We start from the raw sequence: 45,326 nt of genomic DNA, 5'->3' as shown, positions 1-45,326 counted from the left end.
TGTCAACGGCCAGTAGGAATTGCCCGTGGGCGGCCAGCGGTTCTGCCCGCTGGTGGCCAGGGAAAGTGCCCACTGGTGGCCGGCTGGTTTGCCCGCGGGACGGGTGGTTGGTGCCGGCCACTGGTGGTGTCTAGGTCAGTGGCATGACTCCCTTTCCGGCCAGGGCCTGGGTGAGTCGGACGGAGTCGCCGGTGGTTTGGCAGACGTGGGCGTGGTGGAGGAGCCGGTCCACGGTGGCGGTGGCCAGGGTCTTGGGCATGAGCTCGTCGAAGCCGGCGGGGTGCAGGTTCGAGGACACGGCCACGGAGCGTTTCTCGTAGGCGGCGTCCACGACCCGGTAGAGGCCCTCGGCGGCGTCGGTGGCCACTGCAAGCAGGCCGATGTCGTCGATCACGACGAGGTCGGCGCGCAGGATCCGGGCCACGGCCTTGGTCACGGTGTCGTCGGCCCGGTGGGCGCGGATGAGCGCGCCGAGGTCCTCGAGGGTGAACCAGGCGACCCGCTTGCCTTCCTCGACGGCCTGTTGGCCCAGGGCCTCGAGGAAGAAGGTCTTGCCGGTGCCGGAGGGTCCGCAGACGACGAGGTTCTCCTTGCGGTGGATCCATTCCAGGGTCCGCAGGGCCTGCTGGGTCGGGGCCGGGATCGAGGAGGCTGTCTCGTCCCAGAGGGCGAAGGTCTTGCCGGTGGGGAACCCGGCGGCCTTGCGCCGGGTGGCGAGCATGGAGCGGGCCCGGCCCGCGGTTTCCTCGGCCAGCAGGGCCTTGACGGTCTCGGCCGGTTCCCAGCGCTGGGCGCGGGCGGTGGCCAGCACCTCGGGGGCGACGGCGCGGGCGTGGGGCATCTTCAGCTGGCGCATCAGCGCCGCGAGGTCCTCGGGCAGGGCCGGGGCGGTGGTGTTCGGGGTGGCGATGCCCATCAGGGGTGCTCCTTCCCGGAGGTGGTGGCGCCCAGGCCCGCCCAGCCGGCGGTGCCCTGGGTCAGGGACGTCCCCTCGTCGGCGGTGCGCAGCCCGGGCCGGTGCCCGGCGGCGGTGAGCAGGGAGGCTAGGTCCCCGTGGGCGAAGCGGTGGTGGACCGCGGCGAGGCCGAGGGCCTTGTCGACCTCGTTGGTCCCGGCGATCTTGGCCAGGGCGACGGCCTCGGCCATCTTGGCGTTGATGCGGTGCGCGCCCGCGGCGGCGGCCTCGAGCAGCCAGGACCTCGCGCCCGCGCCGATGCCCAGGAACTCGGCCTCGGCCTTCGAGCGCGGCACCGGGGTGTGGTCCCCAGGGACCTTGGCCGGGTCGTGGTCGGGGAAGTGGGAGTCGTCGATCGCCGGGGACCCGGGCGCGGCCACCGGATGCCGGGCGACCTCGAGGGCACCGTCGGGGCCGGCGTGGACGATCACGACCCTCGCGTCGGCGCCGGTGCCGTGTTGGCGGATGAAGACCTCGGCGCCGAGCAGGTGGGCCGGGACGGAGTACTGGGCGTTCTCGTAGGAGACCATCGGCGTGTTCGGCGGCACCTTCCGGCCCGTCCCGTAGGCGATCGTGTGCGCGGCGTCGGGGACCCGGTGCAGGGCGGGGGCCTCGTCGGCGAGCATATCCACGGGCCGGCGGCGGGTGGTGCGGTGCTCGCGGGAGTTCACCAGGTCCATGAACGCCTGGCAGGCCGCCTCGAGCTCGGCGAACGAGGCGTAGGAGCCGCGCAGGTTGGTGTCCTTGGGCACGAGGTCGGCCTTGGAGACCTTGACCGCGTTCTCCACCCCGCCCTTCGACGCCGGGTCGGCAGGCTGGCAGGTGAGGACCTCGACCGAGTAGTGCTTCGCGAACGCGACGGTCGCCTCGTTGCGCACCGGCACCCCGGCCACGTGCATCGTGGTCACCGTCTTCTCGTTGTCCGTCAGCACGTACGTCGGGGCCCCGCCGATGATCCTGAAGGTGCGGTCCAGGGCGGCGAAGACGCTCGGGGCGGTCCGGTCGCGCAGCGCGAGCACGATCCGGTACCGCGACCATGCGAGCCAGGCCACGAACAGCACCGTCTTGACCCCGCCGATGACCGGTCCGTCGCCGAAGTCGTACTGCAGCCAGCCGCCGGGCTCGGTGATCCAGGGCCGGTGCACCCGCCGCCTCCCGCGGCGGTAGGCGTCCTTCGCGGTCGCCACGGCACGGCGGGTCGAGCGCTCCGAACCGGCGTAGCCCATCGACACGAGCTTGTCGTGCACGACGTCGGCGCGGATCCGGCCCCGGGACTTGTCGACCCATTCCTCGATCTTCGCGTCCCAGTCGTCGGTGACCTTGGGCCGTTCCGGACCCGCGCCGGGGGCACGGCCGGCATCGCGGGCCCTCACGAGCCGGTCGACGGTGTGGTGGGAGCACCCGTGGATCTCCGCGGTGCTGCGTAGGGACCTGGTGAGGTCGTAGGTGGCAAGAATATTCACGGTTTCTAGGGCATCCTTCATTCAGGGCCTCTTCCTGCTGCGGATTCGATTCGACACCGACATCCAACCGGGAAGAGGCCCCCGCCGTCCTCAGAACACGGCAGGGCTAACGAGCAATGCGGGCAAACCAGCCGGCCACAAATGGGCAGTTTCCGTGGCCATACGCGGGCAGTCCCCGTGGCCGTCAGCGGGCAATTCCCTGGCCACCTACGGGCAGTTTTCCATGGCCGCTAACAGCGGGCTGCTGTGTACCTCGCTTCCGCGGACTGTCGTCGACTGCACCAGATTCCTCGGGAGGGCCGCAGGGATCGTGTTGGCGGACTCGGCCGTGAGGAGCGGTACGACGGCACAGGAACTCGAATCCGCGCTTGCCCAAGCAGGCGCCGGTCGCGGCGTGCGGAAGGCACGATGGGCCCTCGGGCTGGCCGACGCCCGATCGGAATCCGTCGCCGAGTCCCGGCTGCGGCTCATGCTCCATGACTGGGGCATTCCGGCACCAGTCCTGCAGTACCCCGTGGAGACGCATCTCGGCCGGTACCGGGCGGACTTCGCCTGGCCCGAGTACGGGCTCGTGATCGAAGTGCACGGGGACGGGAAGTACTTCATGGAGACCCCGACCGGCCGGAAGCTGCTCGAGGAGAGGAAGCGCGAGGCGGCCTTTGCGGAGGCCGGCCTGCGGATCCTCAATGTCTGGTGGGACCAGCTCGGCGCCCCCGACCTCCAACGCCGCGTGCGCGCGCACCTGGCTCCCATGCTGCGCGCGGTCGCCTGACGCGGCCCGGCGCTCGCGCCCGCGTCATGGTTTCGCGGCGATGTCGCCCTCACCAACCGGCGATCTCGCGACCCGCGGGGTGATATTGGCCGGGAGGGGTGACGTCGGGCGGGAGGGGTGACGTCAGGCGGGTGCCGTGGCGCGGGGCGGTGGCGTCGGCAGGGAGGGGTGATATTGGCCGGGAGGGGTGACGTTGGCCGGGAGGGGTGACTTCGGGCGGTCGTGTGGGGCTCGGTGGTGGCGGCGTGTAGGGGAGGCGAAGGCGGCTGGGTCGGGCCGCTGGGGCAGGCGGCTGGGTCGGGCCGGCGGGACATGCCCGCGGTCCGCCCCAGCCCCGCCAGCGCCTAGCGCAGGACGACCGTGCGGTGCCCGTTGAGGAAGACGCGGCCCTCGCAGTGCCACTTCACGGCGTTCGAGAGCGCCTTGCACTCGGTGTCGCGGCCGGCGGCGACCAGGTCCTCGGGGCCGAACGTGTGGTCCACCTCGACGACCTGCTGGGCGATGATCGGACCCTCGTCCAGCTCGCTGTTGACGTAGTGGGCCGTCGCGCCGACGGTCTTCACGCCGCGGTCGTAGGCCTGGTGGTACGGCTTGGCGCCCTTGAAGGAGGGCAGGAACGAGTGGTGGATGTTGATGGCCCGGCCGGTCAGCTCGCGGGCCAGGTCGTCGGAGAGGACCTGCATGTAGCGGGCCAGCACGACCAGGTCGATCTCGAACCGGTCCACGAGCTCCAGCAGCCGGCCCTCCGCCTCGGGCTTCGTCTCCTTCGTGACCGGGACGTGGAAGAACGGGACGCCGTGCCACTCGACGAGCTGGCGGTGGTCGGGGTGGTTGGAGACGACGGCCGCGATCTCCACGGGCAGCTCGCCCATCCGCGCCCGGAACAGCAGGTCGTTCAGGCAGTGCCCGAACTTCGAGACCATGACCAGCACGCGCCGCTTCTCGCCGTTGGCCCGCAGGTCCCACTCGGCCGAGAGGTCCTTGGCGAGCGCCGAGACGTCGGCGCGCAGCGCCTCCAGGGTCGAGCCGGGGATCTCCTGGCCAGCCACCGCGAAGTGGATGCGCAGGAAGAACCGGCCGGCGAGCGGGTCGTCGAACTGCTTGAGCTCGACGATGTCGCCGCCGTGCTTGAGCAGGACGCCGGTCACGGCGTGGACGATGCCCGGGCGCTCGGGGCAGTCAAGCGTCAGGACGTAGTGGTCTGCGGTGGTGGTGTCCATGGTCGTTCCCCTGGGGTCGTGGGCCCGGCGGCCCGGCTAGAAGTAGGGTGACCGTTCCCCGGCCGGCCGCTGCGTAGCCGGCCGGGGAACGGAAGTCAGCACTCAACCACGTTAACGGCTAGGCCGCCGCGCGAGGTCTCCTTGTACTTGGATTTCATGTCGGCGCCGGTCTGGCGCATGGTGGCGATGGCCTGGTCGAGGGTCACCCGGTGTGTGCCGTCGCCGGCCAGCGCCAGGCGGGCCGCGTTGATGGCCTTCACGGAGGCGATCGCGTTGCGCTCGATGCACGGCACCTGGACCAGGCCGCCGACGGGGTCGCAGGTGAGGCCGAGGTTGTGCTCGATCCCGATCTCCGCCGCGTTCTCGACCTGCTCGGGCGTCCCGCCGAGCACCGCGCACAGCGCGCCGGCCGCCATGGAGCAGGCCGAACCGACCTCGCCCTGGCAGCCGACCTCCGCCCCGGAGATCGAGGCGTTGCGCTTGAAGAGCATCCCGATCGCCCCGGCCGTGAGCAGGAAGTCGACGACGGCGTCGTCGTCCCCGCCCACGAACCGCGTGAAGTAGTGCAGCACCGCCGGGATGATGCCCGCGGCCCCGTTGGTCGGCGCCGTCACGATCCGCCCGCCGGACGCGTTCTCCTCGTTCACGGCCAGCGCGTAGAGGTTCACCCACTCCATGGCCCACAGCGGGTCCTCGGTGGTGCGGGCGGCCTCCTCGGCACGCAGCCGTTCCCGGAGGGCCCCGGCCCGGCGGCGGACCTTCAGCCCGCCGGGCAGCGTGGCCTCGGTCCGCGTGCAGCCGTTCTCGACGCACTCCTGCATCACGGCCCAGATGCGCAGCAGGGCCGCGCGCAGGTCCGCCTCCTCGTGGCGGGTCCGCTCGTTCGCCAGCATGACGCCGGCGATCGAGAGCCCGGACTCGCGGCAGCGGTCCAGGAGCTCCCCGCCCGACGCGAACGGGTAGGGCTCCGGCGCCTCCGGCGCGGCGGGCGCGGGGGCGTCCAGCTCGTGGGCGTCGACGACGAAGCCGCCGCCCACCGAGTAGTACTCCCGCTCCGCCAGGACGCCGCCGTCGTCCCCGAACGCCGTCAGGCGCATCGCGTTGGGGTGGCCCGGCAGCGAGCGGCGCCGGTGCAGGACGACGTCCCGGGCCCGGTCGAACGCGACCGCGTGCTCCCCGCCCAGGGCCAGCTTGCGGGAGGCCACCGCGTCGGCCACGAGCCCGGGGGCCGCGTCCGCGTCGATGGTCTCCGGGTCGCAGCCGGCCAGGCCGAGGACCACGGCGGCGTCGGAACCGTGCCCCACGCCGGTGGCGCCGAGCGAGCCGAACAGCTCGCCCTTGACCCGCGCCACCGACGTGAGGATGCCCTCGGCGGCCAGCGCCTGCGTGAAGCGCCGCGCCGCCCGCATCGGCCCCACCGTGTGCGATGAGGAGGGGCCGATGCCGACCGAGAACAGGTCCAGGACGCTGAGCGCCATTACGCGACCTCGTCCGCCGCGAACTCCTCCATGGCGTCCAGCAGCCAGCGGACGGTGTAGTCCGCGAAGGAGGCCCGCGGGTAGATGCGGAACGCCTGCTCGCCGGAGCGGTGCAGGAGGACCGGCACCGGGCCGAGCTGGGTCGCGACGGCGCGGCCGACGGCGAAGGACCGCGGGTGCAGGTCCGCGTGGCAGCCCTTCTCCAGCACGGCCCGGGCGCTGGCCCCGGTCAGCTCGAGGATGGTGCGGTTGGCGGACAGGTCCACGGCCTGGCCGGGCAGGCCCTCGAGGGCCTGGGCCGCCGCGTCGGCGTCGCCGGGGCGCTGCTCGCGGGAGACGTCCACGGCGAGGAACTCGTCCGGGGACAGCCACAGCACGTGCGCGCCGTCGGCGTCGCCGGTGGTCTCGCCGTGGGCCGCCGGCAGCGGCAGCCCGAGCACGCGCTCGAGCGCCGCGGCCGAGTCGGATCCGGGCGTGGCCCGCAGGCCGAGCTGGACGGCGAACGCGATCTCGCGCAGCGCCACCGAGCGCTCGCCGGCCACCTCGGCCGCGCGCATGGCGTCGGCCAGGTGCGCGGCGGGGGAGACGCGGAGTGCGGAGGCCGGTCCGGCGTTGGTGCCGGGGTTCTCCAGGGTCAGGGTGTTCTCAGCCATCGCGACGGCTCCCTTCGGGGTCGTAGAGGACGGGGGACGTGATTTCGACGTCGACGAGCTCGCCGTTCAGCGGGGCCTGGACGACCTCGCCGAGCCGGTTGCGCCCGTTCTCCACCATGGCCAGGCCGAACGGGCGGCCCAGCGCGGCGGACTGGTAGGAGGAGGTGACGTGGCCGATCATCGGCACCGGCGCCTCCTGCGGCGTGATCGGCGTGCCGGCGGCGACCAGCTGGGCGCCCTCCGGCAGGCGGGTGGACTTGTCGACCGGCAGGACGCCGACCAGGTGCTTGCGGTCCTCGCGGGACGTGTCCGCCCGGCTGTAGGAGCGCTTGCCGATGAAGTCCTTCGCCTTCGAGACGACCCACTCCATCCCGGCGTCCTGCGGGGTCACCGTGCCGTCGGTGTCCTGGCCGACGATGATGAAGCCCTTCTCGGCGCGCAGCACGTGCATGGTCTCCGTGCCGTACGGGGTGATGTTGAACTCCGCCCCGGCCTCGGCGACGGCCTCCCAGACGGCCAGGCCGTGGAACGCCTCGACGTTGATCTCGAACGCCAGTTCGCCGGAGAAGGAGATCCGGCAGATGCGGGCGTCGATCCCGTTGGCCAGCGTGGTCTCGCGGAAGGCCATGAACGGGAACGCGTCGTTGGACAGGTCCAGCTCCGGGGCCAGCTTCTCGAGGACCGCGCGGGACTTCGGGCCGACGACGGCGATCGTGCTCCACTGCTCGGTCGCGGACGTCATGGTCACGTCCAGCTCCGGCCACTCCGTCTGGTGCCACTCCTCGAGCCACTCCAGGACCTTGGCGGCGCCGCCGGTGGTCGTGGTCATGAAGTAGCGGTCCTCGGACAGGCGCAGGGTCACGCCGTCGTCGAACACCATGCCGTCGGCGGTGCACATGACGCCGTAGCGGCCCATGCCGACCTTGAGCTTCTTGAAGCCGTTCGTGTAGACGCGGTTGAGGAACTCGCCGGCGTCCGTGCCGCGGATCTCGATCTTGCCCAGCGTCGTGGCGTCCATGAAGCCCACGGACTCGCGCACGGCGGCGCACTCGCGCAGCACGGCCGCGTCCATGTCCTCGCCCGGCTGCGGGAAGTACCAGGGGCGCTTCCACTGGCCCACGTCCTCGAACAGCGCGCCGTGGGCGACGTGCCACGGGTGGATCGAGGTGATGCGGGCCGGGTCGAACAGCTCGCCGCGGCGGCGTCCGGCCAGGGCGGTGAAGGCGACCGGGGTGAACGGGGCGCGGAACGTCGTGGTGCCGATGGCGCCCGGGTCCTGCTCGTTCAGGGCGGCGGCGATGACGCCGATGGCGTTCACGCCGCTGGTCTTGCCCTGGTCGTTGGCCGTGGAGATGGACGTGTAGCGCTTGACGTGCTCGACCGAGCGCATCCCCGCGCCGGTCGCGCGCAGCACGTCGGCGACGCTCTGGTCGCGCTGCAGGTCCACGAAGTGGGTGTCCCACTCGCGCGGCTCGCCGGTCAGGCCGGGGACCAGCCAGAGCGGGCGGACCGGGCCGGCGACGGCGGCCGGCGCGGACGGGACGACCAGCGGGGCCGAGCGTCCGGTGCGCTGCGCGGCCGTGTGGCCGGCGTTCGCGCCCTCGGCGAGGGCCTCGTGGGTGCTGTACGAGCCGTTGAGGGCGCCGGCGGTCTGCTGGTCGGCGACCGGGGCGGCGGGCACGAAGCCGGCGACGGCCTCGTCCCAGCGGATCTTGCCCTGGCGCTGGCTGTGCAGGTGGACGACCGGGGAGAACCCGCCGGAGACCGCGAGCAGGTCCGCCTCGATGGTCTCGGGCTCGCCGGCGAGGGCGCCGGCGGCGTCGATGGCGCTGACGGTGACCGCGCTGACGCGGCCCGCCGGGCCGTCCCCGGCGGTGTCGACGACGGCGGCGCCGAAGACTCCGCGCACGCCGGTCGCCTCGAGGACCGCGGCGGCGGTCGCCGAGGGCTCCGGACGGGAGTCGACGACGGCGGCGACGCCGAGGCCGGCCGCGTGCAGGTCCTCGACGAGCGCGTAGGCGCTGTCGTTGGTGGTGGCGACGACGGCGTTGGTCCCCGCGGCGGCGGCGTACCGGTTCAGGTAGCTGCGCACGGCGCCGGCGAGCATGACGCCCGGGCGGTCGTTGTTCGCGAAGACGATCGGCCGCTCGTGGGCGCCGGTGGCGAGCACGACCTGCGAGGCCCGGACGTGCCAGACGCGCTGCCGGGACACGCCGCGGCGCTCGCGCGCCGGCAGGTGGTCGGTGCGGTGCTGGACGGCGATGACGTAGTTGGAGTCGTAGCTGCCGAACGCGGTGGTGCGGGGCAGGTACGTGAACTCCTCGCTCCCGGCCAGGCGGTCCATGGTGGACGCGACCCAGTCGAGCGCGTCGGCGCCGTCGATGGTCTCCCCGCGGGCGGAGAGCAGCGAGCCGCCGGCGGCCGGCTGGTCGTCGATGAGCATGGTGCGCGCACCGGTCTTGGCGGCCTCGCGGGCCGCGGCCAGGCCGGCCGGGCCGGCGCCGACGACGAGCACGTCCGCGTGCACGTACTTGCGGTCGTAGAGGGCCTCGTCCTTGCGCGGGTCGAGCGTGCCCAGGCCGGAGAGGTAGGAGGCCTTCAGGCCGTCCGTGAGGCCGACCGTGGTGGCGGCGAGCATGGACTCGTCGACGTGGCCCGGGAAGCGGGCCTCCACGGAGACGAGGGCGTTGGCCTCTTCGACCCCGGCGGCCAGGATGCCGCGGGCGCGGCCCCTGTACATGGACTGGCCGCAGTCGAGGCGCCCGGCCGCGACGAGCGCGCTGGCGATCGTGTCCCCGGCGAAGCCGGTGTACTCGGTGCCGTCGACGCTGAAGGAGACCTCGCGGGTGCGGTCGATGCCGTGGCCGGCGGCGCGGCCGGCGTCCAGGCGGGAGGTGGTCACTGGTTTCCCCCTTCGGTGGTGGCGGCCGGCTGGGGCTCGCCCATGCGGTAGGTGGCCTTGAATTCGTAGGTGGCGGTGTCGCGGAGGGCGTTGAACCACTTCCGGCACCCGGTGGAGTGGTTCCAGCGCTCCGCGAAGAGGCCCTTGGGGTTTGCGCGGTAGAACAGGAATTCGGCCCACTCGCGGTCGGTCAGTGCGTACGGGTCCTCGGGGTAGGCGACGTGGGCCTCGCCCCCGTAGTGGAACTCGGTCTCGTCGCGGGGCCCGCACTCGGGGCAGTTGATGAGCAGCATGGCGGTCCTTCCTAGTGCGCGACGGCGGCGGCGCCGTGCTCGTCGATGAGGTGGCCGGTTTCGAAGCGGTCCAGCGCGAACGGTGCGTTCAGCGGGTGGGCCTCGCCGGTGGCGATGGTGTGGGCGAACGTGTAGCCCGAGCCCGGCGTGCCCTTGAACCCGCCGGTGCCCCAGCCGCAGTTGACGTAGAGCTCGTCGATGGGCGTCGCCGAGACGATCGGGGAGGCGTCCAGCGTCGTGTCCACGATGCCGCCCCAGGTGCGCAGCAGGTGCGCCCGGGCGAAGATCGGGAACAGTTCGACGGCGGCGGACATCTGCTCCTCGATGACGTGGAAGCCGCCGCGCTGGCCGTACCCGTTGTAGGAGTCGATGCCCGCGCCCATGACGAGCTCGCCCTTGTGGGCCTGGGAGACGTACACGTGCACGTGGTTGGACATCACGACGGTCGGGTGGACCGGCTCGAACAGCTCGGAGACGAGCGCCTGCAGCGGGTGGGACTGGATCGGCAGGCGGAAGCCGGCCAGGTCGGCGAGCACGGAGGAGTGGCCGGCGGCCGCCAGGGCCACCTTGCCGGCGTTGATCCGCCCGCGGTTGGTCTCCACGCCGACGACGCGGTTGCCGTCCTTGATGAAGCCGGTGACCTCGCAGTTCTGGATGATGTCCACGCCCATCTCGTTGCACTTGCGGGCGAAGGCCCAGGCGACGTGGTCGTGCTTGGCGATGCCGGCGCGCGGCTGGTAGGTCGCGCCCATGACCGGGTAGCGGATGTCCTCGGAGGTGTTGAGGATCGGGCACAGCTCCTTGACCTGGTCCGGGGTCAGCCACTCGGCGTCGACCCCGTTCAGGACGTTCGCGTTGACGCGGCGCTGGGACTCGCGGACGTCCTGGAGCGTGTGCGCCAGGTTCATGACGCCGCGCTGGGAGAACAGGAAGTCGTAGTCCAGCTCCTCCGGCAGGCCCTCCCAGAGCTTCAGGGAGTGCTCGTAGATCGCCGCGGACTCGTCCCAGAGGTAGTTCGAGCGGATGATCGTCGTGTTGCGGGCCATGTTGCCGCCGGCGAGCCAGCCGCGCTCCAGAATGGCGATGTTCGTCATCCCGTGGTTCTTGGCCAGGTAGTAGGCGGTGGCCAGGCCGTGGCCGCCGCCGCCGACGATCACGGCGTCGTAGCTGGGCTTGGGGTCCGGGTTGTTCCAGAGGAAATCCGGGTGTTCGGGCAGCAGATCAGCCATCACTGGGCTCCCATCGGTGCGAGGTTCGGGTACAGCGGGTGGGCGGCGGCGAGGGCGGTGACGCGCTCGCGGAGGCCGTCGAGGGTGGTCTGGTCGGGGCCGTTCTCGGCGGTGCCGGCGATCAGGGCCTGGGCGATGATCTCGGCGACCTCCGCGAAGGCCTCCTCGCCGAAGCCGCGGGTGGCCAGGGCGGGGGTGCCGATCCGCAGACCGGAGGTGGTCATCGGCGGACGCGGGTCGAACGGGACGGCGTTGCGGTTGATCGTGATGTCGATCGCGGCCAGCAGGTCCTCGCCCTGGCGGCCGTCCAGCGCGGAGTGGCGCAGGTCGACCAGGACCAGATGCACGTCCGTGCCGCCGGTCAGGACGCTGATGCCGCGCTCGGCGACGTCCGGCCGGGAGAGGCGCTCGGCGAGGATGCGGGCGCCGGCGAGCGTGCGCTCCTGGCGCTCGCGGAAGCCCTCGCCGGCCGCGATGCCGAAGGCCACGGCCTTGCCCGCGATGACGTGCTCGAGCGGGCCGCCCTGCTGGCCGGGGAAGACGGCGGAGTTGATCTTTTTGGCGATGTCCGCGTCGTTGGTCAGGATGATGCCTCCGCGCGGGCCGGCCAGCGTCTTGTGCGTGGTGGACGTGACGACGTGGGCGTGCGGGACGGGGGAGGGGTGCAGCCCCGTGGCGACCAGACCGGCGAAGTGGGCCATGTCGACCATCAGGTACGCGCCGACCTCGTCGGCGATCGCCCGGAAACGGGCGAAGTCGAGCTGGCGCGGGTAGGCGGACCAGCCCGCGATGATCAGCTGCGGCTTGTGCTCGCGGGCCAACTCGGCGACCAGGTCCATGTCCACCGTGTGGCTGGCCTCGTCGACGCCGTAGGCGACGACGTTGTAGAGCTTGCCGGAGAAGTTGATGCGCATCCCGTGGGTCAGGTGCCCGCCGTGGGCCAGGTCGAGCCCGAGGATGGTGTCGCCCGGCTTGATCAGGGCGTGCATCGCGGAGGCGTTGGCCTGCGCGCCGGAGTGCGGCTGCACGTTCGCGTACTCGGCGCCGAAGAGCGCCTTCACGCGGTCGATCGCCAGCGTCTCGATGGCGTCGACGTGCTCGCAGCCGCCGTAGTAGCGCTTGCCCGGGTAGCCCTCGGCGTACTTGTTCGTCAGCACCGACCCCTGGGCCTGCATGACGGCCGCGGCGGTGTGGTTCTCCGACGCGATCATCTCCAGGCCATCGCGCTGGCGGGCGAGTTCCGCGTCGATGTGGGCCGCGACCTCGGGGTCGAGCTCGGCCAGGGACGCGGCCAGTTCGGCCGGGACCCGAAGGGCGCTGTCCGCCACCTGCGTCATGTGATGTCCTCCTCGTAGATCTTTCGTCGACCACTGATATATCAATGTCGGAATCAGAGTATGATGGGGATCACAGGACGTCAAGACCCCGGTTTCCGCCGGACCGAACGGAGGACGCATGAGCACGCAGACCGACGCCCCGCCGAGCGGGCTCTCGTTGGCCGAACAGGCCTACAGGACGCTGCGCGACCGCCTCATCATGCTCGACATCCCGCCCGGCGACCCGCTCAACGAGGGCCAGCTCGCCGCCGAGCTCGGCTTCGGCCGCACCCCGCTGCGCGAGGCCCTCAAGCGCCTCGAGACGGACCACCTCGTGGTGTCCTACCCGCGCCGCGGGACGTTCGCGACGATCGTGGACATCACCGAGCTGGCCGCCATCTCGGAGGTGCGCCTGCTCCTGGAGCCGCTCGCGGCGCGCAAGGCCGCCCTGACCACCCACCCGGCGATCCGCGCCGAGCTGGAGCACGTCGCGGACGCCATCGGTTCGATCGACGCCGGCCGCGACCGCCGCGACCTGATGGAGTACGACCTCGAGGTCCACCGCCTGATCTACCGCGCCGCCGGCAACCACCACCTCGAGGAGTCCCTCATCCGCCTGGACAACCTCGCGACCCGCATCTGGTGCCTGGTCCTGGACCGGCTGCCCGCCATCACCGAGCACATCTCCGAGCACGTCGACCTCCTCCAGGCGATCCTCGACGCGGACGCGGACGCCGCCGCCAGGCTGGCCTCCGAGCACGTGCGCCACTTCGAGCGGGCGGTCCGGGCGGTGCTGTAGCCGCCGTCGTGCCCCCGGGCCGGCCCCGACCGCGCCGCGGCGGGTGTGGAATCATGTGCGCATGGCAGCCCACGACACGACTTCCGACGACACGGCCACCCCGGGCGGCATCCAGTCCGTGGACCGGGCCATCACGGTCCTGGAGATCCTGGCGCGCGACGGCGACGCCGGCGTGGGCGAGATCGCCGAGGAGATGGGCGTGCACAAGTCGACGGCCTCGCGGCTGCTCAGCGCCCTGGACTCCCGGGGCATGGTCGAGCAGGAGCAGGGGCGCGGCCGGTACCGCCTCGGGTTCACCGTCCTGCGCCTGGCCAGCTCCATCCCCGCGCGGCTCAGCCTGACCAAGGAGGCCCGGCCGGTGATCGAGGACCTGGCCTACGAGCTGCGCGAGACCGTGAACCTGGCGGTGCTGCGCGAGGGCTACGCCGTGAACATCGACCAGGCCCGCGGGCCGTCCTCCATCTCCATGTGGGACTGGATCGGCAACCTCACGCCCCTGCACGCGACCTCGAGCGGCAAGGTCCTGCTCGCCGGACTGGAGTCGGATCGCCGGGCCGAGGAGCTCGGCAACGGCCGCCTCGAGCGCTTCACGCCGCGGACCGTGACGGTCCGCGCCGAGCTCGAGCGCGAACTGGAGCTCGTCCGTACGCGGGGCTACGCGACCGTCTGCGAGGAGTGGGAGCAGGGGCTGAACGCCATCGCGGTCCCCGTGCTGGACCACCGCGGCTTCACGATCGCCGCCGTCAGCGTCGCCGGCCCGGCCTTCCGCTTCGACCCCGAACACGAGGCCGGCCTCCCGGAGCGGCTCCGGGAGGCCGGCCTCGCGATCAGTGCGCGGATGGGCTACACGCCCCCGGACGAGTCAGCGGAGCCTGCGGCGTCAGCGTAGCGGCGGCGACGTCCCCGACCCGCTCGGAGACCCACTCGTGGAACTCCCCGATGTGGTGCTCGCTCGGGACGAGGACCCCGCCCTGGGCGTACACGCGGGAGGACATCGCCGGCTGGCAGCGCTCGCAGGCGTCGAAGTCCTGCAGGTTGACGCGGTGGAAGAGCTCGACCGAGGCGTCGAGGTCGCGCCCTGACTCGACGACCTGCGGCAGGTACAGCCAGTCGCACTCGACGACGGTGTGGTCGGCGGCCATGGGGAACATGCGGTGGACGATGACGTGGTCCGGGACCAGGTTCACGAAGACCGTGGGCTTGATCGTGATCGCGTAGTAGCGCCGGTCCTGGTCCTCCGACACGCCGGGGATCCGGTCCAGGCCCTCGGACCCGTCGATCGTGAACCCCTTGACGTCGTCGCCGAACTCCGCGCCGTGGCCCACGAAGTACTGCGCGGCCAGGCCGTCGGCGAACTCGGGCAGCACCTCGGTCAGCTCCGGGTGGATGGTGGCGCAGTGGTAGCACTCCATGAAGTTCTCGATGATGAGCTTCCAGTTGGCCTTCACGTCGTAGCGGATCCGCCGCCCCAGGCTCAGGTTGGCCACGTCGTAGCCGTCGATCAGGCCCGCGTCGCCGAGGCGCTCGGAGATGGCGCCGACGACGTCGTCCTCGAAGCTCGGCGGCTCGTCGGCGAGGCACACCCACACGTAGCCCATGAACTCGCGGACGTGGACCTTCGCGAGGCCGTACGTGTCGCGGTCGATGTCCGGCATCTTCGTCAGGTTGGGGGCGGCGATGAGCTTGCCCTCGAGGTCGTACGTCCAGGCGTGGTAGGGGCACTGGAACGAGCGCTTCGCCTCGCCGCTCTCCTCCATGCACAGCTTGACGCCGCGGTGGCGGCAGACGTTGTAGAACGCGCGGATCCCGCCCTTCCGGGTGCGGCTGATGAGCACGCTCTCGCGGCCGACCTGCACCGTGCGCCAGGCGCCGGGCTTGTCCAGGTCCGCCGAGCGGACGGCGCAGAACCACATCTGCTCGAAGATCCGCTCCTGCTCGGCGCGGAAGACGGCCTCGTCCACGTACGTGTGGCCGGGCAGGGTGGCGATCAGGCTCTCGGAGATGACGGTCTGGGACATGCTTGCTCCTTGGAGTGGCAGTGGTGGCGGTGGTGGCAGTGGTGGGGCGGGTGGTGGCTGCGTGGGGCGGTCAGGGCTGGGCGACGGCGGCGGCCTCGCGCTGCTGCCGGTCCAGCCGGCGCCGCCAGCCGGTGAACGTCTTGGGGCTGTTCGCGCCGAGGGCGCCGACGGCGGCGCCGCCCTCGCGGTAGACGGCGACGAACCGGCCGGACTCCACGGACCCCTCGATGACCTCGTGCTCCGGCGCGGACCGTCCGGCGAACTGGAGGCGGACCCCGTGCTGGTCGGACCAGAAGTAGGGGAGCGGGGCCGGGGCGGACGGCGCGGCCGGGTCGAGCAGCGTGGCCACGGCCAGCGCGGGGCGGTCGACGGCGCCACTCCAGTGCTCCACGCGCCGGTGCGTCCCGGCGGCCGGGTCGAACCAGGCCGCGCAGTCGCCGACGGCGACGACGCCGGGGACCGAGGTGCGGCCGGCGGCGTCGCAGAGGACGCCGCCGGGGGCCGCCGTCGCGACCTCCACGCCGGAGCCGGCGAGCCAGCCGGTGTTCGGGGCGGCCCCGATGCCGACGAGGACGAGGTCCGCGGGCACGAAGTCGCCGTCGTCCAGCGTCAGCCCCGTGACCACGGACTCGCAGCTGTGGTAGGTGGCGACGCGGCGCCCGCAGCGCAGGTCGACGCCGTGGGAGCGGTGCAGGTCGGCGACGAACGCCCCGAACCCGGCGCCGAGGGGCCCGGCCAGGGGCACCGGCTCGGGCGCGACGACCGTGGCCTCCATGCCCAGCTCGAGCGCGGTCGAGGCGACCTCGAGGCCGATGAACCCCGCGCCGACGACGACGAGACGGCCGCCGGGGCCCAGTTCGGGCGCGAGGGCGCGGGCGTCCGCGAGCGTGCGCAGAGTGTGGACGTTGGCCAGGCCGGCCAGCTCCGGCAGCCCGCGGGCGGACGCGCCGGTGGCGAGCACGACGCCGTCGGCCTCGACCCTGGTGCCGTCGGAGAGCCGGACGGTGCGGGCCTCGGCGTCGAGCCCGACCGCGGTGCGCCCGAGCAGCCATTCCGCGCCCAGCGGGTCCGGCCCGCCCTCGAGCGAGAGGTCCTCGAGGGAGAGCTGCTCCTCGCCGATCCGGCCGGCGAGGAAGTCCTTGGACAGGGGCGGGCGGTCGTAGGGCCGCTCGGCCTCGTCGCCGATGAGGACCAGCCGGCCGGTGAAGCCCTGGGCCCGCGCCGCGCGGGCGGCCGAGAGTCCCGCGAGCGATGCCCCGACGATGGCGAGTGTGCGCATCCGCGCCTCCTTGGTTCAGTTGCGAGTCCCGCAACGTGTTCCGTTACAGGGAACAGCGTGACCTCTCCGTGATCGCTGTGTCAAGCATCACATTTGAGCATTGACAGGACCGTCGCGGATCCTCCAATCTGTTGCCCGTGATGATCGGCGTTGATCATTGCGAAACTCGCCCCGGGTGACTCGCCCCGGGCCGGACATCCCGAAAGAGGTCCTCCCATGCACCAGGTCTGTCCGCTGAGCCAACTGGCCCGGGGAGACGCCATGCGCGTCGACACCTGGCCCCCGATCGCCGTCTTCCACACGGAGGAGGGCGAGTTGTTCGCCATCGACGACACGTGCACGCACCAGGACGCCTCGCTGGCCGACGGGTGGGTCGAGGACTGCGCCGTCGAGTGCCCGCTGCACGCGTCCCGCTTCAACCTCCGCTCGGGCGCGGTGGACGGGGCCCCGGCCAAGCTCCCGGTGCGGGTCCACGGCGTCTCGGTCGTCGACGGCATGATCGTCGTCGAGGAGTCGCAGGAGGCCCCGAACCTCCCGCCGGGCCTGACGGTCAACGGATAGGGGCGGCCATGTCGATCGACAACGACACCAGGGCACAGGGCGACGGGGCCGCGCGCGGGCCGGACGCCGAGCCGCAGGACGGGCAGGACGCTGCCGGACCGGCCGACCAGGCCGCCTGGGCCGAGGTGCCCGACGAGGAGATCCTCGAGGAGCTGCGCACCACGGCCGACCCGGAGCCCGGGACCGCGCGCGAGCGGGGCGTCGACCGGGTCCTCTTCGCGGTGGCCGGCGTGGCCGCGCTGGCCTTCGTCGTCTGGGGCTTCGCCGGCACCGAGAGCCTCGCCGCGGCGTCGTCCGCGGCGCTGGGCTGGGTCACGGAGAGCACGGGATGGGCGTTCGTGGCCGTCGCCTCGCTGCTGGTCGTGTTCGTCCTCTGGCTGGCCCTCGGACGCTTCGGCCGGATCCCCCTGGGCGCAGACGGCGAGCGTCCCGAATTCCGGACCGTCTCGTGGATCGCGATGATGTTCAGCGCCGGCATGGGCATCGGGCTCGTGTTCTACGGCGTGGCCGAACCGCTCTACCACTACATCGCCCCGCCGCCGGGGACCGTCGACGCCCAGACTCAGGAGGCGATCCAGACGGCGATGGCGACCTCCATCTTCCACTGGAGCGTCCACCCGTGGGCCATGTTCGCCGCCGTTGGCATCGCGATCGCCTACTCGACCTTCCGGCTCGGCCGCAAGCAGCTGATTTCCTCGGTGTTCATCCCGATCCTCGGCCTGCGCGGCGCGGACGGCTGGCCCGGCCGGGTCATCAACATCCTCGCGATCTTCGCCACGCTCTTCGGCACCGCGGCCTCGCTCGGCCTGGGCGCGATGCAGATCTCCAGCGGCCTGCAGGAGAACGGCCTGATCGCCGGCGCCGGCCCGACCGTGCTCATCGCGATCATCGCGGTGCTGACGGCATGCTTCGTCGCCTCCGCCGTCTCCGGGGTCGCCCGGGGCATCCAGTGGCTGTCCAACACCAACATGCTGCTGGCCGTGCTGCTGGCGCTCATCGTCTTCGTCGCGGGGCCGACCCTGTTCATCCTCAACCTCATCCCGGCGGCCGTGGGCGACTACCTGCGCGACCTGCCGACGATGGCCTCCCGGACCGAGGCCAGCGGGGGCGAGGAGATGCGCGCGTGGATGTCCGGCTGGACCATCTTCTACTGGGCCTGGTGGATGTCCTGGACGCCGTTCGTCGGCATGTTCATCGCCCGGATCAGCCGCGGCCGCACCATCCGCCAGTTCGTCACCGGGGTCCTGCTCGTGCCCAGCCTCGCGAGCGTGGCCTGGTTCGGCATCTTCGGGGGCACCGCGTTCCAGCTCCAGCAGACCGCGAACGCCACGCCCGCGGCGGACGACGGCCTGGTCCAGATGGTCGACGGCGAACCCACCATCGCGTTCGAAGGCGCCCTGTTCGACCTGCTCCACGCGCTGCCCGTACCCGGCTGGATCGCCGTCGGGGCCGGCCTGCTCGCCATGGTGCTGATCGGCATCTTCTTCATCACCAGCGCCGACTCGGCGTCCATCGTCATGGGGTCGCTCAGCTCCAACGGGAGGCTCGAGGCCCGCAAGGGCGTGCTCGTCTTCTGGGGCGTGCTCACCGGCGCGATCGCGGCCGTCATGCTGATCGCGGGCGGGGACGAGCCGGGCGAGGCCCTCTCGGGGCTGCAGCGGCTGACGATCGTGGCGGCGCTGCCGTTCACCGCCGTCGTCCTGCTCATGTGCCTCGCGCTGGTCCGCGACCTGCGCCGGGACCCGCTCGTGCTGCGGCGCCGCCTCGCCGACAACGTGGTCGAGCGGGCCATCCGCGACGGCGTCGACGCGCACCGGGGCGGCAGGTTCCGGCTCGTCACCCGCCACGAGTGCGGCGACTCCTGCGCCGAGCGGCCCTGCCCCGACGCGGGCCGGCGCCCCTAACCCACCCACCGACCATTCCACGACCTCCAGGAGCACCATGAACACGCCCCACGTCGTCATCATCGGCGCCGGCATCGTCGGCGCGAACCTCGCCGACGAGCTGGCCCAGCGCGGCTGGACCAACACCACGGTCATCGAACAGGGCCCGCTGCGCCTGGCCGGCGGCTCCACCTCCCACGCGCCCGGCCTCGTCTTCCAAACCAACCCGAACCGGGCCATGACGCAGTTCGCGCAGTACACGGTCGAGAAGCTGCTCTCGATCAGCCGCGACGGCTACTCGTGCTTCCGGCAGCTCGGCGGCCTCGAGCTCGCCACGACGCCCGAGCGCCTCGAGGACCTCAAGCGCAAGCTCGGTTGGGCCACCTCGTGGGGCATCGAGGGCCGGATCATCGACCCCGACGAGTGCGAGAAGCAGTGGCCGATGCTCAACTCCTCCATGGTCCTCGGGGGGCTCCACGTCCCCAGCGACGGCCTCGCCTCCGCCGCGCGGGCGGTCCAGCTGCTCATCGAGCGCGCCTCGGCCGCCGGCGTGCGCTTCCTGGGCGAGACGCCGGTGACGGGCATCGAGCGCAGCGGGCGCCGGGTCACCGGCGTGCGGACGCCGGACGGCATCGTGGCCGCCGACGTCGTCGTCTCCTGCGCCGGCTTCTGGGGCCCCGCGATCGGGGCGATGGCGGGCGTTCCCGTGCCGCTGCTGCCGCTGGCCCACCAGTACGCGACGACGACGGCGGTGCCGGGGCTGGGCGAGCGCAACGCCGGCATCTACCCGCTGGATCCGGGGCAGGGCGCCCAGCTGCCGATCCTGCGCCACCAGGACCGCGACCTCTACTTCCGCGAGCACGGGGACCGGATCGGCATCGGCTCCTACGCCCACCGCCCGCTGCCCGTGGACCTGGGCGCGCTGCCCGAGTACGCGGCCTCGGGGTTCTCCGAGCACCGGATGCCGTCGCGGTTGGACTTCACCCCGGAGGACTTCGCACCGTCGTGGGAGGACGCCCGCGAGCTGCTCCCGGCCCTGCGCTCCACGGAGATCGAGGACGGCTTCAACGGGGTCTTCTCCTTCACGCCGGACGGCGGCCCGCTGGTCGGCGAGGCCGCGGACCTGGACGGGTTCTTCCTGGCGGAGGCGGTCTGGGTGACGCACTCCGCCGGCGTCGCCCGCGCCGTCGCGGAGCTGATCGTCGACGGCTCCACCTCGACCGACCTGCACGGGTGCGAGGCCTCCCGGTTCGAGGAGGTGCAGACCGCGCCGGACTACGTCAGCGAGACGGCGCAGCAGAACTTCGTCGAGATCTACGACGTGCTGCACCCGCTGCAGCCGCGCACGTCGCCGCGGGACGTGCGCACGAGCCCGTTCCACGCCCGGCAGCGCGAGCTGGGCGCGTTCTTCCTCGAATCCTCGGCGTGGGAGCGGCCGCACTGGTACGAGGCCAACGCGGCGCTGCTCGACGAGCTGCCCGACGAGTGGCGGGAGCCGGAGCGGGACGCCTGGGCCGCCCGCTTCCACTCGCCCATCGCGGCGGCCGAGGCCTGGCGGACCCGGACGGCGGTGGCGATGTACGACATGACGCCGCTCAAGCGGCTCGAGGTGTCCGGGCCCGGCGCGATGGCGCTGCTGGAGCGGTGGAGCACCGGCAAGGTCGACAAGTCCGTCGGAGCGGTGACGTACTGCCTGATGCTGGACCCGGCCGGCGGCGTGCGCAGTGACATCACGGTCGCCCGGCTGGGGGAGGAGCTCTTCCAGGTCGGCGCCAACGGCAACATCGACTACGACCTGCTGCGCGCCGAGGCCCGGAAGCAGAGCGAGGCCGACCCGCGCGCCTGGGTGCAGGTGCGGGACACGACGGCCGGGACGTGCTGCATCGGCCTGTGGGGGCCGCGGGCGCGCGACGTCGTCGCGCGGATCAGCGCGGACGACTTCTCCAACGAGGGCCTGAAGTACTTCCGGGCCAAGCGCGTGCACCTGGCCGGGATCCCCGTCACGGCGATGCGCCTGTCCTACGTCGGCGAGCTGGGCTGGGAGCTCTACGCCGACGCGAACACCGGCCAGCGGCTCTGGGACGCGATCGCCGAGGCCGGGCGGGACCTGGGCATCGTGGCCGCGGGCCGCGCGGCGTTCAACAGCCTGCGGATCGAGAAGGGCTACCGCGCGTGGGGCACCGACATGACCACGGAGCACGGTCCCGACGAGGCCGGGCTCGGCTTCGCGGTCAGCCCGAAGCGGACGGGCTTCGCGGGCGAGGAGGGCCTGGCCGCCCGTCGCGCCGAGGGCCCGGCCCGGCGGCTTCGCTGCCTGGTGGTCGACGACGGGGAGGGCGTGCTCCTCGGCAAGGAGCCCGTCTTCGTCGCCGGCGAGCCCTCCGGCTACGTCACGAGCGCCGCGTTCGGCCACACGGTGGGCCGGCCCATCGCCTACGCGTGGGTGCCGGCCGGGCTGGGCGAGGGGGACCGCGTCGAGGTCGGGTACTTCGGGCGCCGTGTGGCCGCGACCATCGCCGCCGAGCCGCTCGTGGACCCGGAGATGGCGCGGATTCGGGGGTAGTCCCCGGCCCGCTGGCGGCGGGAACAGGCCATGGCGGAAGGCCGTCCACCAGAGGTGGGCGGCCTTCCGCGCTGCCTGCGCGCGGGGCCGCTACGGACGGGAGGACCGCCCGGGGCGGTGGAGTGCCCGGCGGGCGGGCGGCGATGGGAAAATGGCGGCAGACGCTTGACTGTGAGTTGTGCCACTGTATTCTCGTTGCAACCGAGTTGCCTTGAATGCAACTGGCAGGCCGACACGTCGTCCGCCCCACCCACACAACCCGCCCCGGCCCCTAGCCGCCGGAATCCCGGAGGGACGCCAATGTCCATTCACGAACAGGAAAAGGCCGCCAACGTCGGCGACCCCCAGACGCCCGAAACAGCCGAGCCCCGCCGCGCGCCGGGCACCCCCGCAGGGGACCCCGCGACGGTCGCCGCCGAGATCGCAGAGGAGGCCGGCCTGCGCCGCCGCAAGCCCCGCACCGTCGAACTCCCGCGTTTCCGCGGGCGCGTGATCCCGCCGCTGGACCGGGGCATCATCATGGCCCTGCCGCCGCTGCTGATCCTCGGCGTCGTCATCGCCGTCATGGTGGACCCCGACGGCGCATCCGGCCTGATCAACCGGCTTCGGACGTTCGTGACGTCCGGCTTCACGTGGTTCTTCGTGCTCTACTCGGTGGTCGCCGTCGCCGTCTGCACGTGGCTGTGCTTCAGCAAGGTGGGCGGCGTCCGCCTCGGCGGCCCCAAGGCCAAGCCCGAGCACAGCAAGTTCGCCTGGTACTCCATGCTCTTCGCGTGCGGCCAGGGCATCGGCCTCATCTTCTGGTCCCTGGCCGAGCCGATCCTGCTGCGCGAAGCGGCCCCGCTGATCCCCGCCGGCCCGAACCCGGGCGAGGCGGGCATGGTCTGGAGCTACTTCCACTGGGGTCTCACCGCCTGGGCGATGTACTGCGTCGTGGCCATCTGCCTGGCCTACTCGCACCACAACCTCGGCAAGACCCTGACCTTCCGCGAGGCCACGGTCGACATCCTCCCGAAGCGGGCCCAGCGCCCGGCCGGCGTCGTCGTTGAACTCCTGGCGATCATCGCCACCGTGCTGGGCCTGGCCACCTCGTTCGGTTTCGCCGCCCTGCAGTTCACCTCCGGCCTGTCCTCGTTCACGGGGCTGGCGGCCAGCCCCGGCGTCTGGATGGCCGTGATCCTCGGCCTGGGCGCGCTGACCGCCCTCTCCGCCTTCATGGGCGTCAACAAGGGCATGAAGCGCATCAGCGAGGCGAACTCGGTCCTGAGCATCGTCCTCGTGGTTGGCGTGTTCGTCTTCGGCCCTGCCGTCTACATCCTCTCGAACGTGTCGCAGACGTTCGGCTCGTTCTTCTACCACTTCATCCCGATGAGCCTCTGGGCCGAGGCCGAGACCTCCGCCGCCCCCCTCGCGTCCTGGCAGGACAGCTGGAGCGGCTGGTGGACCGTCTTCATCTGGTGCTGGGTCATCGCGTTCTCGCCGTTCGTTGCCGGCTTCATCGCGCGGATCTCCCGCGGCCGCACGATCCGTGAGTTCGTGCTCGGCGTGACCATCATCCCGTCCCTCATCGTCATGGTCTGGATCGGCATCATCGGCTCCGCCGGGCTCTACTACGACGACGCGAACGGCGGCTCCATCTCCGCGGACGTCGCCGAGGACACCTCCAGCGGCCTGTTCTCGATGCTGGGCATGGTCCCCGTCGTCGGCGGGGCGCTGATCGTGGTCGCCACGATCCTCGTCGCGACGTACTACGTCACGAGCCTCGACTCGGGAACGTACGCGCTGGCCGAGTTCGTCTCGGCGCCCAAGAAGTCCGGTCCCTGGTTCCGCGTGATCCTGGTCGCCAGCATCGCGACCGTCTCCCTGGTCCTGCTCTCGATCGGCGGCACCGCCGTGGTCGACACCGTCCAGACCGGCACGATCATCGGCGCCTTCCCGTTCTCCTTCGTCATCCTGCTCATGATCGCCAACCTCATCCGCCGCCTGCGCTGCCGCGACAAGGAGACCCGCCGCCTGGAGAAGGAAGTGAACGACCCGAACCACCGGCCCGAGGACGACCTGGTCGACGAGTCCGGCGTCCCCGTCGCTCCCGCCCCGCGGCCGGACGAGCCGGCCCACTAGCATCCTTTCCACACCGGCGGCGGCGCGCACCGCGTGCCGCCGCCACCGCACCACGAAGGAACGAACGCCCATGACACCCCAGGAACCCGCCGCGGTCAGGCTGGCCCACACCGACGCCCACACGTACCGCGAATGGGCCGCCGGCCCGGCCTCGACCGTCCTGGTCCCGGTCGGCGCCTTCGAGCAGCACGGACCGCACCTGCCGCTCGGGACCGACGCGATCCTGTCCGCGCGCATCGCCGAAGCCGTCGCCGAGCGCACCGGCGGACGCGTGGCGCAGCCCATCGCCTACGGCTACAAGTCCCAGCAGAAATCCGGGGGAGGGAACCACCTCCCCGGCACGGTCAGCCTCGACGGCGCGACGCTGTCCGGCCTCGTCCGCGGGATCGTCTCCGCCTTCCTCGAGCAGGGCGTGCGCAATGTCGTCCTCCTGAACGGGCACTACGAGAACTACCAGTTCCTCTACGAGGGCGTGGATCTGGCGCTGCGCGACCTCGGCATCCGGCCGGGGGACCGGCAAGCGGTGCTGCTGCTGTCCTACTGGGACTACGTCTCCGAGGAGACCCTCGCCCGGGTCTACCCGGACGGCTTCCCCGGGTGGGACATCGAGCACGGCGGCGTCCTCGAGACCTCCCTGATGCTCCACCTCGAGCCGGAGCTCGTGCGAATGGACCGCGCCGTGGACCATCCCGCGGCCGAGCTGCCGCGCTTCGACCGGCTGCCGGTGGTGCCGGACCGCACGCCGGCCACGGGCTGCCTCTCCGCCCCGACCGGATCCGACGCGGAGAAGGGCCGGCTGCTGTTCGAGCAAGTCGCGCAGGAGCTGGCGGACGACCTGCGGGCGGAGCTGGGCCTCGAGCCGGCCGCGGCGCCGGGCGTGCCCTCCGGCGACGCCGCCCTGGCTTAGCTCCGCGCTGCTCCGACCCGACGCACAGGGAGGGGGACCCACGGGTCCCCCTCCCTGTTTGCGTCCGCCCGGAAAATTTCCGCGGATACCCCCTTGACGTGCCATACGTCACACGAAATACTCAACGCAACAGGGTTGCAGCAAATGCAACACCACCTAACCCCCGGAGGCATCATGACCCAGCGCGAGAACGGCCAGACCCCCCTGGCCGCACCCGCTGTGGCAGCCGCGCCAGCTCCCGGCCCGGCCGCCCCCGTCGACGCCACGACCCGCCGCCGCGTCATCGCCGCGAGCTTCATCGGCAACTTCGTCGAGTGGTTCGACTACGCCGTCTACGGCTACCTCGCCGTCACCATCACGGCCGTGTTCTTCCCCGAGTCCGATCCGCAGACGGGCCTGATGCTCACGTTCGGGCTCTTCGCGATCTCGTTCCTCGTCCGCCCGCTCGGGGGCTTCGTCTGGGGCCACCTCGGCGACCGCGTCGGCCGCCGCACGGCCCTGTCCTGGTCGATCCTGCTGATGTCCCTGGCCACGTTCTGCATCGCGCTGATCCCGTCCTACGCGGCGATCGGCATCTGGGCGCCGCTGACCCTGCTGGCCCTGCGCGTGGTCCAGGGCTTCTCCGCCTCGGGGGAGTACGCCGGCGCGTCCGCCTTCCTGGTCGAGTACGCCCCCGCGAACCGCCGCGGCCTCTACGCCGCCGTCGTCCCGGCCAGCACCGCCACCGGCCTGCTGCTCGGCTCGCTGATCGCGGCCCTGCTCTCCGCCAACCTCGACCCCCAGCAGATGTCCGACTGGGGCTGGCGCCTGCCGTTCCTGCTCGCCGCGCCGATGGGCCTCATCGGCCGCTACATCCGGACGAAGCTCGAGGACACCCCCGCCTTCCGTGAGCTCGAGCAGGAGGACGAGGCCGCCAAGGCCCCCGTCGGCGCCCTGTTCCGCAACCACTGGCGGAAGCTGCTGCAGGCGGCCGGCGCCGTCCTGCTCAACGCCGTCGGCTTCTACGCGATCCTCAGCTACATGCCCACCTACCTCTCGCAGGAGATCGGGCTCGAGGAGACCGCCTCGTTCCTGGCGACCACGGTGGCGCTGCTGACCTACATCGGCTTCATCTTCGCCACGGGCATGCTGTCGGACCGCTTCGGCCGCAAGCGGGTGCTGATCAGCGCGTCGGTCGCGTTCATCGTCCTGACCGTCCCGGCCTTCCTGGCGCTCGGGACCGGGAGCTTCGCCGTCGTCGTCCTCGTCCAGACCCTGCTCGGCGCCATGCTCACGCTCAACGACGGCACCCTCCCCAGCTTCCTGGCCGAGATGTTCCCGACGCGGGTCCGCTACTCCGGCTTCGCCGTGAGCTTCAACCTCGCCAACGCAATCTTCGGCGGCACGGCGCCGCTCGTGGCCACCTGGCTCATCGCCACCACGGGCAGCAACCTGGCCCCCGGCTGGTACCTCATGGCCGCCGCCGCCGTCTCACTCGTCGCCGTGGCACTGTCCGCGGAGACCAGCCGCAGCGCCCTGCGGCACGAATAGACCACCCGACACACACCAACCCAGCGCCTCGGCGCCGCACGAAAGGAACACCACATGACCATCGCACCGAACGCCAACTCCGTCTCCGAGCTGGAGCGCCTGAAGGTCCTCCACAACGGCGAGAAGCAGCAGCTGACGTTCTCCGACGCGGAGTTCGAGCGCCGCCTGAACGGCCTGCGCCAGATCATGGCCGCCAAGGACCTCGACGCGGTCATCCTGACCAGCTACCACGGCATCAAGTACTACTCGGACTTCCTGTACACGACGTTCGGCCGCAACTACGCCCTGGTCGTCACCGCCGACGACTCGGTCACAGTGACCGCGAACATCGACGCCGGCATGCCGTGGCGCACCAGCTACGGCGAGAACATCGTCTACACCGACTGGAAGCGCGACAACTTCTTCTTCGGCCTGCAGGAGGCCCTGCGCCAGCGCGGCGTCAAGGCCCGCCGCCTCGGCGTCGAGGACGACGCCCTGCCGCTGATGGTGCGCCAGCGCATCCAGGCCGCGTTCGAAGGAGCGGAGCTGCTCGACGTCTCCCAGGACGCCATGCGCCAGCGCATGATCAAGTCCGCCGAGGAGATCGAGGTCATCAAGCACGGCGCCCGCATCGGCGACCTGGGCGGCGAGGCCATCAAGGCCGCGATCCGCGAGGGCATCTCCGAGTACGAGGTCGCCCTCATCGGCACCGAGGCCATGGTCCACGAGATCGCCAAGACCTTCCCGCACCGCGAGGTCCGCGACACCTGGGTCTGGTTCCAGTCCGGCATCAACACCGACGGCGCCCACAACTGGGCCACGACCCGCAAGCTGCAGCGCGGCGACATCCTGTCCCTGAACTGCTTCCCGATGACCTCCGGCTACTACACCGCCCTGGAGCGCACCCTGTTCCTCGGCCAGCCGGACGAGGAGAGCCTGCGCCTGTGGAACATCAACGTCGAGGTCCACCGCCGCGGCCTGGAGCTCATCAAGCCCGGCGCCGTCTGCAAGGACATCGCCGCCGAGCTCAACGAGATCTACGTCGGCTACGGCCTGCTCCCGAACCGCACGTTCGGCTACGGCCACTCCTTCGGCGTCCTCTCGCACTACTATGGCCGCGAGGCGGGCCTGGAGCTGCGCGAGGACATCGACACCGTGCTCGAGCCGGGCATGGTCGTCTCGATGGAGCCGATGATCACCGTCGCGGACGGCCAGCCGGGCGCCGGCGGCTACCGCGAGCACGACATCCTCGTCGTCGGCGAGGATGGCGCGGAGAACATCACCAAGTTCGGGTTCGGCCCGGAGAACAACATCATCGACGCCTAGGACCCCAGGGTCCACGGCGAGCGGACGGGGCGGCGCTGCCGCCCCGTCCGTGCCCCGGCGGAAGGAAGCACATGGCCACGACCGAACACACGGAGAGCGGCAACGGGACCCGCGGCGCATCCGTGATCGTCAACGTCGTCGAGGTCCTGCGCTGCTTCACCGTCGACGAGCCCCTGCAGGGCGTCACCGACATCGCGGCGCAGGTCGGCCTGCACAAGTCCAGCGTCTCCCGCATCCTGGCCACCCTGGAGCAGGAGCACATGGTCGAGCGGGACGAACTGTCCCGCAAGTACCGGCTGGGGCTTGGACTGATCGCGGTCTCCGGGCCGCTCCTGGCCAACCTCGACGTCCGCCGCGTCGCGATGGAGGACCTGCAGGCCCTGGCGGACCGGACGGGGGAGACCGCGGCGCTGAACATCTGGGACGGCGCCGCCGCCGTGACGGTCGAGCAGATCCCCAGCCGGCGCCAGGTCAAGCACACGTCCGCGCTCGGCAGCCGGTACACGACCGGCCTGAGCGCCAGCGTTCAGGTCTTCCTGGCGCACCTGGACCCGGCGCGCGTGCGCCACCTGCTCGACGCCGGGCGCATCCGGTTCGACCCCCCGGTGGACGCGGAGGCGTACCTCCAACGACTGGCCGGCGTCCGTCGCGACGGCCACGCCGTCAACCACGGCGAGACGTCCAGCGACGAGGTCGGGATCGCCGCGCCCGTCTTCGACCACCGCGGGGAGGTCGTTGCCACGGTCCTCGCGGCCGCGCCGTTCTACCGCGTCTCGGAAGACGAGGTCCCGGCCCTCGCCGGCGCGTGCCGGCACGCGGCCGAGCGGATCTCGCTGCGCCTGGGCGCGGTGCGGTGACGGAGCCGGACAGACCTCTGGCCTGGGCCCACGAGCGAGCCGGCGACGGCGCCTTCGACCACGCGTTGCACGGGGGCGCCGGACGCACGACCGTGCAATACCACTTCGCCCGTGAGATGAGCCTGCCCGTGGCAGTCCAGACTTGGGTCCTCGAACCGGGCGCCAGCGAGGGCGCACACGCCCACAGCGAGCCCGGCCTGGAGGAGTTCTACCTTGTGGTCTCCGGTACTGCGCGCATGAGCGTCGATGGGCGCCGCCATGAGCTGGGACCCGGCGATTCCGTGTTGTGCCCACCCGGCGTCGACCACGGCGTCGTCAACCCGGGGCCGGGCGACCTGCGTCTGGTCGTGGTCTGGGGCCCTCCGGGTGCGGCGGACTTCAGCTCCTACCCCACCTACCGGAAGGCTGTGGCGCGCCCGACGGCGTAGGCTCCGCGCGTGTCGAGGCACGATGTGGGGCGGCGGCCGCCCGCGGCCGCCGCTGGTGAGCGCGCGCCTAGTGCTGGATCCAGTACCGCAGGCCGAAGCCCACGAAGATGAGGCCGAACACCACGCCGATGAGCATTGGCGTGACGACCGTGCCGGACTGGATTCCCAGCAGGAAGGCGAACACCGCGAAGAGCAGGACGACGCAGAGGCCCGCGACGATGTACTCCATGCCCTCGTGGTGGTGTCGGGCCGTGGCTCTGGCCCGGCCCCGGTGATGGCGTATGGCGTGTCCCATGGACCAACGGTAGACCTCCCACACCGTGAGGGATAGGGGCCATAGGATGGATTCGGCACAAGTCGTGGCCAGAGGCAAGGCCGGCGGGCGCGCGCCGGGGAACGTGGGGGATGCGTGACCGAGGAGAACAGGTCCGGACAGGGATGGAACCAGCCGTCCCGCCAGGGGTGGGGAACTCCTGGGCCACCCGGATACGGCCAGCCGGGGCCATACGGCCAGCCGGGCGAACACGGCGGGCCGGGGCACTATGGCCAACCGGGGCACTACGGTCACCCGGGCCACTACGGCCAGCCGGGGCAACACGGCGGGCCGGGCCAGCCCTATCCCGCGTGGGGGCCACCGCCCCAGAAGGCCTCTGCGCTGACCATCACCGCGCTGGTGATCGGAATCGTCGCCGTCGCGCTGTCCCTGGTCCCCTTCATCAGCTACTCCGCGTTCCTGCTGGGGCCCGCCGCGATCGTGCTGGGTCTCGTGGCGCTGGCGAAGCGGCGCCCCCGCCGCGGTTTCGCGATCGCGGGCGTCGCGACCGGCGCCGCCGCCCTGGTCGTCGCGATCGTGTACGCGATCGTCATCGCCACCCTCTTCAACGCCATCGGGGACGCGACCGGAGAGACGGAGGGCTACACGTACGTCGTCGAGGGCGAGGGCCCCTACACCGTGACCTACGCGGCGTCGGACCTCATGAACCTCGGGGAGGAGACGACCACGGGCCGGTTCGAGCTGGGCGTGGAGGCGAACCGCGTGCTGGGGTTCCTCTCCGCCACGAACGCCGAGGGGGCCACGGGGAGCCTGAAGTGCACGATCCTCGACGCGTCCGGCCGGGTCGTCTCGACGGACACGTCGACCGGCCAGTTCGCCACGGTCGACTGCGCGACGGCGGAGCAGTTCGCCCAGTAGCGGGCCCGCGCTACGCCAGCATCGCGAACCGGCGCGCCACCCAGCCCGCCGCGCCCGGCCGGCGCACGAGCGCTCCGAGGGCGGCGGCCCGCGCCGCGAAGGCCGGCGCCGGAAGCGGCCGCCCCAGCGCCATGTTCACCTCGGCCTGCCACGCCGCGGTGCGTGCCGCGGCCAGCCGCCGCGCGGAGTAGCCGGCCCACCCCGCGGCGCCGGGGTCCGTGCCGGCCACCGCCGCCGCCAGCAGCGGGGCCAACTCGGCCGCGTCCGCGAGCCCGAGCGTCATGCCCTGTCCGCCGATCGGGCTGATCTCGTGCGCAGCGTCGCCGGCGAGGACCAGCGGCCCCGCCATCGCCGACGTGGCCAGCCGGCGCCGGGTGCCGAACCGGCTGGTCATGCCGGGGCAGGCCGCGTCGAGCCCGTGGCCGGTCCGGTGGAGCACTTCGGCCACGAGGCGCGCGCGGTCCTCCGGCCCGTCGTCCCCCAGCCGCACGACCCACCGGCGGCGCCCGCCGGGCAGCGGGAACGACTCGACGATCCCTTCGGGATGCAGGTACAGGGCCGCCGTCGCCCCGTGCGCGGTGGTGTCGGGGAAGTCGCCCATCAGATAGCGGTCCGGGTAGGTGCGCGCCGGCGGGTCGAGCCCCGCCGCGGTGCGCAGGGGCGAGCGGGCGCCGTCGGCCGCCACGACGTGGCGCGCGCGGACGATCCCCGGTTGCCCGCCGCGCCGGTAGTGGACGACGGCGCCGCCCCCGGAGCCGCGACCGACGCGCTCCACCGGGACGCCCCAGTGGAGGGCCCCGGGGGCGAGCGCGGCGAGCCGTTCGCGGAGCAGGGCCAGCGTGCGTTCCTGCGGCAGGGCCAGCACGAACGGGTGGGGGCCGCCGAGCACGGAGAAGTCGAGCCGGGCCAGCGGGCGTCCGTGGGCCAGGGCCAGGCCGTCGCGGATGGGCACGCCCTCGGCGACGGCCTCCTCCGCCACGCCGGCCTCCGCGAGGACGGCCAGGGCGGGCGGATGCAGGCCGATCGCGCGCGAGCCGGCGACCGGTCCCTCCCGCGCCTCGAGCACGGCGACCGGCACGCCCCGGGCCGCGAGCAGCACCGCGAGCGCCAGGCCGGCCGGCCCCGCCCCGGCGATGGCGACGCCGGTCTCCGCCGGCGGGGCGGGCGCGGCCGCCCGGGGGACGGCCTCCGCCGTCGTCTGGGGGACGGTCTCCGCCGCCGTCCGGGGGACCGGTGTCCCCGCCGCCCGGGCCTCCGGTCCCGTCACGGCCGGTGCACGGCGACGACGTGGAACGGCGTGCCCGCTCCCGTCTCCCACCGTCCGGGGACCGCGCGGGCCAGCTCGGCCTGCGTGTAGCTGCGGCGCAGGGACGCGAGCCCGTCGTGCCGGATGAACGAGCCCGGGGCCAGCGGGACGGCCGCGGCGGAGAACAGCCACCACGCCAGGGCGGAGCGGCGCAGGTCGTTGTGCACGGCGATCCGCGTGGCCAGGGTCTCCGAATCCGCCAGCAGGCCCGCCAGTTCAGCGTCCGTGAGGTGGTGGAGCATGTGGTTGGAGACCACCGCGTCGAACCGCCGGCCGGCGCGCACCAGGTCGGCGCTGTGCGCGGCCTCGAAGGACACCCGCCCGGCCGTCGAGCGGTCCCGGGCGGCGGCCCGCACCGCGTAGTCGTGGGCCCGCGGGTTCGGGTCGATGCCCGTGGCGCGCAGCTCGATCCCGTCCCGCGCCGCCCGCCGGACGAGCCACCGCGTCACGTCCCCGCCGCCGCAGCCGACGTCCAGCAGCGTGCGCGGCGCCACCGGTGCGGCGGGCCCGGCCGGATCCGGCGCCGCCGTCGTCCGCTCCTCGAGCGCCGGCTTCAGCCACCCCCGCCACAGCGTCTCCCAGCCGGCGAGGGCGCGGTTGACCACGGGGAAGCGGGCGTAGGTGCGCTCGAGCCGGCGCGGGTCGGCGTCGGGGGAGTCCATGAGCTCGACGGCGCCGGGCTCCCTCCGCTCGAAGCGGCCCACGCCTACTCCCCGGGGAGGAGGGTCATCAGGGACGTCTCCACGGTCAGGCCGGGCCCGAACGCCATGGAGCAGACCCGCCCCGCCTCGCCGTCGGCGAGGATGTCCCGCAGCACGAACAGCACGGTGGCGCTGGACATGTTGCCGTAGTCGCGCAGGACGCGCCGGGCCGGGCCGAGCTGGCCGTCGGAGAGGCCGAGCCGCTTCTGGACCCGGTCGAGGATGGCGCGCCCGCCGGGGTGGATGCCCCAGTGCGCGATGCCCGCGGGGTCCGCGCCGGCGAGTTCGGCGTCGCCGGCCAGCAGCGGCTCGAGCGCGCCGGTGATGTGGTCGTCGATGATGTGCGGGACGTACGTGCCGAGCACCATCTCGAAGCCCTCGTCGCCGATGTTCCAGGCCATCGCGTCCTCGCCGACGGGCGTGAGCGTGGTCGCGAACGCGTCGAGGGAGAACGCGGGGCCGGCGGCGGGCAGGTCGCGGGCGGTGACGACGGCGGCGGCCGAGCCGTCGGCGAAGATCGCCGAACCCATGATCGTGTCCGGGTCGTTCGAGGTGCGCACGTGCAGCGTGCACAGCTCGGTGCAGACGACGAGGACGACGGCGCCGGGATCCGCCCGGCAGAAGTCGTAGGCGGCGCGCAGGCCGGGGAAGGCCGCGTAGCAGCCCATGAAGCCGAGGTGGTAGCGGTGCGTCTGCGGGTGCAGCCCGAGCGCGCGGACCAGCTGGTAGTCGGGGCCGGGGTTGTAGAAGCCGGTGCAGGAGACGGTGACGACGTGCGTGACGTCGTCCGGCCCGATGCCGGGGACGGCGTCGAGGGCCTTCTTCGCGGCCTCCGTGAAGAGCGGCGGCGCCTGCTCGGCGAAGTGGGCGTTGCGCACCTTCGTGCTGGGGGAGAGGAGACGGTTGCCGGCGCGGTCGTAGAAGACGCCCTGCGGGGCGTCCGGGTCGAGGGTCAGCTCGGCGATGGCGCTGTACCGGGTGGCGATCGCTGCCGAGTCGAACGACGTGGAGACCAGCCGCTGGCCGAGCCGGGTGAGCCCCGGTTGGGCGGCGAACACGTCCCTGACCTGCTCCTGGTGCAACACGGTGGGAGGGACGGCCGTTTCGATGGCCCGCAGCATGACGGTCATGGCGCCGAACCTAGGGCGGGGCCGGGGGCGGGTCAAGGGGAGCGGCCCCCGGCGGCCGGCTACCGGCGCTTGCGGTGTCCGACGGCGCGGCGCGCGGCCACCGTGCGCTCGAGGAGCCCGACGGCGGTGGGCGCCTCGACGCCCGGGCCGAGCGCCGCGTAGCAGGGGGCCTCGTGGGCGGGGCGCGCGTCGTCGTCGTACCGGTAGGGCAGGTAGCTGCCGCCGGCCTGCCGGACGATCAGCGCCCCGGCGGCCACGTCCCACGGGTTCGTGTCCAGGCCGAAGGCGACGTCCGTCCAGCCCGCGGCGACGTGGGCCAGCCCGAGCGCGCCGGAGACGGTGCGGCGCACCGTGGCGTACGTGGTGACGAGGTCGCCGAAGCCGGCGACCGCGGCCGGCCCGTCCAGCGCGATGGCCTCGCCGGACGGGTAGTCCGTCATGACGGACAGGTGCCGCTCGTCCCCGGCCGCCGCCGGCGGGCGGAGCGGCTCGCCGCCCAGGTACGCGCCGTCCAGGTCGGCGGAGAACAGCAGGTCCGCGACCGGGTCGTGGATGACCCCGGCGACGACCTCGCCGTCGACCGCCGCCGCGATCGAGACGCAGAAGAACGCGACGCCGTGGGCGAAGTTGCTGGTCCCGTCGATGGGGTCGACGATCCACTCCACCCGGCCGGTGCCGCGGTGCCCGCCCTCCTCGCCGAGGATCCGGCTGTCCGGCTCGCCGGCGAACAGGTGCCGCTCGAGCGCGGCCTCGGTGGCGCGGTCGTGTTCGGTGACGAGGTCGTGGTGGTTGCGCTTGTTCTGGGCGGCGACTCCGGAGCGGAACGCGGTGCGGAGGGAGGGGGCGACGGCGGCGGCCGCCTCCTCGGCGAGCGTGCGCAGGCGGACGGACTCGCGGCGCAGCGGGACGGAACCGGGGGCGGGGGGCGGCGGGGTGTCGGTCACGGTTCCACCCTAGCGGCGGGCGGGCCGCGGCCGGTGTGGGCAAGGGCACCCTTGCCAGCCCCCCGCGCCGGGCTTACTGTTGCTGCAGGCAATAGTCGCCTCGGTCAACCATCCGGGCGCACCGCCTTCCGCCACCACGCCCGGGACCACCACGCGCCCGGGCGTCGCCCGCGCCGACGACCATGACCGGCGCCGCCGACCACGAGGAGCCGCCGCATGCCCGCCGCCGATGCCACCGTCCTGGACCTGCTCGGGCAGATCCACCGCTTCCAGCGCGCCGTCCGCTGCGCCGCGCAGAAGGGGCTGACGGACGCCGACCTGGGCACCGCGTCGCTGGCCGTCCTCGCCTTCGTGCAGCGCAACGAGCCCACGCGGGCCACCGACATCGCGCGCTGGCTGGGCGTCGGGCCGGCCGTCCTGAGCCGCCAGATCTCCGACCTCGAGGCCGGCGGGCTGCTGCGGCGCGGGCCCGACCCCACGGACGCCCGGGCCCAGCTCGTGCGGCTGACCGACGCGGGACGCGACGCGCTCGAGCGCGAGGAGGGCCGGCGCGCGCGGCTGCTGGGGGAGATGCTGGCGGACGTGGACGACGACGCCGTCGCCCACGCGGCGGACGTCCTGGACAGGCTGAACGCGGCCCTGTTCGGCGCCCTCGGGGCCGAGCCCGCGGCGGTGCGGCCGTGAACGCCGGTCCGCCGCGGCGGCCCGCTGTGGAGGACGCCGCCGTCGGCCCCCACGGCACGCGCCGGGACGTCGAGGACGCGACCGTCCACGTGCCCACCTCCGAGTTGCCGGCCGTCTCCGTGGAGCCGCACGCCGTCGCCCCGTCGCCGCGCGCGGAGGGGCGCCCGGCGGACGTGCCGGCGATGTCCACGCGCGAGGTCCTGCGGGCCATCGTCGGCGTGCTGGCCAGCTTCTTCGCGGCCATGCTCTCGGTCACGATCGTCACCATCGCCCTGCCGACGATCATGGCGGACCTGGGCGGCACCCAGACCGACTTCGCGTGGACCATCACGGCGACGCTGCTGGCGAACGCGGCGACCACGCCGATCTGGGGCAAGCTGGCCGACTTGTTCGACAAGAAGGCCCTGACCCAGGTCAGCATCCTCATCTTCATCACCGGGTCCCTGCTGGCCGGCTTCGCGCTGAACATCCCCATGCTGCTCGCCGCCCGCGTCCTGACCGGCCTCGGCATGGGCGGCCTCACCGCGCTGGGCATGGCCGTCATCGGCAGCGTGATCCCGCCGCGCGAACGCGGCCGGTACTCCGGCTACTTCGGCGGGGTCATGGCGACGGCGACCGCGGGCGGGCCGCTGCTCGGCGGGCTCATTGTGGACACCCCGCTGGGCTGGCGGTGGACGTTCTGGATCGGGATCCCGGTGGCCCTGGCGTCCATGTGGCTGATCCACAAGACGCTGCACCTGAAGCACCGGCCCCGGAAGGTCTACATCGACTGGGCCGGCGCGGCGCTCGTGACGGTCTCCGTGTCCACGCTGCTCATCTGGTCCTCGTTCGTGGGCAAGGACGGATACTTCGGGTGGGCGTCGTGGCAGACCGCGGCCATGGTCGGCGGGTCCGCGGTGCTCATCGCCGTCCTGCTGTGGATCGAGGGGCGCGTGCCCGAGCCGGTGATCCCGCTGAAGATCATCGCCCAGCGCACGACGTCCCTGGCGATCCTGGCGTCCGTGGCGATCGGCGTGGGCATGTTCGGCGCCGCCGCGTTCCTGGGCCAGTACTTCCAGCTCTCCGTCGGCGTGAGCCCGAGCCTGGCCGGCGTGCTCACGCTGCCGATGATCGCCGGAAACCTCATCGGCTCCGTCGTCTCCGGGCAGCTGATCAGCCGCTTCGGCCGCTGGAAGCGGTACCTCGTGGCCGGCGCCGCCATCAACACGGCCGGGCTCGGCGTCCTCGGGACCATGCACTCCGACACGCCCTATTGGATCCTCGCCCTGGCGATGCTCGGCAACGGCCTGGGCATGGGGATGATGCTGCAGAACCTGGTCCTGGCGGTGCAGAACACCGTCAAGGTCACCGACATCGGGTCAGCGTCCTCCTCGGTCGCGTTCTTCCGCGCCGTCGGGGGCGCGGCCGGCGTGGCGGTCCTCGGATCGGTCCTGTCCAACCGGGTCGTCGCCCTGACCTCGGACGGGCTGGGCGCCCTGCACCTGCTCGGCCCGGACGGGGGCGGCGCGGCAGCCACCAGCGGCGCCGACCTGTCCCGTCTGCCCGAGCCCGTCCGGGACGTCATCGCCGGCGCCTACGGGGAGGCGACGGCCGCGGTGTTCCTGCTCTCCGCGGCCGCCGCGTTCGTCGCGTTGGTGTGCGTGCTGTTCATCAGGGAGGTGCCGCTGCGCCGGACGGTGTAGCGGGGGCGCCGCGGCCGTGGCCGGCCGCTCAGCCGGCCACGTAGAGCAGCCGCTTGTTGGCGAACTCGTCCATGCCGAACGGTCCGAGCTCGCGGCCGAAGCCGGAGCGCTTCGTGCCGCCGAACGGCATGTCCGCGCCCGGCGCCATGGAGGCGTTGACGTTCGACATCCCGACGTCGAGGCGCTCGGCCACGGACCGGGCCGCGTCCGGATCGGCGCTGAACACGGCACCGCCCAGGCCGAAGGCCGTGTCGTTGGCCAGGGCCAGCGCGGCCTCGGCGTCGGCGGCGCGGTAGACGACGGCGACCGGCCCGAACAGCTCCTCCGAGTAGGCGCGCATGTCCGGCGTGACGCCGGTGAGCACGGCGGGGGAGAAGTAGGCGCCGGGGCCCTCGGCGAGTTCCCCGCCGGCGTGCAGCGTGGCACCGCGCTCGACGGCGTCGCGCACCTGCTCCGCGATCTCCTCGGCGCCGGCACGGGTGGACATCGGCGCGAACGTCCCCGGGGCGGCGACGGCGGGGTCGCCCGGAACCAGGCCGCGGGCCAGGGCCGCCAGCTCGGCGACGAACTCGTCGTGGATGGCGTCGGCGACGATGATGCGCTTGTTGGAGTTGCACGCCTGCCCGGTGTTGCCCATCCGGGTCCGCCACGCCGCCGCGGCGGCCGCCGGCACGTCGTCCGCGTCCAGGACGACGTAGGGGTCGGAACCGCCCAGTTCCAGGGCGACCTTCTTCAGGTGCCGGCCCGCCTGCTCCGCCACGATGGCGCCGGCGCGCTCCGAGCCGGTGAGGGACACGCCCCGGATGCGCTCGTCGGCGACGATCGCCCCGATCTGGGCGTGGGTCGCGTAGACCGTGGTGTAGACGCCGGCGGGAACCCCGGCGTCGTCCATGATCCGCTGGATCGCGGCGGCGGAATCCGGGCAGTTCAGGGCGTGCTTGAGCACGATCGTGTTGCCCAGCACCAGGTTCGGCGCCGCGAAGCGGGCCACCTGGTAGTACGGGTAGTTCCACGGCATCACGCCGAGCAGCGCCCCGACCGGCAGGGTTTGGACGACGGCGGTGCCCGCGGGCGTCGGCAGGGGGCGGTCCGCGGCAAGCTCCGCGCCGTGGTCCGCGTAGTAGCGCAGGATGTCCGCGCTGAAGCGGGCCTCGCCGATGGCCTCCGGCAGGGGCTTGCCCATCTCGGCCGTGATGATCCGGCCGAGTTCCTCCGCCCGCTCGTCGAAGAGGTCCGCGGCCCGGCGGACCACGTCCGCGCGCGCCGCCATCCCCAGACCCCGCCAGGGCTCGAACGCCGCGTCGGCCGCCGCGACGGCTGCCTCCGCCTCCGCATCGGTCGCCGGGGGCACGGTCCTGAGGACCTCTCCGGTGGCGGGGTTGACGACGCGGTAGTGGCCGCGTGCGACCTCGGTGAGCGTGGGCTGGGACATGGGGTTCCTCTCGAAGGGGCCGGTTCCGGGGCGTCGGGGGCGGGTGCTCAGGCGTGCGCCCAGGGGAGTGGCGCCGCGGGGGAGCGCTGCGGGCCCCACGGCGGGTGATCCGCACCACAGACTAAATACCTACACGAGCAAATGTAAAGCCCGCATCCCCTACCGGCTTGATGACACCCGAAGCGGCATGCAAGCGCCGGAAAGAAAGCTGCGTCACAGTATTGCGTTCGTAAAACATCTACGTTTATGGTTTTCTCTGTCACATCCCGATGTAACGTGCATCACTCCCTGTTCCGCCCTTCCGGAGCACCCACCTGACCGCCGTACCGAGGAGATACCGTGTCCGCTGATCCGATGCAGGCCACCCCGCCGGGCGCCACCGCGCAGGACGACGACGCCGCGCACCTGGCGTCGCTCGGCTACGAGTACGACCCCCAGTTCAAGCGCGAGATGACCTTCTGGGGCAACGTCTCGCTTGGCTTCACCTACCTGTCGCCCGTCGTCGGGATCTACAGCCTGTTCGCCGTCGCCCTCGGCACGGCCGGCCCGCCGATGTTCTGGTCGCTCGTGATCGTCGGGTTCGGGCAGTGGCTCGTGGCCTCCGTCTTCGGCGAGATCGTCTCCAACTACCCGGTGGCCGGCGGCGTCTATCCCTGGTCGCGCCGCCTCTGGGGACGCAAGTGGGGCTGGATGAACGGCTGGGTGTACCTGGCCGCGCTGCTCACCACGATCGCCTCCGTCGCCTACGGCGCGGGCCCCTACCTCGCGGCCTTCCTCGGCATCGAGGGCAGCGTCGACTCCACGATCGGCGCCGCCCTGGCCGTCATCGTGCTCGCGACGGTCCTGAACCTCATGGGGACCAAGGTCCTCAGCCGCGTCGCCATGATCGGCCTGCTCGCGGAGCTCGGCGGGGCGCTCGCCGTCGGTGTCTGGCTGCTCCTGTTCCACCGCCACCACGACCTGGGCGTCCTGTTCGACGCGTTCGGCGCCGGCGAGGGCAGCGACTACTTCATCGCCTTCGCCGCGGCCGGCCTGATCGGCATCTACCAGTACTACGGCTTCGAGGCCTGCGGCGACGTCGCCGAGGAGGTCCCCAACCCGGGCCTGCGCATCCCCAAGGCCATGCGCATGACCATCTACATCGGCGGCGCCGCCGCGATGTTCATCTGCCTGTCCCTGATCCTGGCCGTGCCCAACTTCGGCGCCGTGATCTCCGGCCAGAGCGCCGATCCGCTCAACGAGGTGCTCGCCTCCGCGTTCGGCCCGGTCGGGCACAAGGTCGTCCTCGCCGTCGTCCTCGTCTCCTTCGTCTCCTGCGTCCTGAGCCTCCAGGCCGCCGCCAGCCGCCTCTCCTACTCCATGGCGCGCGACGGCATCCTCCCGGCCAGCGGCCTGCTGTCCCGCTTCAGCGAGTCGCGCCACGTGCCGCCCTACTCCCTGCTCGTGGCCGCCCTCTTCCCGGCAGTCGTCGTCGTAGGCTCCAAGATCTCCGAGGACGCACTGGTCGCGATCATCTCCTTCGCCGCCATGGGCATGTACCTCGGCTTCCAGATGGTCGTGCTGGCAGCCCTCCGGGCGCGGCTCAAGGGCTGGCGGCCCGCCGGCAAGTTCAGCCTGGGCGGCTGGGGCCTCCCGGTGAACGTCCTCGCCCTCGTCTGGGGCGTCCTCGGAATGGTCAACATGGCCTGGCCCCGCACCCCCGAGGCCGGCTGGTTCGCCAACTGGATCGTCCTGATCTCCACCGTCGTCGTTGTCGCGGCAGGGCTCGCCTACCTGGCCGTCGCCAAGCCCCACCTCAAGGGCAACGCGCCCCACGCGGACGCCGTTCCCGCGGCCTGACCCGCCGCCCCGACCCACGAAAGGACCACGACCATGAGCGTCGACACCCACACCGCCCACGACGTGCCGTACCTGGACGTCTCCGACCCCGCGTTCGGCATGCAGACCGAGCAGGTCCGCGAGGCCCGCGAGCGCAGCTGGTACGCCCGCACCAACTACGGCATCGCCGTGCTGCGGTACGACGAGGTCTCCAAGCTGCTCAAGAACCCCAAGCTCCGGCAGGGCAGCGCCAAGTGGCCGGCCCACAACGGGGTGACCTCCGGGCTGTTCCACGACTGGTGGATCAAGAACCTCCTGGTCCTCGAGGGCGAGGACCACCACCGGATCCGCCGCCTGCTCAACCCGGCGTTCTCGCCGAAGCTCATCAAGGGCCTCGTCCCGCGGTTCCAGGACCTGGCCCATGAGCTGGTGGACGGCTTCATCGACCGCGGGGAATGCGAGTTCATCTCGGAGTTCGCGGAGCCGTACGCGACGCGCGTGCTGACGATCCTGCTCGGCATCGACGAGTCCGAGTGGCCGAAGATCGCCCGGCTCGCCTCCACGGTGGGGCTCGCCCTCGGGGTCACGTTCAAGCGGGACCTCGACAAGGTCGACGCCGCCGTCGGGGAGCTCTACGCCTACGCCGAGGACCTGATCCGCGACCGCCAGGCCAACCCGGGGGACGACTTCGTGAGCCGGCTCGTGCTGGCCAGCCGGGACGGCGACCGGCTCAGCGACGAGGAGCTGCGCAACGCGCTCGTCCTGCTGATCTTCGGCGGCATGGATACGACCCGGAACCAGCTCGGACTGGCCATCCAGTCGTTCCTGCGCAATCCCGCGCAGTGGGACCTGCTCGCCGAGCGCCCGGAGCTGGGGCAGAAGGCGGTCGAGGAGGTCATGCGGACCAACCCGACGGTCACCTGGGTGACCCGCGAAGCCGTCGAGGACTTCGAGTACCAGGGCGTGCACATCGCCGCCGGCACGACCGTGCACCTGTTCACGCAGACCTCGGGCACCGACCCGCGGGCCTTCCCCAACCCGGAGATCGACCTCACGGCCGACCACGCCCCCCACTACGGGTTCGGCGGCGGCGTCCACCACTGCCTGGGCCACTTCGTCGCCCGGGCCGACATGAGCGAGGCGCTGCCCCTGCTGGCGCGCCGGCTCAAGGACCTGCGGCTGGCCGGCGGCGACGAGTGGCTGCCGGACTCCGGCAACACCGGCCCGATCCGCCTCCCCATCGCCTTCACGGCGCGCTAGCGCCACCACGACCACGGCACCACCACGCAAGGAGCACCACCATGGGACAGATCACCGTCGACCGCGCGCTGTGCGACAACCACGGGCAATGCGCCATCTCCGCCCCCGACGTCTTCCGCATCAACGACGACGGCATCCTCGAGTACGTGGAGACGTTCGACGACGCGCTGATGGACGACGTCGAGGAGGCCATCGACGTGTGCCCGCTGCAGGCCATCTTCCTCAAGGACTAGCCATGGGCCACATCGTCATCGCCGGCGCCTCCATGGCCGGGCTGCGCGCCGCCGAACAGCTGCGCGCCGCCGGCTGGGAGGGCCGCGTGACCCTGGTCGGGGACGAGCCGCACGCCCCGTACAACCGGCCGCCCCTGTCCAAGGAGCGTCTGGCCGGGCCAGGGACCGTGGACGAGGCGGCCGCCGCGCTGGCCTTCCGGCCGCGGCGCAGCGCGACCGACCTCGAGTGGCGCCTGGGCACCGCCGTTGTGGCCGCCGACCTCGCGGCGCGGACCGTGCAGCTGTCCGATGGCGGGGTCCTGGGCTACGACGGGCTGGTCGCGGCCACCGGCCTGCGGCCCGCACGCGTCCCGGCCCCCGGCCCGCTGGCCGGACGGCACGTCGTCCGCACCGTCGAGGACGCCGTCGCGCTCCACGCGGCCCTGGTTCCCGGCGCCCGCGTGGTCGTCGTCGGCTCCGGCTTCATCGGCTGCGAGGTCGCGTCGACCGCCGTCGGACTCGGCTGCGGCGTGAGTCTCGTCGAGGGCGCGACCGGACCCATGGAGCGCTCGGTCGGGCGGGAGCTGTCGGGCGGCGTGCGCCGCCTGCTGGCCGGGCGCGGCGTGCGGACCCTGCCGGGCCGGCGCGTCGCCGCCTTCCTCGGCGACGCCGTGTGCACCGGGGTGGCGCTCGACGACGGCGCCCGCCTCGACGCCGACGTGGTCGTGGAGGCCGTCGGCTCGCACTGCAACACCGAATGGCTGGACGGCAACGGCCTGGACCTGTCCGGGGGCGTGCCGTGCGACGCGAACCTCCGCGTCCTGGGCACGGACGGTGCGCCGCTGACCGGCGTCGTCGCGGTCGGGGACGTCGCCCGCTTCCCGGACGCCGGGCTCGGGCTCGCCCCGCGCCGGGTCGAGCACTGGTCCACGCCGACCGACACCGCAAAGATCGCCGCACCGGCGCTGATCGCCGGGCTGGCGGGCGGGTCCGTGGCCCCGGCGGAGGCCCCGCTGCCCTCCTTCTGGAGCGACGTCTTCGGGATCCGCATCCAGGGAGTCGGGCACCCGTCCATCGCCGACGGGGTCCGCGTCCTCGAGGGCGACCCGTCCGATCCCGCGGCGGGAACCGCGCTGGCGTACCTGCGCGCCGGACGCCTGGTCGGCGCCGTGACCGCGGGGCTGCCCGCCCAGAAGCACCTCAAGCTCCGGCAGGACGTCGTCGACGCCCTCGCCACCGGGACCCGCCCCGAGCCGGTCCTGGCCCACTCGTGAACACCGAACCGAAAGGTACGACCATGACCACGCAAGCCGTGCGCAGCGCCGCCACCGACGCGATGCTCGACAACACCGCCTTCGCGGCCCACCGGGAGCGCAACCTGGCCCCCGACACCGTCCGCGAGCTCGGCCGCCGCATCGAGGCCGCGGGCGTCCAGTACATCTACTACGCCCTGCCGACCATCGGGGCCCGGATGGTGGCGAAGATGGTCCCGGCCGAGCACTTCCGCCGGAACCTGGAGAAGGGCATCGCGTTCCACCGCACCGCCCTGTCCGACCTGCAGACCGACCGCTATGGGAACCTCATCGGCGGCGGCATCGAGGCCAAGGAGTTCTGGGGCCTTCCCGAGCCGGAGACCTTCACCGTCCTGCCGTGGGACACCACGGTCGCCCGCGTCTTCTGCACGGCCTACGAGCCGCCCCACCTGCCGGAGGTCGGCGGCCGCCCGCTCGCCATCGACACCCGGGCCCTGCTGCGGCGCACCCACGAGGCGTTCACGGCGCGCACCGGCTTCGAGGTCCGTTCCGGCACCGAGCCGGAGATGACCTGGGAGGGACCCGGCCTCGAGGTCGTCAAGAAGCCGGGCTCGAGCCCCGCCTACCAGGTGGAGAACCTCGAGAAGATGCGCCCGATCTACCAGAAGGTCGTCTCCTACGCGAAGGCCATGGGCCTGGACATGATCGAGGGCGACTACGAGGACGACGGCCAGCTCGAGCTGAACTGGATGTACGACCGCGTCGAGAACACCGCCGACCGCCTCCTGACCTACCGCCAGATCTGCCGGCAGGTGGGCCGCGAGCTCGGCGTCACCGCGTCGTTCATGCCCAAGCCCTACAACGGGCAGATGGGCAACGGCTGCCACCACAACCTCAGCCTCTGGTCCGGCGACACCAACGTCACGGAGGACGCTGGCCGCGTCGAGCTGCACGTGTCCGAGACCGCCCGCCACGCCATCGGGGGCATGCTGGAGCACGCCGCCGGCTCGATGGCCGTCATGGCCTCGACCGTGAACTCCTACAAGCGGTTCTGGGACCCGGGCCAGTTCGCCCCGGCCACCGTGAACTGGGGCCTGGACTCCCGCGGCTGCCTCATCCGGATCTCCGCCAACGGACGCATGGAGTACCGGGTGCCGGACGCCTCCGTGAACCCGTACCTGTCGCACACGCTGCTGCTCGCGGCGATGCAGGACGGCCTGGAGCGCCGGCTCGAGCCCGCCGCGCCGGACTGCGGCGACGACACGCTGCCGGCCGGCCCGCAGCTGCCGATGACCCTCGGCGACGCCATCACGTCCTTCGTCGCCGACACCCACCTCACGCGCCAGCTGCCCGAGGACCTCGTGTCCATCTACACGCAGCTCAAGCAGGACGAATGGGCCCGGTTCTGCGGCGCGATCACCGACTGGGACCGCCAGATGTACTGGGAGACCACGCCGTGACCGCGGCGCTGAGGCTGGCCTGCATCGACTCCGACGCGCCCCCGCTGTTCGGGCTGGCGGAGCCGGACGGGACGCGCCGCGGCTACGAGCCGGCCGCCGCGGAGCTCGTCGCGGCCCGGATGGGCCGACGGCTGGAATGGGTCGTCATGGCCTGGGACGACATGCTCCCGGCCGTCCGGGACCACCGGGTCGACGCGGTCTGGTGCGGCCAGGGCATCATCCCCTCCCGGCAGGAGATCGTGGACTTCACGGACCCCTACGCCGTGTTCGACGAGACCGTCCTGGTTCGGGCCGGCGACCCGGCGCGCTCGGCCGCGGACCTGGCCGGCTACCGCGTCGCGGCCATCGAGGGCAGCGCCAACATGCGCCTCGCGGAGTCGTTCCCCGGGGCGGTGACCGTGGCCTTCACCGGCGACGACGTCTTCGGGGACATGATCGCGGCCCTGCGCCGCGGCGACGTGGACGCGATGGTCGACGACGACGTCGTCACCGTGCCCCTGGGCGGGGACCCGGACTTCGACGTCGCGTTCACCCACCCGACCGGCAACCGGTGGGGCGTGGGCGTGGCGAAGGACAACCCGGGCCTGCTGGCCGAACTCGACGCGGCCCTCGCCGCCGTCGTCGCTGACGGCAGCCTGCGGCGCGCCTGGGACGAGTGGATCCCGGCGCTGCCGTTCCCGCTCGGCGGGAGCTCCGCCGAGGAGGCCGGGCCCGGCAGGGGCACGGACTCCCTGGCGGCCTCCGCGACCGGGACGGCGGGCCGGCCGGAGGAGGTGCGGGCGTGAGGCGGCCGCTCGTCGGCGTGCCCGGCATGTGGTCCTCCGGCGTGCACGGCATGCGCTTCGCCGGCGTCGCCGTCGCGGTCGAGGTGCTCCGGTCCATCGACCGCGCCGGCGGCGAACCGGTCGTCCTCTTCCCGGGGTCGTCCGAGACGCCCGCCCAGCAGCTGGCCCGGCTCGACGCCGTCGTCTTCCCGGGCGGGGCCGACGTCGACCCGGCACGCTACGGCGGGACCCCCGACGGGCACTACTGGCCGGCGGACTACGCGGGACAGGACGGCTACGAGGCGGCCCTGCTGGAGGAGGCCATCGCGCAGCGGATTCCCGTGCTCGCCATCTGCCGGGGGTTGCAGCTGCTCAACGTGGTGCGCGGCGGCACGCTCGTCCCGCACCTGGAGCCCGGCGCCGTGACCCACAAGGACGCCGTCCACGATGCGCGGATCCACGCCGGGTCGTTGCTGGCCACCGTGGTCGGGCCCGGTGCCGTGCCCACGTCGTCGTACCACCACCAGGCGGTCGCCTCCGTGGGCCGTGGCCTGGTGGTGACCGCCCGGGCCGGCGACGGGGTGGTGGAGGCCCTGGAGCTGCCCGGTTCGCCGCTGCTGGCGGTGCAGTGGCACCCCGAGGACCTGGCCGCGACGTCGCCGACCGACCACCAGTTGTTCGAGTGGGTCGTCGACGCCGGGCGGGCCAGGTCGGCCCACGCGCTCCCCGTCGCCGAGGGGGTGGGCGCGTGAGCGGGTCCGACGACTCCCGGCTGGAGTGGGCCGACGTCCTGCGCGAGGGCTGGCAGGACGCGAACCCCGGGGGCCCGCTGGTCGCCGTCGTCGTGTCCCTGACGTTCCCGGGGATGGGCGGGGAGAGCCACGCGATCATGAAGGCGTTCACGCGCAGCGCGTTCGACGAGCTGCTGGACCGCGGCGCCCGCGTGCTCCCCGTGG

The 45,326-nt window shown here is 72.6% G+C and carries 40 protein-coding genes (1 of these 40 only partly in view); 23 read left to right on the top strand and 17 right to left on the bottom strand.

Going from position 1 to position 45,326, the window contains the following annotated elements; translation table 11 throughout:
• Positions 1-130: 130 nt before the first annotated feature.
• On the bottom strand, positions 131-916 hold the full coding sequence (gene istB, locus AC1Q5D_RS08050; protein WP_481736795.1) for an IS21-like element helper ATPase IstB: 786 nt from the start codon (positions 914-916) through the stop codon (positions 131-133).
• Positions 916-2,439 (bottom strand): IS21 family transposase, encoded by a 1,524-nt coding sequence (gene istA / locus AC1Q5D_RS08045; protein ID WP_481736794.1) that lies wholly within the window; start codon positions 2,437-2,439, stop codon positions 916-918. The genes istB and istA overlap by 1 nt, the downstream gene beginning before the upstream one ends.
• 373 nt (positions 2,440-2,812) lie before the next feature.
• Between istA and AC1Q5D_RS08040 the strand changes: the two genes are divergently transcribed.
• A complete protein-coding gene (locus AC1Q5D_RS08040) occupies positions 2,813-3,190 on the top strand; it encodes a hypothetical protein (protein ID WP_481738060.1) in 378 nt (125 codons plus the stop codon).
• Positions 3,191-3,534: 344 nt separating this feature from the next.
• Here AC1Q5D_RS08040 and purU read toward each other — a convergent pair whose 3' ends face one another.
• The 7 genes from purU to glyA form a co-directional block, all read right to left on the bottom strand.
• Positions 3,535-4,410, bottom strand: coding sequence for a formyltetrahydrofolate deformylase (gene purU / locus AC1Q5D_RS08035; RefSeq protein WP_481738059.1), 876 nt, complete (start codon positions 4,408-4,410; stop codon positions 3,535-3,537).
• A gap of 95 nt (positions 4,411-4,505) precedes the next feature.
• Entirely contained in the window at positions 4,506-5,888 is a 1,383-nt protein-coding gene (locus AC1Q5D_RS08030; protein WP_481738058.1) for an L-serine ammonia-lyase, read from the bottom strand.
• The gene (locus AC1Q5D_RS08025) at positions 5,888-6,541 is read right to left on the bottom strand and encodes a sarcosine oxidase subunit gamma (protein WP_481738057.1); all 654 of its coding nucleotides are present in this window, start codon (positions 6,539-6,541) and stop codon (positions 5,888-5,890) included. The genes AC1Q5D_RS08030 and AC1Q5D_RS08025 overlap by 1 nt, the downstream gene beginning before the upstream one ends.
• The gene (locus tag AC1Q5D_RS08020) at positions 6,534-9,443 is read right to left on the bottom strand and encodes a sarcosine oxidase subunit alpha family protein (RefSeq protein WP_481738056.1); all 2,910 of its coding nucleotides are present in this window, start codon (positions 9,441-9,443) and stop codon (positions 6,534-6,536) included. The genes AC1Q5D_RS08025 and AC1Q5D_RS08020 overlap by 8 nt, the downstream gene beginning before the upstream one ends.
• A complete protein-coding gene (locus tag AC1Q5D_RS08015) occupies positions 9,440-9,736 on the bottom strand; it encodes a sarcosine oxidase subunit delta (protein ID WP_481738055.1) in 297 nt (98 codons plus the stop codon). The genes AC1Q5D_RS08020 and AC1Q5D_RS08015 overlap by 4 nt, the downstream gene beginning before the upstream one ends.
• An 11-nt stretch (positions 9,737-9,747) precedes the next feature.
• Positions 9,748-10,965 (bottom strand): sarcosine oxidase subunit beta family protein, encoded by a 1,218-nt coding sequence (locus AC1Q5D_RS08010; protein ID WP_481738054.1) that lies wholly within the window; start codon positions 10,963-10,965, stop codon positions 9,748-9,750.
• Positions 10,965-12,302: a serine hydroxymethyltransferase gene (glyA, locus tag AC1Q5D_RS08005; RefSeq protein ID WP_481738053.1), complete on the bottom strand. Its 1,338-nt coding sequence runs from the start codon at positions 12,300-12,302 to the stop codon at positions 10,965-10,967. Before glyA ends, AC1Q5D_RS08010 begins: the two co-directional genes overlap by 1 nt.
• Positions 12,303-12,420: 118 nt before the next feature.
• Here glyA and AC1Q5D_RS08000 point away from each other — a divergent pair, with 118 nt between their 5' ends.
• Together AC1Q5D_RS08000 and AC1Q5D_RS07995 are read left to right on the top strand one after the other, a co-directional pair.
• On the top strand, positions 12,421-13,080 hold the full coding sequence (locus AC1Q5D_RS08000) for a GntR family transcriptional regulator (protein WP_481738052.1): 660 nt from the start codon (positions 12,421-12,423) through the stop codon (positions 13,078-13,080).
• A gap of 61 nt (positions 13,081-13,141) precedes the next feature.
• Positions 13,142-13,969 (top strand): IclR family transcriptional regulator, encoded by an 828-nt coding sequence (locus AC1Q5D_RS07995; RefSeq protein WP_481738051.1) that lies wholly within the window; start codon positions 13,142-13,144, stop codon positions 13,967-13,969.
• Here the strand turns inward: AC1Q5D_RS07995 and AC1Q5D_RS07990 are convergent.
• Together AC1Q5D_RS07990 and AC1Q5D_RS07985 are read right to left on the bottom strand one after the other, a co-directional pair.
• A complete protein-coding gene (locus tag AC1Q5D_RS07990; protein WP_481738050.1) occupies positions 13,908-15,098 on the bottom strand; it encodes an aromatic ring-hydroxylating oxygenase subunit alpha in 1,191 nt (396 codons plus the stop codon). The two genes, AC1Q5D_RS07995 and AC1Q5D_RS07990, sit on opposite strands and share 62 nt — an antisense overlap.
• Positions 15,099-15,168: 70 nt before the next feature.
• Positions 15,169-16,377, bottom strand: coding sequence for an NAD(P)/FAD-dependent oxidoreductase (locus AC1Q5D_RS07985; RefSeq protein WP_481738049.1), 1,209 nt, complete (start codon positions 16,375-16,377; stop codon positions 15,169-15,171).
• Positions 16,378-16,593: 216 nt separating this feature from the next.
• On the opposite strand from AC1Q5D_RS07985, the gene AC1Q5D_RS07980 reads away from it, so the two are divergent.
• The 9 genes from AC1Q5D_RS07980 (at position 16,594) to AC1Q5D_RS07940 (ending at position 28,532) form a co-directional block, all read left to right on the top strand.
• Positions 16,594-16,938 carry a bifunctional 3-phenylpropionate/cinnamic acid dioxygenase ferredoxin subunit gene (locus tag AC1Q5D_RS07980; protein WP_481738048.1) on the top strand — a complete coding sequence of 115 codons (345 nt, stop codon included), beginning with the start codon at positions 16,594-16,596 and terminating at the stop codon, positions 16,936-16,938.
• 8 nt (positions 16,939-16,946) lie between these two features.
• The gene (locus AC1Q5D_RS07975; protein ID WP_481738047.1) at positions 16,947-18,842 is read left to right on the top strand and encodes a BCCT family transporter; all 1,896 of its coding nucleotides are present in this window, start codon (positions 16,947-16,949) and stop codon (positions 18,840-18,842) included.
• A gap of 37 nt (positions 18,843-18,879) precedes the next feature.
• Positions 18,880-21,384, top strand: coding sequence for a GcvT family protein (locus tag AC1Q5D_RS07970; protein ID WP_481738046.1), 2,505 nt, complete (start codon positions 18,880-18,882; stop codon positions 21,382-21,384).
• A gap of 300 nt (positions 21,385-21,684) precedes the next feature.
• The gene (locus AC1Q5D_RS07965) at positions 21,685-23,505 is read left to right on the top strand and encodes a BCCT family transporter (protein WP_481738045.1); all 1,821 of its coding nucleotides are present in this window, start codon (positions 21,685-21,687) and stop codon (positions 23,503-23,505) included.
• A 70-nt stretch (positions 23,506-23,575) separates the two neighbouring features.
• Complete coding sequence (locus AC1Q5D_RS07960; RefSeq protein ID WP_481738044.1) at positions 23,576-24,412, top strand: creatininase; 837 nt, start codon at positions 23,576-23,578, stop codon at positions 24,410-24,412.
• 174 nt (positions 24,413-24,586) lie between these two features.
• Entirely contained in the window at positions 24,587-25,942 is a 1,356-nt protein-coding gene (locus AC1Q5D_RS07955) for an MFS transporter (RefSeq protein WP_481738043.1), read from the top strand.
• 54 nt (positions 25,943-25,996) lie between these two features.
• A complete protein-coding gene (locus AC1Q5D_RS07950) occupies positions 25,997-27,247 on the top strand; it encodes a M24 family metallopeptidase (RefSeq protein WP_481738042.1) in 1,251 nt (416 codons plus the stop codon).
• Positions 27,248-27,318: 71 nt separating this feature from the next.
• Complete coding sequence (locus AC1Q5D_RS07945; RefSeq protein ID WP_481738041.1) at positions 27,319-28,104, top strand: IclR family transcriptional regulator; 786 nt, start codon at positions 27,319-27,321, stop codon at positions 28,102-28,104.
• A gap of 128 nt (positions 28,105-28,232) precedes the next feature.
• The gene (locus AC1Q5D_RS07940) at positions 28,233-28,532 is read left to right on the top strand and encodes a cupin domain-containing protein (RefSeq protein ID WP_481738040.1); all 300 of its coding nucleotides are present in this window, start codon (positions 28,233-28,235) and stop codon (positions 28,530-28,532) included.
• A 67-nt stretch (positions 28,533-28,599) separates the two neighbouring features.
• Here the strand turns inward: AC1Q5D_RS07940 and AC1Q5D_RS07935 are convergent, their stop codons facing one another.
• Positions 28,600-28,761 (bottom strand): hypothetical protein, encoded by a 162-nt coding sequence (locus AC1Q5D_RS07935; protein WP_481738039.1) that lies wholly within the window; start codon positions 28,759-28,761, stop codon positions 28,600-28,602.
• Positions 28,762-29,205: 444 nt separating this feature from the next.
• On the opposite strand from AC1Q5D_RS07935, the gene AC1Q5D_RS07930 reads away from it, so the two are divergent.
• Complete coding sequence (locus AC1Q5D_RS07930; RefSeq protein WP_481738038.1) at positions 29,206-29,724, top strand: hypothetical protein; 519 nt, start codon at positions 29,206-29,208, stop codon at positions 29,722-29,724.
• Positions 29,725-29,734: 10 nt separating this feature from the next.
• Here the strand turns inward: AC1Q5D_RS07930 and AC1Q5D_RS07925 are convergent, their stop codons facing one another.
• From AC1Q5D_RS07925 to AC1Q5D_RS07910, 4 genes are read right to left on the bottom strand one after another with little or no spacing between them, the layout of a single operon-like run.
• On the bottom strand, positions 29,735-30,991 hold the full coding sequence (locus AC1Q5D_RS07925) for an FAD-dependent monooxygenase (RefSeq protein ID WP_481738037.1): 1,257 nt from the start codon (positions 30,989-30,991) through the stop codon (positions 29,735-29,737).
• Entirely contained in the window at positions 30,988-31,734 is a 747-nt protein-coding gene (locus tag AC1Q5D_RS07920; RefSeq protein ID WP_481738036.1) for a methyltransferase domain-containing protein, read from the bottom strand. Before AC1Q5D_RS07920 ends, AC1Q5D_RS07925 begins: the two co-directional genes overlap by 4 nt.
• 2 nt (positions 31,735-31,736) lie before the next feature.
• Positions 31,737-32,861: a type III polyketide synthase gene (locus tag AC1Q5D_RS07915; protein ID WP_481738035.1), complete on the bottom strand. Its 1,125-nt coding sequence runs from the start codon at positions 32,859-32,861 to the stop codon at positions 31,737-31,739.
• A 59-nt stretch (positions 32,862-32,920) separates the two neighbouring features.
• Positions 32,921-33,805: an inositol monophosphatase family protein gene (locus tag AC1Q5D_RS07910; RefSeq protein WP_481738034.1), complete on the bottom strand. Its 885-nt coding sequence runs from the start codon at positions 33,803-33,805 to the stop codon at positions 32,921-32,923.
• A 216-nt stretch (positions 33,806-34,021) separates the two neighbouring features.
• Between AC1Q5D_RS07910 and AC1Q5D_RS07905 the strand changes: the two genes are divergently transcribed.
• Together AC1Q5D_RS07905 and AC1Q5D_RS07900 are read left to right on the top strand one after the other, a co-directional pair.
• Positions 34,022-34,489: a MarR family winged helix-turn-helix transcriptional regulator gene (locus AC1Q5D_RS07905; RefSeq protein ID WP_481738033.1), complete on the top strand. Its 468-nt coding sequence runs from the start codon at positions 34,022-34,024 to the stop codon at positions 34,487-34,489.
• Positions 34,486-36,171, top strand: a complete 1,686-nt coding sequence (locus AC1Q5D_RS07900) for an MFS transporter (RefSeq protein ID WP_481738032.1) — start codon at positions 34,486-34,488, stop codon at positions 36,169-36,171. Before AC1Q5D_RS07905 ends, AC1Q5D_RS07900 begins: the two co-directional genes overlap by 4 nt.
• Positions 36,172-36,199: 28 nt before the next feature.
• Here the strand turns inward: AC1Q5D_RS07900 and AC1Q5D_RS07895 are convergent, their stop codons facing one another.
• Positions 36,200-37,603: an aldehyde dehydrogenase family protein gene (locus AC1Q5D_RS07895; RefSeq protein ID WP_481738031.1), complete on the bottom strand. Its 1,404-nt coding sequence runs from the start codon at positions 37,601-37,603 to the stop codon at positions 36,200-36,202.
• Between the two features lie 354 nt (positions 37,604-37,957).
• Here AC1Q5D_RS07895 and AC1Q5D_RS07890 point away from each other — a divergent pair, with 354 nt between their 5' ends.
• The 8 genes in view from AC1Q5D_RS07890 to AC1Q5D_RS07855 are tightly spaced (at most 41 nt apart) and all read left to right on the top strand, a layout consistent with a single transcriptional unit that may run on beyond the window.
• A complete protein-coding gene (locus AC1Q5D_RS07890) occupies positions 37,958-39,442 on the top strand; it encodes an APC family permease (protein WP_481738067.1) in 1,485 nt (494 codons plus the stop codon).
• A gap of 33 nt (positions 39,443-39,475) precedes the next feature.
• On the top strand, positions 39,476-40,681 hold the full coding sequence (locus AC1Q5D_RS07885) for a cytochrome P450 (RefSeq protein ID WP_481738030.1): 1,206 nt from the start codon (positions 39,476-39,478) through the stop codon (positions 40,679-40,681).
• Between the two features lie 41 nt (positions 40,682-40,722).
• Positions 40,723-40,914, top strand: coding sequence for a ferredoxin (locus AC1Q5D_RS07880; RefSeq protein ID WP_481738029.1), 192 nt, complete (start codon positions 40,723-40,725; stop codon positions 40,912-40,914).
• A 2-nt stretch (positions 40,915-40,916) separates the two neighbouring features.
• The gene (locus AC1Q5D_RS07875) at positions 40,917-42,167 is read left to right on the top strand and encodes an NAD(P)/FAD-dependent oxidoreductase (RefSeq protein ID WP_481738028.1); all 1,251 of its coding nucleotides are present in this window, start codon (positions 40,917-40,919) and stop codon (positions 42,165-42,167) included.
• A 23-nt stretch (positions 42,168-42,190) separates the two neighbouring features.
• The gene (locus AC1Q5D_RS07870) at positions 42,191-43,606 is read left to right on the top strand and encodes a glutamine synthetase family protein (protein WP_481738027.1); all 1,416 of its coding nucleotides are present in this window, start codon (positions 42,191-42,193) and stop codon (positions 43,604-43,606) included.
• Positions 43,603-44,391, top strand: a complete 789-nt coding sequence (locus AC1Q5D_RS07865; protein WP_481738026.1) for an ABC transporter substrate-binding protein — start codon at positions 43,603-43,605, stop codon at positions 44,389-44,391. Before AC1Q5D_RS07870 ends, AC1Q5D_RS07865 begins: the two co-directional genes overlap by 4 nt.
• The gene (locus tag AC1Q5D_RS07860) at positions 44,388-45,122 is read left to right on the top strand and encodes a gamma-glutamyl-gamma-aminobutyrate hydrolase family protein (RefSeq protein ID WP_481738025.1); all 735 of its coding nucleotides are present in this window, start codon (positions 44,388-44,390) and stop codon (positions 45,120-45,122) included. Before AC1Q5D_RS07865 ends, AC1Q5D_RS07860 begins: the two co-directional genes overlap by 4 nt.
• Positions 45,119-45,326, top strand: partial view of a gamma-glutamyl-gamma-aminobutyrate hydrolase family protein gene (locus tag AC1Q5D_RS07855; RefSeq protein ID WP_481738024.1) — the beginning only. The gene runs 611 nt beyond the window's last position; the window shows 208 of its 819 coding nt (coding positions 1-208); its start codon is at positions 45,119-45,121; the stop codon falls past the right edge of the window. The genes AC1Q5D_RS07860 and AC1Q5D_RS07855 overlap by 4 nt, the downstream gene beginning before the upstream one ends.

It is taken from the genome of Arthrobacter paludis (assembly GCF_056782315.1).
This window is presented reverse-complemented; position numbering and strand designations above follow the sequence as displayed.

Coding starts and splice junctions, on each gene's coding strand:
- AC1Q5D_RS07885 (WP_481738030.1), top strand. CDS start 39,476: ATGAGCGTCGACACCCACACCGCCCACGACGTGCCGTACCTGGACGTC.
- AC1Q5D_RS07875 (WP_481738028.1), top strand. CDS start 40,917: ATGGGCCACATCGTCATCGCCGGCGCCTCCATGGCCGGGCTGCGCGCC.
- AC1Q5D_RS08010 (WP_481738054.1), bottom strand. CDS start 10,965: ATGGCTGATCTGCTGCCCGAACACCCGGATTTCCTCTGGAACAACCCG.
- AC1Q5D_RS07995 (WP_481738051.1), top strand. CDS start 13,142: ATGGCAGCCCACGACACGACTTCCGACGACACGGCCACCCCGGGCGGC.
- AC1Q5D_RS07990 (WP_481738050.1), bottom strand. CDS start 15,098: ATGTCCCAGACCGTCATCTCCGAGAGCCTGATCGCCACCCTGCCCGGC.
- AC1Q5D_RS07880 (WP_481738029.1), top strand. CDS start 40,723: ATGGGACAGATCACCGTCGACCGCGCGCTGTGCGACAACCACGGGCAA.
- AC1Q5D_RS07915 (WP_481738035.1), bottom strand. CDS start 32,861: ATGACCGTCATGCTGCGGGCCATCGAAACGGCCGTCCCTCCCACCGTG.
- AC1Q5D_RS07895 (WP_481738031.1), bottom strand. CDS start 37,603: ATGTCCCAGCCCACGCTCACCGAGGTCGCACGCGGCCACTACCGCGTC.
- AC1Q5D_RS07965 (WP_481738045.1), top strand. CDS start 21,685: ATGTCCATTCACGAACAGGAAAAGGCCGCCAACGTCGGCGACCCCCAG.
- istA (WP_481736794.1), bottom strand. CDS start 2,439: ATGAAGGATGCCCTAGAAACCGTGAATATTCTTGCCACCTACGACCTC.
- AC1Q5D_RS07890 (WP_481738067.1), top strand. CDS start 37,958: ATGCAGGCCACCCCGCCGGGCGCCACCGCGCAGGACGACGACGCCGCG.
- AC1Q5D_RS08000 (WP_481738052.1), top strand. CDS start 12,421: ATGAGCACGCAGACCGACGCCCCGCCGAGCGGGCTCTCGTTGGCCGAA.
- AC1Q5D_RS08015 (WP_481738055.1), bottom strand. CDS start 9,736: ATGCTGCTCATCAACTGCCCCGAGTGCGGGCCCCGCGACGAGACCGAG.
- AC1Q5D_RS07870 (WP_481738027.1), top strand. CDS start 42,191: ATGACCACGCAAGCCGTGCGCAGCGCCGCCACCGACGCGATGCTCGAC.
- AC1Q5D_RS07950 (WP_481738042.1), top strand. CDS start 25,997: ATGACCATCGCACCGAACGCCAACTCCGTCTCCGAGCTGGAGCGCCTG.
- AC1Q5D_RS07905 (WP_481738033.1), top strand. CDS start 34,022: ATGCCCGCCGCCGATGCCACCGTCCTGGACCTGCTCGGGCAGATCCAC.
- AC1Q5D_RS07970 (WP_481738046.1), top strand. CDS start 18,880: ATGAACACGCCCCACGTCGTCATCATCGGCGCCGGCATCGTCGGCGCG.
- purU (WP_481738059.1), bottom strand. CDS start 4,410: ATGGACACCACCACCGCAGACCACTACGTCCTGACGCTTGACTGCCCC.
- glyA (WP_481738053.1), bottom strand. CDS start 12,302: ATGACGCAGGTGGCGGACAGCGCCCTTCGGGTCCCGGCCGAACTGGCC.
- AC1Q5D_RS07980 (WP_481738048.1), top strand. CDS start 16,594: ATGCACCAGGTCTGTCCGCTGAGCCAACTGGCCCGGGGAGACGCCATG.
- AC1Q5D_RS08030 (WP_481738058.1), bottom strand. CDS start 5,888: ATGGCGCTCAGCGTCCTGGACCTGTTCTCGGTCGGCATCGGCCCCTCC.
- AC1Q5D_RS07955 (WP_481738043.1), top strand. CDS start 24,587: ATGACCCAGCGCGAGAACGGCCAGACCCCCCTGGCCGCACCCGCTGTG.
- AC1Q5D_RS07975 (WP_481738047.1), top strand. CDS start 16,947: ATGTCGATCGACAACGACACCAGGGCACAGGGCGACGGGGCCGCGCGC.
- AC1Q5D_RS07985 (WP_481738049.1), bottom strand. CDS start 16,377: ATGCGCACACTCGCCATCGTCGGGGCATCGCTCGCGGGACTCTCGGCC.
- AC1Q5D_RS08025 (WP_481738057.1), bottom strand. CDS start 6,541: ATGGCTGAGAACACCCTGACCCTGGAGAACCCCGGCACCAACGCCGGA.
- AC1Q5D_RS07935 (WP_481738039.1), bottom strand. CDS start 28,761: ATGGAGTACATCGTCGCGGGCCTCTGCGTCGTCCTGCTCTTCGCGGTG.
- AC1Q5D_RS07960 (WP_481738044.1), top strand. CDS start 23,576: ATGACACCCCAGGAACCCGCCGCGGTCAGGCTGGCCCACACCGACGCC.
- AC1Q5D_RS07945 (WP_481738041.1), top strand. CDS start 27,319: ATGGCCACGACCGAACACACGGAGAGCGGCAACGGGACCCGCGGCGCA.
- istB (WP_481736795.1), bottom strand. CDS start 916: ATGGGCATCGCCACCCCGAACACCACCGCCCCGGCCCTGCCCGAGGAC.